Below are 57,671 nucleotides of genomic sequence, written 5' to 3'. Positions count from 1 at the left end.
CGCTAGAGGCTTTCCGGCTTGCGCCGGGGGCGGCCCGCCTCGCGATCCCGATAGCGCACATTGGCCTGCGGGTGCGGCGGTGTGCCGCCGCGTCCACGTCCGCGCGCCGGTTCGGGTTCCACCCGAGCCCCGGTGGCCCGAGCCGCCGCGGTGCGCGCGGTGGGCCGTCCTTCCCGCGACGGCCTGCCACCCACCCGGGGCGGGGTGTCGGCGACTTCCTTCGAGGGCCTGCGACCGAGTTGCGGCGCCTCGTACTTGTCGGTCTCCATATCGGCGACGTCGTGCGGCCGGGGCGGCTTGACCTTCTTGCGCCCGGCCGGCCTCGCCGCTTCCCCCTCGGCCCGTGCGGGACGTCTCTGCGGTTCCCGCCCGCTGCTTCGCTTGGCCGGGCTGCGCCGGGCGTCACCCCGCTTCGCCGGCGAGCGTCCGTTCTCCTTGCGGTAGACGAAGATCCGATACGCGCCGATGGCCCAGACGAGCACCGAGGCGATCATCATCGTGGGAAATCGGTTGACCAGCGGGATCGCCAGATTGAGCAGCACGTCCTTGAGCCCGCTTCCACCGCCGCTGAGCTGGCGATAGGCCAGCGGCACCGCGAAGAACAGCAGGAGCGGGGGCAGCACCATCGTGGTGAACAGTCCGCGCATCCGCACCGCGAGGACAGCGGCGACACAACCGACGACATACAACGCGGAGAACGTTCCGGTGAGTTCGGTGTTGCCGCCGCTCGCATCGAGCAGGAACCCCAGGAGCGTGCAGCCGACCGCCACGAGGACCGCAGACCACGCGGGTACACCCGGCACCGTCGGCAGGAACGATCGTTGCAGCGCGGGCACCCGGGATCGCACACGTTGGGAAGCAGCCACCCCAAGACACTAACCGGGTGATATTTGCGGCGTCGATCTGCCGCGCGGGGGTGTGATCGACACATGTCGGTGCCGGGGCCTACCGTGTCGGCTCATGCGGGTGCTGCACACTTCGGATTGGCATGTGGGACGGACGTTTCACGGCGTCGACCTCCTGGTCGATCAAGCGCGCGCGCTATCGGCGATCGCCGAGCTGGTCGCCGAGGAGTCGGTGGACGTGGTGGTGGTCCCCGGCGACATCTACGACCGTTCGATTCCCGGCGCCGACGCCATCGGGGTCTGCACCCGCGGCCTGGAGGCCATCGCGGCCGCGGGCGCGAAGATCGTCGCGACCTCGGGCAACCACGATTCTCCCGCCCGGCTCGGCGCGGGCGCCAGCTTCGCGGCGGCCGGCGGGCTGTATCTGCGGACCAGGGTGGCCGACGCCGACCAGCCGGTCGTGCTGTCCGACGAGCACGGCGACGTCGCCTTCTACGGCATCCCCTATCTCGAGCCGGAGGTGGTGCGCGGGGAGCTGGGTGTGCCTCGCGCCCGCTCGCACGCCGAGGTCGTCGATGTGGTCATGGAACGCATCCGCGCCGAGCTGGCGACCCGGCCGGGCACCCGCTCGGTACTGCTCGCGCACGCGTTCGTGGTGGGTGGCGCGGCGACCGGCTCGGAGCGCTCCATCTCGGTGGGCGGCGTCGAGACCGTCGCGCTGTCGGCCTTCGACGGCGTCGACTACGTGGCGCTCGGTCATCTGCACTCCCCACAGACCCTCTCGGAAGCGGTGCGGTATTCGGGTTCACCGCTGCCGTATTCGTTCGGCGAGTCCTCACACCGTAAAGCGGTCTGGATCGTCGACCTGGACGAATCGGGCCTCGCCGAGGTCCGCAGACGCGACTTGCCGATGGTGCGCGGGCTGTCCCGGCTCACCGGCACGGTGGCGGAATTGCTGTCCGACCCCGCGCACGAGGACGCCGTCGAGCACTATGTCTCGGCGACCCTGACCGACCGGGCCCGGCCGCTGGACGCCATGCGCAGGCTGCGCACCCGCTTCCCGCACGCCGTCCACGTGGAGTGGATCCGCCCCGACGCCGACGCGGTGCTGCACTATCGCGAGCGGGTGCGCGGGCGCGACGACCGCGCGGTGGCGCGCGGGTTCCTCACCGATGTGCGGGGCGAGCCGTCGGCCTCGGAGGTGCGGTGGATGGAGCGCGCCCTGGCCGCGGCGGTCGGCGAGCCCGAGCAGTCGTCGGTGCTCGCCGGAACCGACGAGGACGCGGCGTCGTCCGCTGAACCGCGCGGCACCGTGCCGGGCGGTGCCGCACACGCTGCCGGCCCACACGATGCTGCTGTGCCGAGTGCTGCCGCCGCGGGCGGCGACGACTCGGACGACGATCTGGAAGGGGAATTGACGGCATGACGGCGACTCCGGTCGCGGGGCGCCCCGCGGCACACGGCGGTGCGGCATGAGGCTGCACCGGCTGGAGATGACGGCGTTCGGCCCGTTCGCCGCCCCGACGGTGGTGGATTTCGACAGTCTCGGCGCAGACGGCCTGTTCCTGCTGCACGGGCAGACCGGCGCGGGCAAGACCACCGTGCTCGACGCCATCGCCTTCGCCCTCTACGGCCGCGTCCCCGGCGCGCGCGGCGAGAGCAAGCGCCTGCACTCCGACCACGCCCCGGCGAACACCCCGCCCCGCGTCGTGCTGGAGGCCACGCTGGGCGGGCGACGGCTCCGCCTGACCCGCTCCCCGGAATTCGAGCGCCCCAAGCTGCGCGGCACCGGCTTCCGCACCGAACAGCCGAAAGCCACTCTCGAATGGCTCGACGGTCGCGGAGAAAACCTCTCGCGCATCCCCGACATCGGTGAGGAGGTCGTGCGCCTGCTCGGCATGAGCGCCGACCAGTTCTTCCAGGTGGTGCTGCTGCCCCAGGGCGACTTCGCGCGCTTCCTGCGCGCCGAGAACGACGACCGCGAAAAACTGCTGGAAAAGCTGTTCGACACCCGCCGATTCGGCGTCGCCGAACAATGGCTGGCCGAGCGCAGGCGGGCCTCGCGTGCCGCACTGGCCGAGTCCGAGCAAGGCATCGAACGGCTGATCGCCCAGATCCGCGGCGCGGCCGGACTGGCCGTCACCGAGTCCGCCACGGTCGAGGACGCCGTCGAATGGTCGCAACAACTGCTCGCCCAGGCACGCGCCGACCTCGCCGACGCGACCGCCGATGCCGTTGCGCGCGAACAGGAATGCGCTCGGCTGCGCACACAGGCCGACGAGGTCCGTGCCCAGGACGAGCTGCGCCGCCGGATGACGGCCGCCCGCGAACAGCTCGCGCGTTTCGAGGCGACCGCCGAACGGCGCCGGGCCGCGCAGGCCGAACTCGACACCGCGCGCCGGGCGCAACCGGTCATCGAGGCGATCGACGAAGCCCGCGAGATCGTGGTGACCGCACGCCGGCTCGAGGCGGACGCCGGTCGGTCCGCCGATCGGCTGGCCGCGGCACTTGCCGTTCCCGAGGCAGCCGACCTTCGGCTCGACCTGTTGGTCGGGCGATCCGATCCGCCTGCGGAACTCCTCGTGGCGGAATCCGGTGCAGCGCAGCGCACCGACGCCGCACTGCCGGATGGCGCTGCCGAACCCCCGCGTCCGCATGGCGATGCTGAACCGCTGGACGGCGCGGCTGAGCGTTCGCGTCTGCGCGGCGAGGCCGGACTGCCGGATGGCGTGGCTCAGGGTTCGCGTCTGCAGGGCGACGGCGGACTGCTGGACGACGCGGCCCAGCCCGCGCGCCTGCGCGACGACGCCGACCTGGACGCGGCGATGCGGGCGTGGAGCGCGCACGCCGGAGCGCTCGACATCGTGCAGGCCGATGCGACCGCCGCGGCCGAACTGTCCGTGGAGCTGAAGGATCTGCGCGCCGAGGACGAAAGGCTGACCCGTCGCGAGGACGAGCTGACCCGCCGCCACGGCGAACTGCCCGCCGCGATCACCGCCGCGGAACTGCGGCTGCGGGAAGCGAGCGAGGCCAAGGCCGCGCTGCCCGCGCTCGCCTCGGAATGCGACCGCCTGCGAACAGCGGCGAACGCGGCCGCCGAACTGGTTCGGCGCCGTACCGATCTGGACGCGACCCGTGTGGAGTTCGAATCCGCTCGCGCCTCCCACAACGACGCCCGCGCGCGGGTACTCACCTTGCGCGAGCGCAGGCTGGCCGGGATGGCGGCCGAACTCGCCGGCGCGCTCGTCACCGGGCATCCGTGTGCGGTGTGCGGCTCGAGCGAGCATCCCGCGCCCGCCGAGAGCGCCGTGGACGCGGTATCCGTGGACGCGGAGGAGGCGGCCGCCGAGGCCGAACGAGCAGCCGAGCAGCGACGTGATCGGATCGGCATCCGCATCGTCGACCTGGAAAAGGACATCGAAGGTCTGCTCGCCCGTGGCGGCGACGCCGATCCCGTCGAACTGGCGGCGACCTTGCGTGCGGCGAACGTCCGTCACGAGGACGCCGCAGACGCCGCGAGCGCCTACGACACGGCGAACGCGAAACTCACTCGCCTGCGCGACGAACAAGCCCGGGTGCAGGACGAACTGCGCGCCACGCAGGTGCGCCTCGGCGAGGTCGGCACCGGCATCCGCGCCGCCCGAACTCGCTTGGCCGAAGCCACTGCCCGGGTGCGCGAGGCGGCGGGCGCGGACCGCACCGTCGAGGACCGCCGCGCCCGCCTGGATGCTCTCGTCGACGCCGCCGCCGCGCTCGCGCAGGCCCGCTCGGCGGCCCTCGAGGCGCTCGGGCGCGTCGCCACCGCCGCCGATCGAGTCGAGAACCGTGCTGTCGCCGCCGGTTTCGAGCCGGCGACCGAAGTGCCCGAGGGTGCCGACGAAGTCGCCCGGATCAGCGCCTACGCCCAGGTGGTTAAAGCGGCCGCGCGAACACCGCAGCGGCAGAACGAGATCGAATCCGAACTCGTGGCTGCCGACCGGCTCCGCGCGTCCGCCGAAGCCGTGCTGGCCGAGCCAGGGATTCAGGCCGCCGCCGAGGCCGAGCCGGGTGACCTGCCGGCGGTGCTGCAGGCGGTCGAAGAAGCGCAGCAACGCTCGAACGCGGCGATCGCGGCCCGCGCCGAGGCGAGCCGCCGTGTGCATGCGCTCGAGGAACTCGGCACCCAATTGTGGAGCGAGGTGGAGCGGCTGGCTCCGCGGCGGCGTGCGCACGATGAACTCGACCGCCTCGCCGACGTCGTCGCCGGCCGCGGCGAGAACAACCGCAGCATCTCCCTGCGCTCCTATGTGCTCGCCGCCCGCCTCGAGGAAGTCGCGATCTCCGGCTCGATCCGCCTGCGCCGGATGTCGGGCGGGCGTTACGAATTCGTGCACACCGACAAGACGAGCCGTGGCGCCCGCCGTGGCGGTCTCGGCCTCGACATCCGCGACGACTACACCGGTGCCGTCCGTCCGGCCAAGACCCTTTCCGGCGGCGAGACCTTCATGGCCTCACTCGCTCTGGCGCTCGGCCTCGCCGACACCGTTGCCGCCGAATCCGGCGGGGTCGTGCTCGACACCCTCTTCATCGACGAAGGTTTCGGCAGTCTCGACTCCGACACCCTCGACGCGGTCATGGGTGTCCTCGACGAACTGCGCGCGGGCGGCCGAGTCGTCGGCATCGTCAGCCACGTCGACGAAATGCGTCAGCGCATCCCCAGCCGCCTGCATGTCGTGCGCGGTCGCGAGGGATCCACCCTGCGCGCGACCGTCGCCTGAGCCGCACGTCCAGCGGGCGCGAGGCAGCTCGCTCGGGCGATTCGCCGACACGCCGATTCGCCGACGCGGCGCTGCGTGGTGCGTGGTGCGTGGTGCTGCGCCGGCCACGCCGACGGATCGAGCACGCTCGCGACCATGCGCCGTTGTGGAGATGGCCGGCCGCCACGGTCACGTCGAGCAGGCGAGCGCGTCTGCGGCCATTCGCCGATGCGGCGACGCGTGACGCCCTGCCGACCGATCCCGTCGATCCCGTCGATCGCGCCGCCTGCCGCGGTGGGCATCGAGGCCGGAACGCCCGGCTCACGGCTTGCCGACTCCCGCCTGCCTGCTCTCGTGATCGAGCAACCACCGCTTGGCCTCCAGCCCCCAGCGGAAGCCGCCCAGCGCACCGCCGAGGCGCAGCACCCGATGGCAGGGGACGAAGAGCGCGGCGGCATTGCGCGCGCAGGCATTGGCGGCGGCGCGGGTCGCCAGAGGACGTCCGGCCAGCGCGGCGAAGGCGGTGTAGGTCACGGGCTCGCCCGCGGGAATCTTGCGCAGGACTTCCCAGGCGTGGGTGAGGAATTCACCGGAGCGCTGGTGCACCGGCACCGTGTCGATCGCGGTGGTGTCACCGTCGTGGTAGGCGACCACGGCGCGAGTGATCTCGCCGAGCGAGTCGCGCTGCCGGAGTTCGGCGGGCCGCAGTGCGGAGTGGATCAACAGACGCAGGTCGTCGGCATCGGCGGTCCAGCCGGAGGCCAGTACCGCGCCGTCGGCGTCGGCAATGGCGGTGAACGGGCCGATCGGGGTCGCGGCGATCGCGAAGTCGGCGACGGAAGGGGACATGAGGGCTCGCTTTCGATGAATGTGGGCGGGTCAGCCGACGCGGCGATCGTCGTCGGGGACGACCGGGCGGGCGAGTGCGCGCGCGGCCAGCGCGGTTTTCCACAGGTGCATGGACAGATAGGAACGCCAGGGCGACCAGCGGGCTGTGTCGCCGAGGTCGATGCCGAGCAGTTCGGCGCCGCGCCGCGCGATCAGGTCGCTGCGCAGCAAGGTGTCGGGGTCGGCGAGCAGGCGCATGGTCACATAGTCGGCTGTCCACGGGCCGATGCCGTCCAGGGCCAGCAGGTCGGCGCGCAGTTCGAGCGCGGTACGGCCCGGATGCAGCGCCAGGTCGCCGGAGGCGATGGCCGCCGCCGCCCGCACGATCGACTCGATGCGCCGGGCCGGGCCGGTCAGCACCCGCGCGCCGTGTTCGGCGACAGCCGCGGCGGTGGGGAACAGGTGCGATACCGGCCCGTCCACGCTCTCGCCCAGCTCACGCACCAATCGCCCGGTGTGGGTCGCGGCAGCGGACACCGAGATCTGCTGACCGATCATGGTGCGCAGCAACAGCTCGGCGGGATCGGCGCAGCCCGGCACCCGGATGCCACGGGTGAAGTCCGCGCCGAGCACCTCGTCGACGCCGATCGGGTCGGCGTCCAGATCGAGCAGATGCCGCACCCGCGCCACCGTCGGCGCCAGATCACGCATGTCGCGCAGGGCGAGCTCGGCCTGCACGTGCCCGGGCCGGATCCGCAGCGCCACCGTGGCGTGCCCGTGCGGGGTGCGCAGGTTCCGCGTGTACGTCCCGCCCGACCACCGCTCGACGCCCGGTGCGGAGTGCGCGCCGAGGAACCATTCCAGCCAAGCCTGGTCGAGCGGTTCCCGGTAGGGCAGCCGCAGGCTCAGCACGCCGTCGGCGGGAGCCGGGGTGCCCGCGCGGCGGCGGGCCTCAGTGCGCATGACCGTCGGGCTGACGGCGAAGACCTCGCGCACGGTGTCGTTGAACTGCCGGATGCTGGTGAATCCGGCCGCGAACGCCACCTCCGACATCGGCATGTCGGTGGTCTGCACCAGCAGTCGCGCGGTGTGCGCGCGATGCGCCCTGGCCAGCGCCAGCGGTCCCGCTCCCAGTTCGGCGGTGAGCACCCGCGTGAGCTGCCGTGCCGAGTACCCCAGGGCAGCGGCCAGGGCGGGCACGCCGCCGCGTTCGATCACGCCGTCGCCGATCAACCGCATGGCGCGAGCCGCGAGATCCGCGCGCGTGTTCCACAGCGGCGAACCGGGAACGGCATCCGGCAGGCACCGGCGGCAGGCGCGATAACCGGCCTGCTGCGCGGCCGCCGCGGTCGGCAGGAACGACACATTCACCCGTTTCGGGGTGATGGCGGGACACGAAGGGCGGCAATAGATTCCGGTGGTCCGCACGGCGGTGAAGAACTGCCCGTCGAAGCGGGAGTCCCGGGTCGAGACCGCCCGATAGCATCGCTCGAAATCCAGCGCCGTGATCGTCACGCCTTCCACGATGTCAGCCGCGCGACGGCCGTGCTAGCGGGAATCGGACATCGTCACCGATCAGCAGCAGCGGCCCGCCGGATTGCTGTCGGCATGGGCGTGCCGGTCCCGCCAGTACTCCCGTTCGGTCGGCACCGGCCGGTCCGGATGGCGGCGGCGCAGGTGCGCGACATAGCGCTGATAGTCCTGCCCGCCGACCACCGAATCCAGCCACCACAGCGTCGCCCGCACCGCCGCGCGCACCCGCCCGGCCGGGCTCGACGGTGCCGGGGACGTTCGGTCGGTGTCCATGACCGCCCTGCCTCACGCGTCCGATTTCACGTCGACCACGTGCGCCGCTCCCGGCGCCCGGACCGTACCGGCAGCGATCAGTTCGTCCCACTGCTTCTGCACCTCGCGTTCGGCCGGGGTGGCGATGAACCCGCTCGGCGCGAAGATCTTCGACGGTTCCTCCGGCGACTCGGAGGTACTCCTTTCCCCGGAACGCCAGGCCCGCGCACACACCAGCGCGCCGACGACCGCCACGATCAGCACCAGCACCGCGAACAGGATCGACAGCGTGCCCTGGATGAAGGTGTTGCGCACCACGACGTCGACTTCTTCGGGAGTCTTCGCCGTGAGGCACAGCGTGCCCGCGTCCTGCGCCTGCTGACACAGGCTGTGCTGCTTCCAGTACCCGAGCTTCGGATCCGCGGAGAAGATCTTCTGCCAGGACGCGGTCATGGTCACCAGCAGATCCCAGACCAGCGGGATCCCCGGGATCCAGGCGTACCTGGTCAGGCCCTTCTTCACCAGGATGGTGACCACCACGGTCAGCGCCACGGCGGCCAGCAGCTGGTTGGCGATGCCGAACAGCGGATACAGCGCGTTGATGCCGCCGAGCGGATCGCTCACGCCCATCAGCAGGATCGACCCCCATGCCGCGACCACCACCAGCGAGCACACCCACGCGCCCACCCGCCAGGACGGATCCTTCAGCCGGGCCAGCGGCCCGCCGAAGTTGCCGAGCGCGTCGGAAACCATGAACCGCGCGACGCGGGTGCCCGCGTCGATGGTGGTGAGGATGAACAGCGCCTCGAACATGATCGCGAAGTGATACCAGAACGACTTCATGCTCGCGCCGCCCAGGAACTGGTGGAACACCTCGGAGATGCCGATCGCCAGCGTGGGCGCGCCGCCGGTGCGGGAGATGATCGAGGTCTCGCCGACGTCGGCGGCAGCGTTGACGAAGGTGTCCGCGGTGGCGGGCGTGCCTGCCAGGCCGAGTGAATTGGTGTATGCGGCAGCGGTTTCGGGTGTCCCGCCGGTGAGTGAGGCCGGGGCGTTCAGGCCGAAGTAGAGATGCTGGTCGATGATGCAGGCGGTGATGATGGCCATGACCGCGACGAACGACTCCATCAGCATGCCGCCGTAGCCGATCATCTTCGCGTGCGATTCCTTCTCCAACAGCTTCGGCGTGGTGCCGGAGGAGATCAGTGAGTGGAAGCCCGACAGCGCGCCGCAGGCGATGGTGATGAACAGGAACGGGAACAGGCTGCCCGCGAAGGACGGACCGGCACCGGTGCTCGCGAATTCCGAGATCGCCGGAGCGGTGAGCACCGGCATGGTGACCAGGATGCCGATGGCCAGCAGACCGATCGTGCCGATCTTCATGAAGGTCGACAGGTAGTCGCGCGGGGCGAGCAGCAACCACACGGGCAGCACCGAGGCCAGGAAGCCGTAACCGATGAGTGCCCAGGCGATAGTGGTGCGCGAGAGCGTGAACCAGTCCGCGCCCCAGTCGGTTTCCGAGACCCAGCCGCCGCCGACGATGGCGAGCAACAACAGCACGATGCCGATCGCGGAGACCTCACCCACCCGGCCCGGTCGCAGGAACCGCAGGTAGATGCCCATGAACAGGGCGATCGGAATGGTCATCGCGATGGAGAACACGCCCCACGGACTCTCGCCGAGCGCATTGACCACCACCAGCGCCAGCACCGCCAGCAGGATCATCATGATCACGAGAATCGCCGCGATGGCCGCCACGCCGCCGACCGCGCCGAGTTCGTCGCGGGCCATCTGTCCGAGGCTGCGCCCGCGCCGCTTGGTCGACGCCCACAGCACCAGGTAGTCCTGCACCGCACCGGCCAGGCAGACGCCGACCACGATCCAGATCGTGCCCGGCAGATAGCCCATCTGCGCCGCCAGCACCGGCCCGACCAGCGGACCGGCGCCGGCGATGGCGGCGAAGTGATGGCCGTAGAGGACCCGGCGGTCCATCGGCATGAAATCCTTGCCGTTCTCCAGGATTTCGGCCGGCGTGGCCAGATCGTCGCGCGGTTTCGCGATCTTCCACTCGATGTAGCGCGCGTAGAAGCGGTAGGCGATGACGTAGGTGCACACCGCCGCGACGACGATCCACACCGCGTTGATGTTCTCGCCGCGCGCGACGGCCAGGATCGCCCAGGCGATCGCGCCGAGTATCGCGATGGCGGCGAAGACACCCTTCTCGACCGGTGTCATCGGGGATCTGTCGACCACCCCGACCGGTGGCAGATCCGGGTCGGTACGCAGATATTCGATCGTCGCCATCCGCTACTCCTGTGACGCGTGACACCGAGACGCTTCCCAAGGTATCGGATGGCGCGGGGCTACTCGCCCCGATATGTGCCGAAACTCCACAGGTTGCCCTCGGGGTCACGGGCTGTGAATCCCCGGGAACCGTAGTCCTCGTCGCGGAGTTCCCGCACGATCTGGGCGCCGGCCGCGGTGGCTCGCGCGAACAGCCCGTCGGGGTCCTCGCAGACCAGGTAGATCGAGTCGTTTCCCGGCGTGCGCTGCCCGAACGGGGTGTCGTCCTTGCCTGCCGAGCCGAACATCACGCCGCCGCCCAGCGGCCAGCGCAGTTCGCCGTGCTCGACGACGGCTTGGTCGTTCTCGCGGGTGTAGACGGCGCGCTTCTCGAAGCCGAACGCCTCGGTCAGGAACGCGATCATGGCGTGCGCGTCCCGGAAGCTCAGGCACGGCCAGACGGCGGTGCCGGTTGTCGTGGTCTGCGTCGAAGTCGTGGTCTGCGTTGAATTCGTCATGGCTCCAGCCTCATCCGAGCGCCCCCGTCTCGTCTTGGACGGATGGAATCTCCTCCTCGGCCAGCCATGTCGTGGGGCTGCACCCGGCCAGATCGGCGAAATCCCGATTCAGATGCGCCTGGTCGTAGTATCCGCAGCTCGCCGCCACCTGAGCGAGCGTCACGAACGAAGGCGTCGAGGCGATCATCCGCCGTGCCCGTTCGAACCGCGTGATCCGCGCGGCCAGCTTCGGAGCCAACCCGAACTCGGCGGAGAACCGCCTGGTCAAGTGCTGCCTGCTCCACCCGATCCGCTCGGCGAGCATCGACACGCTCGCCGCGCCCGCGCTGTCCACCACCGCCCGCCACGCCCAGGTCAGCTCCGGCCCCACCAGCCGATCCGGACACGCCAGCCGGGTCAGCACCTCGTCGCACACCGCGAACCGCGCGCGCCACGACGCGGGCCCCTGCAGCCGCTCCCACAGCTCGTCTCCGACCGGTCCCACCAGATCCGCGCATTCCAGCGTCGTATTCCACAGCGCCCCCGCCGGTAGCGCGAACAGCGTGCGGCAGCCCAGTGGCGTCAGCTCGATCGCCACGCCTTCCTGGTGACCGGTGTGCGCGATCGCCGCACTGCTCGCCTGCAACCCGCTGAGCACACAGCGGTAGTCGCCGGGGCCCTGCGTGCGGTCGGTCTGCGCGACCACGTCGATGGTCGGCCCGATCGCGACGATGAAGGTCTGATGGCGTGAGGGCAAGCCCCGGTGCAGGCCCGGGGCGTAGCCCGTCATCCGATATCCGACGTACTGGTCGATGAACCCGGCCAGCGGGGGAGCGGGCCGCGCCATCACCACCTCGGTGGTCGGCTCCATGCGCCCACGCTACGCCCGCCGCACCCGCCCCGACAGGTTCCTGCGCTCGCTTCCGCCTCGGGCCATGCGGCGACCGGCGCACCCGCGCGAGCGCGTAGACTCCCATCCTCGTGAGTCTCACCCTCGGAATCGTCGGCCTGCCCAACGTCGGAAAGTCGACGCTGTTCAACGCGCTGACCAAGAACGACGTGCTGGCCGCGAACTACCCGTTCGCGACCATCGAACCCAACGTCGGCGTCGTTCCCCTGCCCGATCCGAGGCTCGACAAGCTCGCCGAGATCTTCGGCTCCGAGCGCACCGTCCCCGCCGTCGTCTCCTTCGTCGACATCGCCGGCATCGTCAAGGGCGCTTCCGAGGGCGCCGGCCTGGGCAACAAGTTCCTCGCCAACATCCGCGAAGCCGATGCCATCTGCCAGGTCGTGCGTGTCTTCGCCGACGATGATGTGATCCACGTCGACGGCCGCGTCGACCCCCTCGCCGACATCGAGGTCATCGAGACCGAACTCATCCTCGCCGACCTGCAGACCCTGGAGAAGGCGGTCGTCCGCCTCGACAAGGAAGCCAAGGTCAAGAAGGACCGTAAGCCCGTCGCCGACGCCGCCAAGGCTGCCCAGGAGATCCTCAACAGCGGCCGCACCCTCTTCGCCGCCCAGAAGGACGTCGACACCGAACTGCTGCGGGAACTGTCCCTGCTCACCGTCAAGCCCTTTCTCTACGTCTTCAACGCCGACGAATCCGTCCTCACCGACGAGGACCGAAAGGCCGAGCTGAAGGCCGCCGTCGCCCCCGCCGACGCCGTCTTCCTCGATGCCAAGGTGGAAGCCGAACTCCTCGAACTCGACGACGAATCCGCCGCCGAGCTGCTGGAATCCATCGGCCAGACCGAGCCAGGCCTGCACGCGCTCGCCCGTGCCGGCTTCCACACCCTCGGCCTGCAGACCTACCTCACCGCAGGCCCGAAGGAAGCGCGTGCGTGGACCATCCACCAGGGCGACACCGCACCCAAGGCGGCGGGCGTCATCCACACCGACTTCGAGCGCGGCTTCATCAAGGCCGAGGTCGTGGGCTTCGACGACCTGGTCGCGGCCGGCTCGATGGCTGCTGCCAAGGCGGCGGGCAAGGTGCGCATGGAAGGCAAGGACTACGTCATGACCGACGGTGACGTGGTCGAGTTCCGCTTCAACGTCTAGCTGCGACGAAGTAAGCGGGGGCGTTGCACCTGGTGGTCGGACGTTCTGAATGAGCCTGTCCTTGGCCGCGGCCGGCAGGCCTCGAACGGTAGATGTGGCAGTCCGAGCAGACCCACGATGTCGCCACATCAAGTGCCGGACGCGGCTATGCAGCGCGTGCCGCCAGAGGTAACACCGAGAAAGAATTCGACGGGCGCCCCGGCGGTAGCCGGCTACTGGAAACTGCCGCGCGACTTGTTGTCGTACGCGGTTGCCGGATTCGCGGCGTGCGTGAAGAGGCGGTCCAAACCTGTGCGGCCACAGAACAATTCATGCGATTGAACGGCGGTTCGAGCCAGTCGCTGGATGAGATCCGGTTCGGCTCGAACCAGGTCGACCGCTGAGCGATCTCAGCCGGCCAGCAGTTCCAGGGACTGCTCGTCGCTTCCTGAAATCGGCATTGTCGGACGTTCCGCGCGGAGATCAACGGCCCGAGATAGGCTCGGGCCGTTGATCTCCGACTGTCGCAACTGGCCATCGGCAGGGGGGCCGACAGCATCCTCGATGACGAGAACCGGCTGGGACTTCGAATGTTCCGCTACTTGACGGCGTTCGCCAACTGATCGGCATATGGGGCAGTGAATCTTCCGACAATGGGAAGTTCTGCGCGGACACCGCCGGTGTTGTTCGCCTGGACCATGGCCATGATCCAGACGACGAGGGCGAATACCGCGACTGCGAGTCCGGCGAGGCTGAAGATGATACCCAGGACTCCGAGGAGCGAGCCGACGATGCTCAGCACAGTATCGACCACCGATACCGCACCGAAGAAGACGATCGATTGCGAGGCATGGAATTTCACATCGGGATCGTCCTTTCCGACGAACAGGAAGATGATTCCGGTGAGCCATCCCAGCGCGTACGACAGGATCGCGCTGGTCTTTTTGTCCAAGCCGGCGGACTGCGGTTGGTTGTCAGGAGGTGGAGAAGATGTCATGGGGTGAGTAGATGCCACGCGCGCCACCTACCGATCCCAAGTTCGGCACGAACCCCCAGCGGATCGGCGAGGACGTCGGCTGCCGCTCCGTCGACCAGGACCATCCGTTCTGGGACGGCTCGCCGACGATGCCCTGGGCGGGCACGGCGATACGATCGGTGTATTGCGTTTCCGTGAGTCCGGGCGGGCGGGCCGGGTGGCCTGCCCCTGCGATGGAAGGCTCGAGAATGACGCAGGTCAATATCGGTAAGCAGCACCCCGCCGCCTATAAGGGCGTTCTGGCGCTGAACAAGGAATCCGACGAGGCGATCGCGCGGGCCGGACTCGATCCTCTGGTGGGCGATCTGGTGAAGATCCGGGTGTCACAGCTCAACGGATGTGCGTTCTGTCTGCGCATGCACACCCGTGACGCGCTCGCGAAGGGGGAAACGACCGACCGCCTCGCGGTGCTGGCAGCTTGGTGGGAGTCGCAGTACTTCTCCGAGCAGGAGCGCGCCGCACTCGCTCTGGCCGAGGAAGTCACCCGCTTGCCGGTGCCGGAGCGCCGGGACTGGGACGACGGTTCGTTGAACGATGAGCAGGTTTCCGCGATCAGCTGGCTCGCGATCGTCATGAACGCCTGGAACCGGCTCGCCATTCGCAGCCACTATCCCGTTGCCCCGTGACGTGCACCGGGCGAACGGGGTGGCGCCACCCGGCGATTCGGCTGTGCCAGGGTCCACGGCTTCCGTGGGACTCGCGGGTAATGTCCGGGTGGAAAGGCAAGTGCCACGTCATGACCGACGGTGACGTGGGCGATTCGATGAACACGCTCTCTCGAACAAGGTCTGGTCCACCCGAGTAGGCAAGGTGATCACACGATGGCCGTGCACGTGAATGTCGACAACTTCGTCCAGGCAGAGACCCATCGGATGTTCGCCGATATCCAGGCGGCCGCCGGGGGTATCGGGAAATTCCGGCACAATCGGACACCGGCCCGGATCGACGAGCAGACGGTCATCAGGCTCAATCGGGACACCCTGTACAGCTTCGTGGTCGTCGACCTCGCTCGGCCGGCCCGGCTCGTGCTGCCCGATGCGGGTGGCCGGTACCTCTCGGCGATGATCGTCGACGAGAACCACTTCGTGAGCGAGGTCATCCACGAGTCCGGCGAACACACTCTCTCGAGCGATCGGTGCGGGTCGCGCTATGTGCTCGTCGCGGTTCGCGTGCTGGTCGATCCGACCGACGACGCGGACATCGCCGCCGTCGCGTCGATTCAGGACGGGCTCGCGATAGTCCCCGGGGCGTCGGAGGCATTCGTCATGCCGGATTACGATCTCGAGAGTCTGGACGCGACACGAGACGCGCTGCTCGCGCTGGCCAGTGGCCTGACCGATATGGACCGGATGTTCGGCACCCGGGACGAGGTCGACCCGGTCCGTCACCTGATCGGGTGTGCGGCAGGGTGGGGCGGGCTGCCCAGCACCGAGGCGGCGTACATCGGTGTGGACCCGAACGTCCCGGCAGGCGAGTACGAGCTGGTCTTCTCCGACGTCCCGGTCGATGCGTTCTGGTCGGTGTCGGTCTACAACGCGAAGGGCTTCTTCGAGCCGAACGACCAGGATCTGTACAGCGTCAACAGCGTGACCGGAGTGCGCAACGACGACGGCTCGATCACCGTCCGCTTCATCCCGCCGGATGCGAGCGATGTCCCGCCGAACGCCATCGTCACCCCGGACGGCTGGAACTACCTCATCCGCCTCTACCGGCCCCGCGCGGAGATCCGCACCGGCCGGTGGCAGCCGCCGGCACTCGTGCCGGTCGGCAAGCGCTGAGGTCGGCCGGCGTACCGGAAGGCGTCGGCGTCACATCCCCATGAGCGGTCGCCCGGATCAGTCCTCGCGGATGAGCAGGAACGGCGCGGCGGCGACTCGCGACCACGGTCCGCCGACGAAGGTGAGCCCGAGCAGGGTGTTCTCATCGAGCACCCGGAATTCGTCGCGAACCCATCGCCAGGGGATCGGGCCGCTGCCGCCGTAGGACACCACGATCGCGGGTTGGCCGTCGAGCCAGGAGGATTCGGTCGCCACGGTCATGGGCAGATGCTCGACCAGACCCGCGCCGTCGCCGGGCGCGCGGAGCACGTTGACGGCGGTGCCGTCGCCGGCGAACCGCTTGCCGTGCCACCTGCGCATCCCGCCGAGGGCGATGGCGCGCGGCGCGGCGACCCGCAGCGGGCCGGGGCCGACGAACTCGGCGCGGTAGGTGCCGGTCACCGGCGCCGCACCGACCGGCAGGCCGGCGAACAGGGCCCGCAACTCGGAGAGGGACCGCGGGAGTTCCGGACGGGATGCGTTCAACTGACAGCTCTTTCGGTGCGGGCCGCGTAGCGGGCGGCGAATCGTTCGGCCATCGCGGTGATGGTGAGGCTGGGGTTGACGCCCACATTGGCGGGCACGGCCGAGCCGTCGACGACATACAGGCCGGGATGGCCGAAGACCTGGTGGTCGGTGTCGATGACGCCGTCGGTGGCGTCGTGCCCCATCGCCGCGCCGCCGAGGATGTGGGCGGTGATGGACTTGCCGCCGATGCTCTCCAGCAGCAGGTTCAGTGGGCGGCCGCCGACGGAGGCGGCGAAGGCGCGGGCCACGTCGTTCGCCTGGGGGAGATAGCTCGGGGCCTGTTTTCCGGTGACGGAACGCGAGCGCAGGACCCGGCGCCATGGGCGCACCGGGGACCGGTCGAACACGAGGCGGATCTCGTTCTCGACGCTCTGCATGGCGGTGAAGACGCTGAGTCGTTCGATGAAGTTGCGGGCGAAGGTGGTGCGCAGTTGCCGCACGGGGTGGGCGAGCAGGGTGCGCAACGCGGCGCGGCGCCGGCGCGCGGGGTCGTCGCCGTCGACCAGCGGGCCGACCTGGAAGCGCATGTGCCAGCCGCCGACGTAGCGGTTCTGTGTCACATGGGTTTTCGCGTCCGGGTAGAACTCGCTGGAGATGGTGGGGCCGCGGGTGAAGTCGGTGTCGGGGTCGTCGGCGAGGACCGCGGTGATCGCCTCGGAATTGGTGCGCACGCCGGTCCCGAGCCGGTCGGACACGCGCGGGAGGAGCCCGGCCTCGCGCGAGCGGAACAGCAGTTCGACGGTCCCGAGCACACCGCCTGCCAGTACGACCTCCGGTGCGCGCAGTCGCGCACCCGATGCGGTGCGGACCTCGTAGCCGCCGCCGGGCACTTCGGCCACGCCGGTCACCCGCTGTCCGGCGCGGATCTCGGCGCCACGACGCTCGGCCAGCCAGAGGTAATTGAGGTCGAGGGTGTTCTTGCTGCCGTAGGCGCAGCCGATCAGGCAGGCGCCGCACAGTCGGCACCCGGTGCGTTCGGGGCCCTCGCCGCCGAAGAAGGGATCGGGAACCGTCACGCCCTCCTCGCCGAAGTAGATGGCCATCGGGGTCGGTCCGTAGGTGTCGCCGGCGTTCAGGGTCTCGGCCGTGGCTCGCAGGTGGTCGTCCATCGGGCCGGCGAAGGGGGAGACCGTGCGGCCGAGCATGCGCGCCGCGGTCTTGTAGTGCTGATCCAGTTCGGCACGCCAGCCGGTCGGCGATCGCGGCCAGGCCGGATCGGTGAAGAACTCGTCCTCGGGTTCGAGCAGGACGCCCGCCCAGACGATGCTGCCACCGCCGACGCCCGCGCCGCCGATGATGCCGACGTGGGCGAGGACGCGCTGCCAGAAGAAGCCGCGCAGCCCGAGTTCCGGCATCCACAGGTATTTGCGCGGGTCGCGGCGGGCGGCCGCGAAATCGTCGCGGGTATGGCGGCGGCCCTGCTCGAGGACGATCACGCTGCGGCCCTGTTCGGCCAGTCGCAGCGCACTCACGGCGCCGCCGAAACCGCTGCCGACAATGATGACGTCGCTGTCGTACTCGGCCGTGCGGTTCTGCATGGCGAGCAGCATAAGCGTCGTCGCCGGACGCCGGGAGGTCGATCGGCATCGACGCAGATCGCCCTGCGTTCGGGAATCCGCGCCGGTGCGGCAAACGGGGAGCGATCGTGCCGATTCGGCCCCGGACCGCCCTGACGGCGTCGTGGAGTCCGGCCGGGTCGGCGGCGCCGTCCGACGCGATCCAGGCCGCGGAGGCGATGTACGAGCACGACAGCGCCGCCGCGACGATGGCTGTTCGGCGCTACCGAGCAGCGGGGACGGGCTCGGCCCACACATCGTGGACGCCGCCCGGCCCCCGGCCGCGATCGATCGCGACGATCAGAGCGGCGCAACCGATCCCCGACAGCACCAGGCTCGTTCCGAACAGGGCCGGATAGCCGAGAGTGTCGCCGACCGCGCCCGCCGCGAAGCCGGCCAGCCCCTGCACCGTCACGACCGCGCACGCGAGCAGGGTGTAGTCGCTGCCCGCGTGATCCTGCTCCGAGGCATCCATCATGAGCGTGAACACCGCGACGGTGGCGGCGCCGCCGAGGATGTGTTCGGCCAGGCTCGCGGAGACGATCAGCCCGAATCCGCCGACGCCCAGCGCGGCGATCAGGTACAGGGCGAGACTCGCGGTCTGGGTGATGCCGCCGATGAGCAGGGCCTGACGGCGTCCGCGCCGGAAGCACAGCCAGCCCCCCGCCGCCGCGCCCGCGAGTGCGCCGACCGAGGACAGCACGCCCTTGACCAGCGCGATCTGTCCCAGGGTGAGGCCGGAGTCGGACATGAACGGGCCGACCATCGCCGAGCCCATCGAATCGCCGAACTTGAACGCGCCGATCAGCAGGATGAACGCGAGCATGCCCGGCCTGCGCAGACGCGTCCACCAGTCGGTCGCCAACGCGACCGGTCGCGTTCGCGGCGGGCGCGGGGTGCCGCGAGTCGAGGTCTGCGGATGCCACCACACCGGGATCACGGTGACCAGCAACAGGATCGCCATCGCGAAGAAAAGGCTGCGCCAGCCGGCGAGCGCGAACAGCCACAGCAGCACGCCGCCGCCCACGATCATGCCGATCCGGTACGCGCCGACCTGAATCCCGTTGCCCAGCCCGCGCTCCTGCGGTCCGAGCAACTGGACGGCGAGCCCGTCGGTGGCGACATCCTGCGTCGCGGACACCAGATTGACCACCGCGATGCCCACGAACAGCCACCGCAACGACGACGACAGGTCCAGACCGGCCAAGCCGAGCGCCACCGCCGCGGACGCCAGTTGCAGCGACAACAACCATTGGCGACGGGTGCCGTAGTGATCCACATACGGCGCCCACAGGAACTTCAGTCCCCACGGTGCGAACAGCACTCCGGTGAGGCTGATCTCCGTCAGCGTGAAGCCGGATTCGCGGAGCACGACCGGCAGCGCCTGGGTGAAGAAGCCGTACGGCAGGCCCTGGGCGAAATACAGGGAGGACAACAGGAGCAGGGTGCCGACGGGGATCATGCCGGCCCGGGCCGCTGTGCTCATACGGACAATCCTGACAGACCGGCCCGGACCTCTGTTCGCCCGGAACGGCGACGCGGCGGATCCGGCGAACGGTCGTCACGCGGTGTCGGCCCGCCGGGGCGCGACGCTGCCGTCGGCTTTCGCGAATGGCCCGAGCCCGGTAAGCAATTGATGTGGATGCCAAACGTGTTGTTCGACAAGGATTTCTGCCCCTGCTTCCGGGGATGGCGGAAGCGGCGCGTGGAAGGGAGTGATGCGCGAGTGATCGACGGTTCGTCGGGATCGAGTTCGTCGGCGGCTCCGGGTGCATCCGGGCTGATGCCGATCGCTCTCGGGGCACTGGCGGTGGTCACTGGTGTTCACCTGGTCGCTCGGTCGGCCGCGCCGGAGGGGCTCGTCGCGGACATCACGCAGGTCCTGCTGATGCTGTTGCTCGCCGCCGCGCTGCTCGCCGGAACCAGCCGTCCGCGTGGGCGACTCGTCGGCCTGGTGTTGTTCGCGCTGTTCTTCTCGTGGCTGGGCGACACGGTGCCGCGGTTCGTCGACGGCGACGGTGGATTCCTGTCGCTGGTCGGCTGCTTCCTGGTGGCGCAGGTGTGCTATGCCGTCGCGTTCTGGCCTTCCCGCAAGCACTCGCTGCTCGTCCGCCCCGCGGCAGTGGCGATCTACGTGGCCGCGCTCGTGGTGCTGGTCGTGCTCTGCCGGGACGCGGGCCCGCTGCTGGTACCGGTGCTGATCTACGGCATGGCGCTGGTGACCATGGCCGTGCTGGCGACCGGGCTCGGACCGATGGCAGGTGTGGGCGGCGCGATCTTCCTGGTGTCGGATTCCCTGATCGCGGTACGCGCCTTCGCCGGTGTCGAACTGCCCGCGCACTCGTTCTGGGTGATGCTCACCTATGTGATCGGGCAGGTGCTGCTGGTGCTCGCCGTCCGGAGTCGCTCGGTGGAGTCGGTGGCGCCCCGGGGGGATGAGTCCGGGGCGACCGCGGCTAGCCCGCCAGATGCCGGGCGATGACGAGCCGCTGGATCTGGTTGGTGCCCTCGAAGATCTGGGTGATCTTGGCTTCCCGCATGTAGCGCTCGACCCGGAAGTCGCGGGTGTAGCCGTAGCCGCCGAGCACCTGGACTGCATCGGTGGTGACCTTCATGGCGGCGTCGGTGGCCACCAGCTTGGCCACCGAGGCCTGGCGGGAGTAGGGCAGACCGGCGTCGCGGCGGCGGGCCGCGTCGAGATAGGTGGCGCGTGCGGAGTCGACGGCGGCGGCCATGTCGGCGAGCAGGAAGCCCAGACCCTGGTGGTCGATGATCTTGCGGCCGAACGCGGTTCGTTCCCGCGCGTAGGCAACCGCCTCGTCCAGGGCGGCCTGGGCGAGACCCACCGCGACCGCGGCGATCCCGAGGCGACCGGAATCCAGCGCGCTGAACGCGATCTGCAGGCCCTGGCCCTCCGCGCCGATGCGGCGTTCGGTGGGCACGAAGGCGTTGTCGTAGTGCGCGGAGGTGGTCGGCACGGCGTGCAGGCCCATCTTCTCCTCGGGCTTGCCGAAACTCAGGCCCTCGGTGTCCTTGGGCACCAGGAAGCAGGAGACGCCCTTGGAGCCCTCGCCGGTGCGGGCGAACAGGTTGTAGAAGTTCGCGATTCCGCCGTGGGTGATCCACGCCTTGGCGCCGTTGATCCGGTATCCGCCGTCGGCGGGCGTGGCCTTGCAGGCGAGCGCGGCCGCGTCCGAGCCGGCCTGCGGTTCGGAGAGGCTGTAGGCGCCGATGGTGGCGCCGCCCAGCATGTCGGGCAACCACCGCTGCTTCTGCGCCTCGGTGCCGAAGGCCATCAGCGGGTGGCAGGCCAGGCTGTGGACACTGACCGCCACCGCCACCGCCGCCCAGCGGGCCGCGATTTCCTCGAGCACCTGCAGGTAGACCTCGTAGGGTTGACCGCCGCCGCCCCATTCCTCCGGATAGGGCAGGCTCAGCAGGCCGGCTTCGCCGAGGGTGGCGAATACGCCCTGCGGGTAGGTCTCGTTCCTCTCGTGCTCGTCCACGATCGGCGCGAGCGCCTTGTCGGCGATCTCGCGGGTGAGCTGGATGAGGTCCCGCGCCTCGTCGGTGGGCAGGAGTCGGTCGACGGCCACAGGATCCTCCTCGAAGCGGTACGCAGCCCAGTACTCTGGGCCGTCTCAGAGTACTGGCGGAAGGTCAGTACTGCAACCTGTCCGCCAGTACTATCAGGCGTATGGAGCACCGCTCGTCCTTCGCGACCGCCCGCCGCACCGAACTGTTCGACGCGCTGGTCGCGCTCTTTCTCGCCGAAGGCTTCGCGCACCTGACCCTCGATGCGATCGCCGCGCGGCTCAAGTGCTCGAAGTCGACCCTCTACACCCTGGCGGGAAGTAAAGAGCAACTGGTCACGGCGGCGTCGGTGCATTTCTTCAAAGGCGCGACCGAGCGGGTCGAGGCGACGGTGGCCGCCACGACCGGGCCGCGCGAGCGGATCGCCGCGTATCTGACGGCGGTCGGCGACGCGCTGTCGGAGGCATCGGAGCGGTTCATGGCCGACCTGGACGGCTTCGCGCCCGCCCGCGAGGTATACGAGCGCAATACCCGCATCGCCGCCCGCCGAGTGCGGGAACTGATCGCCGACGGCGTCGCCACCGGTGAATTCCGGGGCGTGCACGCCGCCTTCGCCGCCGATCTCGCCGCGACGATGATGGCGCGCATCCAGCGCGGCGGCGTGCGGGCCGAGACCGGGCTCGACGACGCGAGCGCCTACCGCGAACTGGCTGCCATCCTCACCGCGGGCGTCAGCCGGTAGCGCGGCCCGACGAACCGAGAGCGCAGTCGCGAGGGGAGAGGCTAGCCCGGAGGTGGAGAACGGACGGCGGCCCGGCACGTGATCCGCGCCGGGCCGCCGTCGTTCCCGATCAGAGGAAGGAGTTCTCCCCGCGCAGTCCGTAGCGGGGGTGATCGCCGATGACGATCGACTCGAAGATGCCGAAGCCGGTCGCGTCACCTTCCTGCGTCCTGATCACGCAGTCGCGCAACTGATGCGCCTCCAGGATCGTGTCCCGGTCGGTCATATCGGCGTAGCGTTCGCCGGACAGGTGGTCCACGCCGTTCCACTTGCCGTGCCGGTCGCCCTTGAACCCGAAGTAGTTCGCGGTACCGAGGTGGAACCCGGTGTCGGATACCGGCGCGATCTCCACCGTGCGGTTCTTGCCCCAGCCCGCGTCGAAGGTCAGGGTTCCGCCGAGCAGCCGCCGGGTGTCGGGATCGTATTTCAGATCGTCGACCATGCCGTGCAGCGGCTCCTGACGTCCGTCGGCGTGATTGACGAAACCGGAGAAGTAGTGCACCTCGCCGTCCACCCACTGCAGGTAGTGGTGGATCTCGTAGGGATCGCTGCCGTCGGCAGGCTGGAAGTACATCGGACTCCAGGTGAGGATGAAGTCCTGATTCATCCGGTTGGGAGCCTTGACGTCCGGCGCCGGGACACCGACGTCCATGCGCACGCCCCATGACCGGTCGCGATAGCCGAGCCAGGTCTCGTCGGTGATCTCGACGCGCTCACCGTCGATCTGCACCCAGCCCGACACGGTGCACAGCTGATGGAAGCGCCGCAGATCCGACGCGATCCGGAAGCCGTCCATGCCGCGCTGGGCGTCCTTGCGTTCCAGGAACGGGGGCAGGATCGCGGTGAGGGTGACATCGAAACTCAGCGGCTGCACATCGTTCTCGCGCAGGATGCAGCGGACCTTGCGCATCGGCTCGATGATCTCGTAATCCAGCGGCCCCACTCCGACGCGCTCGGGGTCGAGGTCGAGTTCGGTGCTGGCCCGCACGGTGATCTGTTCCACGCCGCGGGAGATGCCGGCGAAGCCGTCGATGACATTGCGGTTGTGGTACTTGCCGATGCCGAAATCGATCTGCAGCGAGCCGTCGCGGGCGAACAACGAGCACCACACCTTCTCGGTCCAGGCCAGATCCGCGTGGGAGACGGTCGCGAAGGTGTCGGGGGTCTGATGGATCAGATACTCGTCGGCGGGGGTGACGTACTGCATGGGTTGGCGCATAGCGTTGACCTTTCTGGAAGTGACGGCGCCGAGCCGTCGGAAAAGAGGGGGCGAGAGCTGGAAAGCTCTGGTCGGCTCACCGCAGGCCGGTGAACGCGCTCGGCCGCGAGTGCGCGACGAGCGCGCCGCCGAAAATCGCCGCCGCCTGGTCGTCGTCGCCGAGCGGCTCGGGGAACAGCGCCATGGTCCGATCCGAGAACGACCAGTCGACCGTGTCCGCCACCCCGGCCAGCCGGGCGAACGGTCGCAGACCCCAGGAGTACATCCGGGTGGCGGCGAGAATGCGCTCGGCGCGGTCCATCTCGCTGAAGCGCCGATACAGCTTCAGATGTTCGGCGCCGAGCCGGTCGGCCAGCTCGGACCACTGCTCGGGCGGCAGCACGGCGCTGGTGCCGTCGGCGTAGCGCGCGGTCACCGAGGCGCTGGTGACCGCGGCCAGGAACTGCTCCGGTTCGGTGAAGGTGGTTCCCCAGTCATTGATCTCGAAGTCCTCGAACGCGTCGACCGGGTAGGTCAGGGTCAAGGTCACCCCGGCCACCCCCGGATCGCTCTCGCGCGCCCACGGATATTCGAACGGACCGGTATCGAGACTGAGGAAATCGCGCACGAGGGTGGCCTGCCCGTCGCCTGCCGGGTAAGGGCCGTTGTCGCAGATGCCCACCCGCGAGTCGGTGAAGTACATGAAGCAGTACCCCGACAGCGCCGCGTTGAGCTGCCGGAGCTGCTTGCTCGTCGCGGCGTCGAGCTCACGGCACGTGCCACGCAGTTGCGCCACCACCGCCTCGGGCAGATAGCGGTTGGTGAAGCCGGCGTCCTTGTAGTCCAGCGTGCCGTCGCCCCGGTGGGCGAGGGTCAGGCGCCGCCAGAAGTCGACGACGGTGCGGACATCGTCCAGATCGTCGCTCGGCGCCAGCTTGCCCATGTGGATGAGCAACTCGCGGCCACACAGATAGTGGTAGCCGACCATCCAGATCCACAGCGGGCTGACGAGCCCGGCGTTCTCCCGCAGCCGTGCGCCGAGCACCTCGGCGGGCACGGCGGCGTCGATGGCGCGAATCCGGGCGGGATAGCTGTGGAAATCCTCGATCACCGACATCGACATGTACGGCATCATCGGAAAGATCTCCGAGGTGAAGCCGGATCTGCGGGTCATCTCCGGCTTGAACGACCGGCCCATGTGCAGGACCAGGGCCTCGAGCTGCTCGTCGGACATGCGCTGGGCGCACAGTTCGGCCACGGTGTCCGCGCCGACCGAGGACGGGAACGGCTTGCACCCGATGTCGTCGCCGACCGTGCCGAGGTAGTTCCACCAGTCCTCGACCGCCGAACCGGTGGTCGCGGAGGTGAATCGGCGGACCGGTCCGGTGCCGGCGGAACGATGCGCGGGCGGGGGCGGCGTCTGTTCCGCGGGTGCGGCTTCGGACGCATCTGTCGACAGACTGAGCCAGCCGTCGCCGGAAGCCGACGACTCGAGCAGCACGTGCGTGCCGTCCGCCGGTTCCCAGCCGTCGAGATCGACCGCGAGCAGGCACGGCACGCCGTACTCGCGCGAGACGATGGCCAGGTGCGAGCGCGTGGTGCCCGAGGTGCACACGATCCCGCCGAGCCGTCCCAGGATCGGCGAGAGGAAGGTGGTGCCACCGGATTCCACCAGGGCGATGACATCGTCGAGCTCATCGCCGAATACGTCGATCACATCGTCGGGGGCACGAAACGCTCTGATGCGACCGCGCGTGACGCCGAAGTCGAACGCGCTCGTTCCGGCGCACTTGCCGGGAGCCGAAGTGGTCATGACTGCGCTCCGATCGGACGGAAGCAGCTGTCGCGATCGGCGGGCACGAAGATCCCGCCGATCAGCCCGAGTGCGACCTTCGGGTCGCTGAACCGCCGGTAGGAATCGACGATCGAGGGACTGATCGACCAGTCGATCTTGTCGTAGCAACCGGCGATGCGCGCCCACGCCTTCAGCTTCCAGCTGTACATCTGGGTGGCGTAGAGGTTGCGCTGTTCGGGGTCGGTCTCGGCCAGGCGCGCGTACAGCGTGCGGTGCGCGGCACGGATGTGCCCGGTCAGCTCGCTCACTTCCGCCTGGGAGAGGGCGCGCAGCTCGCCGTTCCTGGAGGCGAACACCCTGGCCTCGATGATGTCGCCGAGGTAGTCGCTCGGGGTGAACCAGGCGGTGCCCCAGACGTTGTTGTCCATCACCACGGTGTCGGGCAGCCGGTAGGCGAGCACGAAGTGGTGCTCGGGGAGGGTGTCCCTGATCCCGTCGAGCCACGGGAAGTCGCCGTCGCCGTCGCAGCACAGCTCGCGAAGGGCCAGGAAGGTGCCGTCGCCGAGATCGTAGGGCCCGGTGTCGCAGACGGCGGTGCGGGCGTCGCAGTTCTCCAGGAAGGCGTACGCGGTCAGCCGCGCGGCGAACTTGCGGATCAGCGCGGTGGTGGCCGCGTCGTTCGGCTCCAGCTGCGCGCGGATGGCGGCGAGCAGATCGGGGCCGACCACATGCGAGCTGTTGGCGGGCTCGGCGTCCATGTTGAACAGCGCGCCGTCGGTGCGCATGGCGATCGTGGCGCGCCGCCAGAAACGCAGCACGCTGAGCGTGTCCTCCAGGCCGTCGGCCAGGGTGTTCTCGCCGAGATCGACGAACAGTTCACGGCCGGTCAGGTAGTGCAGGGGCATCGCGGCCAGATTGATGAAGCTGCGCTTGGAGCCGATCGGGAGCCCGCTGCGCACGAGCTGCTCGGGGGAGGCGTGCTCGGTGATGACGCGCAGGCGGTCGGGCACCCGGAGGTAGTCCTCCATCATCGACATGACGATGTAGGTATTCATGCCGAACAGTTCGGACTCGAAGACGGTGCGCCGAGCCAGTTCCGACTTGTAGGCGCGCCCGCCCTGCAGGACGAGCTGGTTCCACTCCTGCAGCGTGGGCTCGTAGTCCGGGTCGGTGAGGACTCGGGTGCTGACCGAGGTGGCGGCGGTCATGAGGCCACCGCCGGGGTGGTCACGATGTCGATCGTGGCGTTGTCGGGGTCGGACAGACCGAGCCGGACCCGGGCGCCCGAGGGAATCTCGGTGGTGATGTCGGCGGCCAGCACACACGGCACCGCCGACTCCCGCGACAGAATCGCAAGATGCGATTCCCGGCTGCCCGCCGTGCACACGATGGCCTTCAGGTCGGGGAGGATGGGGGACAGGAAGGTCATCCCGCCCTTGTGCACGAACGCGATCGTGTCGGGCAGGTCCTCGTCATCGATGGACAGGACGTCGGTGGTGTTCTCGAACCATCGGGCCGTACCGGAAATGTCCTCGGTGGCAAAGAGATTCACGCCGGTGCCGACGTGCGGTGCAGGGTTCGTCGTCAAGTGCCGATCCTTTCTGCGGATATTGCAAGCTCCGGCAGAATATGAACTGGATCACAGAGACTGGAAGTGCACTTTGGGGGACAGGGGTCTCCCGGCCCGCCGGGCGCGGCGGCGCCCGACGGCCCGGAGCGGTTCGGCCACGCGGTGTCAGAAACCGGCTTCGCGGGCGACCAGTGCCAGCTCGAGACGGGAGTGGCAACCCGTCTGCTGCAGGATGCGGGTCACGTACTTCTTCACCGAATCCTCCGCGATGCAGAGGATCTCGGCGATCGCGGCATTGCTCTGGCCGTCGGCAACGAGCCGGATCACGTCACGCTGCCGTCCGGTCAGCCGGCTGACCGCCGCGACTTCCGGTCCGACGGGCAGGCGCTTGGTCACCGGGGCCAGTTGGCGTCCGACCAGGCGCAGGACACCGAGTTCGTGTGGCCCGAGCTCGGCCTCGGTGCGTCCGAAGATGCCGACCAGCGCGGTGCGCCCGCCTGCCAGGGGCAGCCGCATGGCGGCCGCCGAACCCACGTTCCATCGCCCCTGCAGGAAGTGGCGGATATAGGCCATCGAGGCGGCGGGAAGGCGCCCCTGATCGGTGAGTTCGTTGAGTGAGGCGACCGAGCTGCGCATCAGCTGCCGGACCGCGGCCGGCGAGCCGAACACGTCGTGGCTGGCCCATCGTTCCTGGTACTCCGGCAGCATCTTCGCCGTCGTGCCCTCGGTGAGCGGTGCGGCGTCCTCGAAGACGAGGTTGAACGTGGCTCCGGAAAAGAACGACACGTTGACGACGTCCAGGTGCCTGCACAGCGAATCCACCAGGCCCTCACGGAATTCCGTGAGCGTGGAGGCGTCGTGGCAGCCGGCGACGATGTCGAATGCCCGTCGGTAGTCGGTCACATCGAGGATTGCTGACGGTACCCAGGGGTTGGTCGTTGTCATCTCGTACTCCTTGTGCCCGGGCCATCCAAAGTGTCCCCCAATGTGGACTACATCACATGCGGCCCGGTTCATAGATTTACATCACCATCCGGCGCTGACGCCATCACATCCCTCTGACCAGGGGAAATGCCACCATTCGGGGGTGATGCGATCAGCCCGACGCTGACTAACGAAGGAGCACAGCTATGGCGGATCCGTCGGCCACCGTCCCGAAGTGGGGAGCGGGGGAGACCCTACCGCTCCCGAGCCGATACAACCGCGCGGTTCGCGAGCTGGTTGCCCGCCGCGCGGCGGAACTCGAGTTGAACTGGGCCACCGATGTCTTCACCCGATCGGCCGAGCTCTTCTCCGCCGAGGACGCGCGGGCGATCGAGCAGGAGGTGCTCGACAGCGGCTACCGGTTCGAGTTCTCCGCCACCGCCTCGCTCGATGCCGAGCCGGAGAAATACCGCAAGCTCGAGGCCGGCAGCAAGACCTTCGTGGTCGACGACGACGGCGCGGACGAAGGACTGCGGGGGCGCGGCGACAACGTCATCGCGACTGCCGAGAACACCGTCGGCACCGTGCTGCGGATCTCGCGCATCGAGCACGTCATGCAATTGCTCACCGACGGTGTTCCCCCCGGCACCATCGCGGTGATCGACGACTCCGGCGGCACCCTGACCGCGCCGATCCTGGAGGGCTTCCACGGGGTCATCTGCCTGGGTGGGACCGTGCGATCGCACCTGGGCATCCTGGCCCGCGAGTACAACGTGCCGACGCTCATGAACTGCCGGATCGAGGGTCTCGAAGACGGCGATCGCGTCGAGTTGGAGACCACGGCGGCCCCGCCCGCCGCAGACGCCTACGAGACCGGCGACACCGGTCACGCCCGAATCTGGAAACTGCAGAGCTGAGGAACCCGCGATGGCACGAGAACTGCGCTACATCGACCTGCTGGAATCGAACAGCTTCCTGCGCAATCTGAGTGACACCACCTACTGGTTGTGCATCACCCGCACGGTGCAGGAATCGAAGTTGTTCCCGATGAACCCGTACATGCTGCTGTCCTATCTGAACAGCTTCTACCGACTGCCGACGCTGCTGCGGGAGATCGACGCGGTCACCCCGGCCGAGGAGCTGGGCGACCGGGTCCGCGAGGCCAGCTTCAAGGTCGACACCGTCAACGCCGGATGGGGGATGCCCACCTTCTACCTGCTCGGCCGCGAGATGCTGTTGAGCTGGGGGCTCATCCGCCCGCAGGACGCGGTCGAAGACGTGCTCGACGTGCTCGACTTCAGCCGCCGCTTCAATCTCTCCTATCACCGCAACGACGGCCACCTCACCAACAAGGAATTCGGCGACCGTTCGCAGTTCCTGCCCGAGCGGACTCTGGACGGCTTCAAGGAACAACTGCTCGGCGTCGCGGCAGGCGACCGGCTGCACACCGCGACCGTGAAGCTGCTCGCGCAGCTGTCGCAGTACGCCTTCCTCGCGCACTGCGAGTGCCGGGTCGGCATCCACAACAGCGGCCCCTATCGGTGGGGCGAGAACCGCCAGTTGCTGGTGCGCGACTTCTTCGACCTCACCGAGGGCGACTACCCGTGGCTCGACGGCATCGCGGTGACCTTGCCGCACAACAACCTGACGATCCCGATCGTCTTCAAGGACACCGACTTCCGGCTGGTCGACGACTGGGCTTCCTTCGAAGCCGAGCCGAGCTACGACGCGAACAACATCGCGGCCGTCGGCATGTACACCAGTGACGCGCTGACCGACGGCTATGTGCCGGTGGGCATGGACAACGCCGAGGTGCTCGCCGAGACGATGGAGCAGTATCGCGACATCCTCGCCGAAGCCACCGCCGATCTGTGGAAGCGGATCTCGACATGGAGCCGCGAGCAGATGATCGACGCGGGCGCGCTGGTCTACTCCTCGGTCGGCAAGGACTTCGCGCATCTGGCCGGTACCTACCGCCAGTCGGACTGGTTCGAGCTCGACGCGCGGACGCAGCGGTTCAAGACCCTGATGAACGACGAATACGCCCGCGACGACCTTGCCGAACTCGTCGGCCTGCTGGGAATGCCGCAGCAGAAGGCCAGCCCCTACGTCATGGCCCGCTACTCCGGGCTGAACCAGCACATGCTCAGCGGCGTGCCGTTCTCGGTGCTCTCCGGCGACGACTACGCCCCGACCGTGGGCGATCAGCTCAGCGGATGGACCAGCCTGCCGGCGAAGACCGGACTGTGGACCACCAGTGCGGGCCGGATCGGCATCGACGAATACAACACGCGCGCACGCGGTTTCGCCCCGGCCGTGCACGACCCGAAATACCGCTACCTCGACGAGGAATGGGTGAAGTGGAATCACGACACCGAGCTGGCGGCCGATCTCTACCGGATCAGCCGTCCGGCAGCCGCGGGGCAGGACCGCCGGTGAGTGGGCAGCATCTGCAGATCGGCGACCTGATCGCCAGGGCGGGACGGACCTTCGGCGACGCGCCCGCACTGGTGGACGGTGCGCGCCGGGTCGGGTTCGCCGAGTTCGACCGGCTCACCGACCGGCTGGGCAACGCCCTGCTGGCGCGCGGCCTCGAACCCGGCGACCACGTGGCCGTACTGGCCCCCAACAGCATCGACGGCGTCGTCACCTACTACGCGCTCGCCAAGGCCGGCCTGGTCCGGGTGGCGCTCAACGGCCGCGAGACCGATGTGGAGCTGGCCTACAAGATCGAGGATTCGCGGGCCCGTGCCCTGGTCACCGCGGGTCGCGTGCCCGCGCCGACCGAGTTCGTGATCGATATGGCCGAACTGCCGGGGCTGATCGGAACCGCCGATCCGGCCCCGTGCCGGATCGCGCGTGATCCCGAAGCGCCGCTGCGTCTGGCCTACACCGGCGGCACGACGGGCAAGCCCAAGGCCGTGGTGCTCACCACGCGCAGCGAACTCGCCGAGATCGCCAACTTCCTGGTGGATCTGCTGCCTAACCTGCGCCCGGATTCGGTGATGCTGCACGCGGCCCCGATCACCCACGGCAGCGGCGCGTTCTTCCTGCCGCATCTGATCAAGGGCGCGGCCAACGTCATTCTGCCCAAGTTCAGTCCGCGGGCATTCGTCGACGCGGCGGTCGCGCACGGTGCGACGACCACTTTCATGGTGCCGACCATGATCTCGATGCTGCTCGAGGACACCGCCGCCGGCGTGGAGCGCTTGCGGCTCGAGCGATTGTGCTACGGCGGCGCCCCGATCGCCCCGGCCCTGCTCGCCCGCGGCATCGAGACACTGGGACCGGTTTTCGCCCAGCTCTACGGTCAGGCCGAGGCGCCGCTGGCGATCACCTGCCTGCAACCGTGGGAACACACGCCGCAACGCCTCGACTCGGCAGGCAAGCCCTACACCTTCGTGGAGGTGGACATCCGTGACGCGCAGGGTGTTTCACTGTCCCCGGGTGAGGCGGGCGAGGTGGTCACCCGCGGCCCGCACACGATGAGTTGCTACTGGCGCAGGCCGGAGGCGAGCGCCGAGACGCTCGGCGCGGACGGCTGGCTGCGGACCGGCGACATCGGCCGTCTGGACGAGGACGGCTATCTCTACCTGCTCGACCGCCGTCACGACGTCATCATCAGCGGTGGATTCAACGTCTACCCCCGTGAGGTCGAAGACGTCCTGCTCACGCATCCGGCGGTGCGGGAGGCCGCGGTGGTCGGCATCGACGACCCGAAATGGGGACAGCGGGTCTCGGCCGCCGTCGTGGTCAGGGAGCCGGTCGAAACCGCGACCCTGCTCGATCATTGCGCCCAGCGACTGGCCGACTTCAAGCGCCCCAAGCACATCGAACTCTGGGACGAGCTGCCCAAGAGTCCGGTCGGCAAGTCGTTGCGCCGCACCGTCCGGGAAGTCATGCACAGCACCCAGGAGGTTACCGAAAATGCTTGATACAGCCGACTTCGTCCTGCACGGCCTGACCCTGCGCCAGCTGGCGACCAGCGCACAGCTCGCCGACATCCTGGATCTGGATGCCGAGGAGATCGACGCCCACCTGGGCCGGGCGGTGACCGACGGCAAGGCCGTCGCGGCGCGCGGCGCCGCGATGATCACCCCGGCCGGCCGCGCGCACCTGGACGAGGTGTATCCGGTGGCCTTCGCCGGGGAACGCGCGAGCGAGGAGTTGCTCACTACGCTGGCCGCTTTCGAGCGGGGCATCAACAAGCAGATGTTGTCGCTGATGACCACCTGGCAGACGGTGACCGTCGACGGCGCCCAGCAGCCCAACGATCATTCCGATGCCGACTACGACGCCGCGGTGATCGACCGGCTGGCCCGGCTGCACGAACGCGCCGAGTCGGTGTTGAGTCCGTTCGCCGACGCCGATCCGCTGACCAAGCGGTTCATCGGGCGTCTCGACGCCGCACTGCGCCTGGTGGATCAGGGCGACCACGACTACGTCAGCAATGTGCGCGTGGACAGCTACCACACCGTCTGGTACCAGATGCACGAGCACCTGCTGCGGGTCATGGGCCAGGAGCGCGACGAATGAGCGCGCACGTGATCGATGCGGGCGAGGTGCTGCGGATCACCGAGCTCGTCGAGGAGCCGGCGCGGGAACTCGTGGGCGGCAAGGCATGGAGCCTGTGGCGGATGAGCCGCCTCGGCCTGCGCGTGCCCCCGGCCTTCGTGATCACCACCCGGGCCTGCACCGAGTACTTCGCCCGCGGTCGCGCCCTGCCGGAGGAACTGTTCGACGAGATTCGCGACGGCATCCGCTATCTCGAGCAGCAGACCGGACGCACGTTCGGCGCGGGGCCTGCCCCGCTGCTGGTCTCGGTGCGTTCCGGGGCGGCCGTGTCGATGCCGGGCATGATGGACACCATCCTGAATCTCGGGATCAACGCCGAGACCGAGACGGCGCTGGCCGCCGAATCCGGCAGCACCGAGTTCGCCGCCGATGTCCGGCGCCGCTTCTGCGCGCTGTACGGCAAGCTCGTCGCGGGCTGCCTGGAGGATCTGGAGGGCCTGCCCGACACCGCGGCCGTTCAGGCGGCCATCGCCGACGAGACCGGTGCGACGGTGCCCGCCGATCCGATGGAAGCGCTGCGCCAGGCCGTCGCGGCGGTCTTCGATTCCAGCAGGTCACGTCGCGCCAACGCCTATCGCGCGCACTACGGCATCCCCGATTCCCTCGGGACCGCGGTGACCGTGCAGGCGATGGTGTTCGGCAACCTCGACGACGACTCCGGGACCGGCGTGCTGTTCACCAGGAACCCGCTGACCGGCCACCGAGAGCCCTACGGCGAGTATCTGCCGCGCGGGCAGGGTGAGGACGTGGTGTCGGGCCGGGTCACCCCGCGCCCGCTGTCCTGGCTCGCCGAGCACCGGCCCGACCTGCACGATGAGCTGATCGCCGCCGCGGACCTGCTCGAGCAGGAGGGTCGCGACGCCCAGGACATCGAGTTCACCGTCCAGCACGGCACGCTGTATCTGTTGCAGTCGCGCCCGGCCAAGCGCACCGCACGCGCGGCGGTGCGGCTGGCCACCGCGCTGGTGGCGGAGTCGGTGATCGAGCCTGCCACCGCCTGCGCGCGGGTGAGCGCCGAGCAGATCCGGCATCTGCTGCGTCCGTCCATCGACGCCGACCAGGTGGGTGCGGCCGAACCGCTGGCCGCCGGGATCTGTGCCAGTCCCGGTTATGCCGTCGGACTCGCGGTCGCCACCGCCGAGCAGGCGCAACAGATTCCGGGCGCGATCCTGGTCCGCGAGTCCACCAGCCCCGAGGATGTGCACGGCATGATCGCCGCCGCGGCCGTGGTCACCGAGAACGGTGGCTCGACTTCGCACGCCGCGGTGGTCAGCCGGGCGCTGGACACGCCCTGCGTGGTCGGTTGCGGGCCGGGCACGGTCGAGGCTCTGGTCGGGCGTGTGGTGACCGTCGACGCGACCGGTGCGCGGGTCTTCGACGGCGAGATCGGCGGCCGGGCCACCACCGTCGACGGTGACGAAGATCTGCTCGCGCTGCTCGGCTGGGCGCGGGAGCTGTCGCCGGTGCGGGTCGTCCCGACGGTCGAGCAGGCGCTCGGCCCGGTCTTCGACGCCGACGCCGCGTTGGCCGCGGGCGCCGAGAGCCCGGAGGTCCCCGCCGGAACGGCCGCGGTGTGCGGTGCGTATTTCGACACCGATGCCGGTGTCCGGGCCGCGCTGGACGCCGGCGTCGAGGTGATCGTCTCGGGTAATCCGCTGCCGGTGCTGCTGGCCGCGATCGCGCATCGAAAGGAAGCACAGTGACCACAGCGACACCTCGGCAGGCGGGGGAGTCCGACACTCCGCGCATCGGAACGGCGGAGATCGCCGAGATCCTGCGGACATTCGAGCGCTCCCAGTGGGAGAGCATGCGGCTGACCGTCGGCGGTGTCACGGTGGCGGTCGGTAAGAACGGGCCACCGCCCGCGCCTGCCGCCGCGTCCGCTCCCGATCGGGTCGGACAGTCCGCGGCCGGTCCCGCCGAGTCCCGCACGGCCCCCGCCTCCGTCCCCGCAGAGACGCCCGCCACCACCCGGCCGGTGGTCGCGTCGGCCCCGCTCGACGAGACCGGACTGGTGGCGGTGACTTCGCCGACGGTCGGCACGTTCTGGGTCGCGCCCGAGCCGGGGTCCGGCCCGTTCGTCGAGGTCGGGTCGCGTATCGAAGCCGGCGACCAGCTCGCGATCGTCGAGGTGATGAAGCTGATGAACCCGGTCGTCAGCGAGGTCGCCGGGGAGATCGTGGCGGTGCGTGCCCAGGACGCCGAACTGGTCGAGTTCGGTCAGCCCCTGTTCCTCGTCCGGCCCGATGACTAGGCCTCCGATGACCGAGCCCCCGATGACCGAGCCGCCGATCACTAGGCTACGGGCAGCCGAGCGCGCGACCCGCGTCCCCGCGGGGACGCCGGTCGGCGCGGTACTCGGGCGGGTGCTGATCGCCAACCGGGGCGAGATCGCGGTGCGCGTGGTGCGGGCCTGCCGCACGCTCGGCCTGGAGAGCGTGGTCGTCACCTCGGCGGCCGACCGGGACAGTCTGGCCGCCGCGCTCGCCGACCGCGCCGTCTGCATCGGCGGGGCGAGCGCGTCGGCCAGCTATCTCGACGCCGACGCGGTGCTCACCGCAGCGCTCGGCACCGGCTGCGATGCCGTGCACCCCGGGTACGGATTCCTCTCGGAGAACCCCGAATTCGCCCGGCGCTGCGAGGCCGAAGGGCTGGTCTTCATCGGCCCGAACCCGCGCATCGTGGCGGGCACCGGCGACAAGGCGGCCGCCCGCGCGATCGCCGAGCAGGCAGGCGTGCGGGTGTTGTCCGGCTCCGGGATCACCGACAGCCCCGACGCGGCGGCCGAGGCCGCGGCGCGGATCGGATTCCCGGTGCTGATCAAGGCCGTCGCCGGTGGCGGTGGCCGCGGCATGTCGGTCGTCGCCGACGAGCGGGAATTGCGTCGCAGGCTGCCGACGGCGATCGCCGAGGCCGCCTCGGCCTTCGGCGACGGCCGCATCTACATCGAGAAGTTCATCGCCCGCGCCCGTCACATCGAGGTGCAGGTGGTCGGCGACAAGCACGGGTCGGTGGTCCATGTGGGCGAGCGGGACTGCAGCGCCCAGCGCCGGCATCAGAAGGTCGTGGAGGAATCGCCCGCACCCGGATTGAGCGGACCGACTCGTCGGCGTATCCACGAGGCCGCCGTCCGCTTCGCCGAAGCGGTCGAACTCGACAGTGCGGGCACGGTCGAATTCGTGTACGACGCCGACACCGACGAGTTCGCCTTCCTCGAGTTCAACGCGCGGATCCAGGTGGAACACCCGGTCTCGGAGATGGTCTCGGGGATCGACCTGGTCGCCGAGCAGATCCGGGTGGCAGCCGGGCTGCCGTTGTCGTTCGGCCAGGACGACGTGCGTGTGCACGGCCACGCCATCGAGGCCCGCGTGATGGCCGAGTCGCCCGAGCGCGGATTCGTTCCGGTGCCCGGCACCGTCACGGCCTGGCAGCCGCCCTCGGGCATCGGCATCCGGGTGGATTCGCACTGTCGAGCGGGCACCGTCATCAGCCCGTACTACGACTCGATGATCGCCAAGGTCATCGCCCACGCCCCTACCCGCGAGCAAGCGATCGACCGGTTGCTCGCCGCGCTGGCCGAACTCGGCGTGGACGGGGTGCCGACGACCATACCGTTCAACCTTTTCCTATTGCAGCACAACGTGTTCCGGGAAGCGGAAGTGACCACCAGGTGGATCGACCAGGTGGGCGCCGACGAGTACCGCGGCACCCTCGAGGAGACGAGATGAGCAGCTACCTGGACTGTGCCGACCGCGCCGCCGGCGGTCGACGCACGATCGAGATCATCGATCAGACTCTGCGCGACGGCCCGCAGAGCTGGTGGGGCATGCGGATGACGAAGGCGATCGGGCTGCCGATCGCCGGCGAACTGGACCGGACCGGATTCCACACCATCGACCTGGTCGGCAGCTCGATCTTCGAGGTCCTGGTGCGCCACTGCAAAGAGGACCCGTGGGATCAGCTGATCTCGCTGTCGAAGGCCATGCCGCGCACCACGGTTCGGGCGGGCACCCGCAGCAACGGCATCGTCACCTTCGGGCTGACCGCCGACAGCGTGATGGACCTGTGGGTCGAGCGGCTGTGCGCGCACGGGATCGGCAGCTTCTGGATCTACGACGGCCTGTTCAACATCCCGAAGATCGCCCGGCTGGTGAAGGTGGCGCAGTCCTTCGGCGCGCAGGCGATCCCGTGCATCCTCTTCGCCGATACACCGCACCACACCGACGAGTACTACGCTGCGCGTACCCGTGAGCTGGTGGCTCTCGGCATCGATGGCATCGAGATCGAGGACGCCGCGGGGCTGCTCACCCCCGAACGCGCGTACTCGCTGGTCGCGGCGATCAAGAAGGAGGCGGGTGCGCTGCCCGTCGAGGTGCACTTCCATTCCAACAACGCCTTGGCGCCGGTGAACTATCTGGAAGCCGTGCTCGCCGGGGCCGATCGGGTGCACACCGCCAGCCGGGCGCTGGCGGCGGGAGTCTCGCTGCCCTCCACCGAGAACACCATCGCGAATCTGCGTTATGCGGGCTTCGATGTCGATCTCGACGAGCCCCGGCTCGCCGTCGTGGAACAGCATCTGCGCACGGTGGCGGGTATCGACGGTCTGCCCATCGGGCAGCCCGCCGAATTCTCCCTCTACCAGTACCGTCACCAATTGCCCGGTGGCATGGCGGGAACCTTCAAAGCCCAGTTGAAGGACCGGGGTATGGAGGAGCGTTTCGAGGAAGTCCTCGACGAGATGTCGCTGATCCGCCGAGAACTCGGCTATCCGGTGATGGCGACGCCGTTCTCGCAGCTGGTCGGAACCCAGGCCGTGCTGAACGTGGTCTCCGGCGACCGGTATTCGGTGGTGCCCGACGAAGTCCTGCTGTATGTCAACGGCTTCTACGGCGCGCCGGTGGCGCCGCTGGACCAGAACGTGCTCGACAAGATCATGGCCGGCCCCAAGGCGAAGAGCTACGCCGAGTGGGAGCCGCCGCAGCCGGAGCTGTCGGAGCTGCGCCAGAAGTTCGGTGCCGGCATCAGCGACGACGAGCTGATCCTGCGGCTGCTGGTGCCCGAGCACGACATCGAGGTCATGCGCGCCACCCCGCCGCGCACCGTCGACTACGGCCTGACCAGCCGCGAGACGGCCGCGGTCCGCACCCTGATCTCCACCGCGGTCGGCGCGTACCTGCACGTGGAATCCGGTGGTTTCGAACTCACCCTGCACGGAGACCACTGATGAGCGCGTCGTCGGCGAGATCCGAGCTGACCGAGCGGCCGACCAAGCGCCGCGCCGGGGCGGAGGCGGGCGGGTTGCCGGTCGCCGATCCGCGGCCGCGGGTGGTCGACGGGCTGTTGCGCGGGGCCAGGTGCGTGCAGTGCCGCCACCCGCTCGCCCAGCCCGATGTGCCGTGGTGTCCGGTCTGTTTCGGCGCCGTCGAAGACTGTGGCTTCGCCCCGGTGGGGGTGGTGTGGTCCGCTACCACCGTGCGCATACCGGTCGGGCGCTGGGCCGCGCCGTTCGGGCTCGCCTACCTCGACGTCGTCGACGGCCCCCGTGTTCTGGTGCACGTGCGGTGCGATCCCGCGCCACGCATCGGCGAACGAATCGAATTCACCTGTACAGACAGCGGAGATCTCGCCGAGATCGGACTGGAACGGGAGGACAACCGGTGACGACGGAAGCCGCGATCTGGGGAGTGGGAACCTCCGACTTCGGCGTCTTCGCCGATCGCCGGGTGGAAAGCCTGGCCTGGCAGGCGGTGATGGAGGCGATCGGCGACGCGGGCATCACTCCCGGCGAGATCGAGGCGATCATCGTCGGTTCGGTGTTCGGTCCGCCCGGTGTCGCCACTCGCGTCCAACGCGGTCTCGGCGTGGGAACCGTCCCGATGTGGACGATCGAGAACGCCTGCGCCAGCGGAACCAGCGCCTACCACGAGGCGGTCACCGCGGTGCGCGCCGGTCGCTACGGCTGCGTGCTGGTGATCGGCGTCGAGCAGATGTCGACGCTGTTCACCGGTGCGATCGTGCCCGAGGCGACCGACCCCGAAGGCGCGACCGGGTTGCCGCTGCCCGGGCTGTACGCGCTGACCGCTGCCCGCTACCTCGACCGCTACGGGCTCACGCCCGGGCAACTGGCGGCGGTCGCGGTGAAGAACAAGACCAACGGCGTCGACAATCCGCGCGCGCACCTGCGCCGCGAGCCGCCGACGGTCGAGGCGGTGCTCGCCTCGCGGCCGATCGCCGACCCGTTGACCATGCTCCAGTGCTGTCCCACCACCGACGGCGCGGGCGCGATCGTCGTCGGCGCGGGTAGGCGCAGCGCGCGCGATGTCCTGGTCGAGTCCTCGACGATGGTGTCAGGGCAGTCCTGGGATCAGCGCCACGACGAGGTGTGGGGGTTCTCGTGCGTACGCCGGGCCGGTGAGATCGCGCTGGCCGAGGCAGGCCGCCGGATCGGGGAGATCGATGTGTTCGAGGTCCACGACGCCTTCACCATCGGGGAGATCACCACGCTCGAGGCGCTCGGGGTGGCCGAGGTCGGCGCGGGTGGTGAGCTGGCGGTGTCCGGGCACACCGCCCGCGCCGGGGCGCAACCGGTCAATCCCAGCGGCGGGCTGCTCTCCCGCGGGCATCCGCTGGGCGCGACCGGTACCGCCCAATTGGCCGAGATCGTCTGGCAGTTGCGTGGTGAGGCCGGGCCGCGCCAGGTTCGGCGGCACGACGTCGGCATGGTCGAGACGATGGGCGGCGGCGCGGCCGGGATGGACGGCAACGCCTGCGTGGTGACGGTGCTGTCGGTATGAGATCACCCAATCCACCGCCGGCGGCCATTCCGCCGACGGTGATATCCGGCAGCGATATCGCCGGCAGCCATGACACCGAACACTCCGACAATCGGTTCATCCGGGAGGTTGCATCATGACCGCCATCGAGGCGCACGAACCGCCGCAGGGCCTGCTCGGCTTCCGGCCGGTGGCGCGGCTGCGCACCGCCGACGGCCGACAGGTCGCGCCGGGACGGTTGTTCCGCAGCGCCACACCACAATTCGTCGGCGCTGATGCCGCACGCCGGTTCGTGGACGCGGTCGGATTGCGGACCATCATCGACCTGAGGCTGCCGCGGGAGGTGCGCAAGGAAGGCAGCGGCGGGTTCGCCGGGACCGGAGCCCGGATCGTCAACGTGCCCTTCGCCGTTCGCGAGACCGTGCGCGCGGAGTCGGCCGTTGCGCCGATGACGAGCCCGGACCCGCTGGTGGGGACCTACCTCGGTTATCTGGCCGACGGGTCGGCGTTCCGTCGCGTCATCGAAACCCTGCTCGCCGCGGACGGTCTGCCCGCGCTCGTGCACTGCACGCTCGGTAAGGACCGGACCGGGGTGGCCTACGCGATCCTGCTCGACGCCCTCGGCATCCTGCGTGCCGACATCGCCGCCGACTACGCGCGGAGCACGGGCGAGGTCGCGGACATGATGAATCGCCTGCGGGATATGGCGAGCTACGGCGACGACGTGGCGGTGTATCCGCCCGAGGCCTACAGCACGTCCCCGGCGAACGTGCTGCGTTTCCTCGCCTGGGTCGATCTGACCTTCGGCGGTTCCCGGAGCTACCTGGAGTCCGCCGGCGTCGGCGCGGCGGCGCTCGACGAACTCGCCGCGAAGATCCTGGAGCCGGGCGAGGGCGCCGTCATGACGCAGGTCACCCGGTCGATCACCCTCGACGCCTCCGCCGAGGAGACCTGGCGGGTGGTCGGTGACGTGGCGAACGTGCACCGGTGGGTGCCCGCACTGATCGACACCACGATGGACGCCGACATACGGACCGTCACCTTCGCCGACGGCGCACCGGCGCGCGAACGCGTCCTCGCCCGCAGCGACGAGGACCGCACCTACACCTACACCTACCTCGACGGTCCGATTCCGCTCGACGAGTACTTCTCCACGCTGTCGGTCGGTCCCCATCATCACGACCGCGGCGCACTGGTGACCTGGACCGCGACTCTGGCCGCCACGCCCGAGGTCGTCCAGAGCGTGGACGAGATGTACCGGACGAGCCTGGCCCGCTTGGAGGAACTGCTCGGCTGAACTCGCACCCGGTCCGGGCCACCGCGTCGGCGGCGGCCCGGACCGGTCGTTCACCGGCTGCTGGGGAATTCCGGTGCGCGCTTGGACAGGAACGCCTCGACGCCTGCCCGGCCGTCCCGGCTCGCCGCCAGGGCTCGGATGGACAAGGCCTCGCGCCGTCGGGCCACCTCGGCGGCCGGGGTCGCGATCTCGCGCAGCAGTCGCTTCGAGGCGACCTGCGCGGCCCGGGATCCGGCGCGCAGTTCGTCCACGATCTCGGCGACCGCGGCGTCGAACTCGTCGTCGGGGGCCACCCGGCCAACCAGGCCGATCGCATGTGCCTGCTCGGCGGTGATCACCGGATTCAGCAGGGTCGACCACAGCGCGCGGTGCAGGCCGAACGACGCGGTCAGCAGCGAACTGCCGCCATCGGGGGAGAAGCCGATCTTGGTGTAGGCGGAGGTGAAGCGCGCGGAGGCGGCCGCCACCACCAGGTCGGCCGCCGCCGCCAGCGCCAGACCCGCTCCGGCGGCCACGCCGCGCACCGCCGAGACGACCACGGCGTCCATCCGCTGCAGATCGCTGACCACCCGATGCAGACTTTCGGCGAGATCGTCGACCATCTGCTCGACATCGGTGGCCGCGGCGAAGGCGCGGATGTCACCGCCGACGCTGAACGCGCGGTCGCCGCCGGTGAGAACGACGACGTGGACGTCGTCGGCCCGCGCGCGCCGCACCGCGCCCGCCAGCGCGTCCACCGCCGCCTGGTTGATCGGATTGCCGTGCGCGGAGTCGGCGAGGGTGAGGTAGGCGACGCGGTCGCGCGAGGTGTACTCGACCGCGCTCATCGGGCGTCCGCCTGCGGATCGAGGAACAGGTCCGGGTCCAGCGGCCGCGAGCCGTCGCCGATGCGATACCGGTCCAGATCGGTGATGCCCTCCTCGGCGAGCACCTCGTCGTCGATGAAGAAATTGCCGGTGCACTCGCGGCCGTCGCGGAGCAGGATCGCGTGGGCGGCATCGGCGACGATCTCCGGGGAACGTGAACCCTGCAATGCCTCGTCGCCGCCGAGCAGATTGGAAACCGCGGCGGTGGCGATGGTCGTGCGCGGCCACAGCGAGTTGACTCCGACTCCGGCCTCGCGCAGTTCCTCGGCCAGCCCGAGGGTCACCATACTCATGCCGTACTTGGCCATCGTGTACGCCAGGTACTGCCCGGCCCACTTGGGGCGCATGTCCAGCGGCGGCGAGAGCGTGAGTATGTGGGGCGCGGCGCTGCGCTCCAGATGCGGGATCGCGAGCTTGCTCAGCAGGAACGCGCCGCGGGCGTTGATGTCCTGCATCAGGTCGTAGCTCTTCATCTCGATGTGTCGGGCCGGCCGCAGATCCAGCGCGCTGGCGTTGTTGACGACCACGTCGATGCCGCCGAAGCGCTCGACCGCGGCGTCGACCGCGCGCTGGACGTCGGCGTCCACCCGCACGTCGCCGACGACGGCCAGCGCCTGCCCGCCTGCCTGTTCGATCTCGCGCGCCGCGGTGTGGATGGTGCCGGGCAGCCGGGGGTGCGGTTGGCTGGTCTTGGCCAGCATGACCACGTTCGCGCCCTCCCGCGCCGCCCGCAGGGCGATGGCCAGGCCGATGCCCCGGCTGCCGCCGGACATCAGCAGCGTTCGGTTCGCCAGTGTCGCATCGGCCTTCGCCGGGGTTGCGCTGCCGTTCGGCGGTGTGGATGTGCCTTCAGGGGGTGTGGATGTGCTCTGCTGCGGTGTCGTCATATCTCCTCCGACGGTGTCGTCAGGTGTCCTGCGTGTTGTCTCCGCGCGCTCGCGGCTCGGGTGGTGCTTGTAGGGCAGGCGATTTCGCGGGCGGTCTCAGCGATCCAGCTGGGCGTGGCCACGTTCGACGAGCGCGGGAACCATCGCGCCGAGCCCTTCGAATCCGTCGCCGACGGTCAGTCCCTGCCGCATGCGGTAGTGGATGCCCTCGAAGATCGCGGCGATCTTGAAATAGGCGAAGCCCAGGTACCAGGGGAGCTCGGACAGATCGTGGTTCGAGTGCGCGCGGTAGGTCTCGATCAGCCGTTCGGAGGCGGGGAAGCCGGGGATATCGCCCGGCACGGCCGCGACGGGGCTGTCGAGGCCGCGGATGCCGTCCCACCACACGACCATCGAGGCGAGGTCGGTGAGCGGATCGCCCACGGTGGCCATTTCCCAATCCAGGATCGCCACGACGCGGACAGCGCCGGGGTCGATCACCACGTTGTCGAGCCGGTAGTCACCGTGCACCAGCCCGTGGGCCTGCGCTGCCGGCAGGGCGGCGGCCAAGCGGTCGCCGAGCGCGGTCAGTTCGGGCAGATCGCGGCTGTGTGAGGCGGTCAGCTGGGCCTTCCACCGGCGCACCTGCCGCTCGAGAAAGCCCTCGGGCCGTCCGAAATCGACTAATCCGACCTCCGCGGGGTCGAGTCGATGCAGCCGGGCGAGGGTGGCGGCGAGTTCGTCGGCGAGCCGGTCGGCCGAGTCGGCGAGAGGCTCCACCTGCGCGCGGTCGCGTGGGACCAGACCCTCACTGAATTCCATGATGTAGAACGGCGTTCCGATGATCTCCGGTCCCGCCGCGACCACCGGCCGCGGGACCGGCACCGTGCTGGGGTGCAGGGCGCGCAGCACCCGGAATTCGCGCTCCATGTCGTGGGCGGTGGCCAGCACGTGGCCGAGCGGCGGTCGCCGCAGCACCCACCGCCGTTGCCCGTCGGTGAGCAGGTAGGTCAGATTCGACCGTCCGCCGGAGAGCAGTTCGACCCGCAACGGTCCGTGCAGCAGGCCGGGCTCGGCGGCCTCCAGGAAGTGTTGGAGAGCGGGAACGTCAACCCCGGGCGGGGTGTCAGCGGACATGGCTGGCCTTCTTTCTGAAACCGAGCGATCGAACGGTTAGTCTGAACAAGCCGTGAAGGTAGTTGCCGCCGTCGTCGGTGTCAACGCCGACTAGGCTCGCCCCGATTCGGAAAGGAGTGTGGAGTGACCGGGAAACCGCAGGACGGGCGGGATGCCGCCGAGCGCGCGGCGCTGGGGCGGCGGCTGCGGCAGGCGCGGCAGCGGCAAGGCATGACGTTGCGTGAGGTGGCTCCCGCGCTCGGGGTCAGCGTCGGTACCTGGAGCGGCGTCGAGAACGGAACGACTCGGATCACCGATGATCGGCTGCGGGCCGCGGCCGGGCTGTTCGGTATGGATGCCGATGAGCTGCGCGCGCCGTCCGCCTCGGCCGCGGTCGACGGGCAGAGCTGGCGGGAGTTTCCGCCCCTGCGGCTGCCGCCGCCGTTGGCGGGAGCGCTGGATGCCTTCGTCGAGCTCGGCTATCACGGCGCCACGATCCGCGACGTCGCGGACCGGGCGGGATTGTCGGTCGCCGGCGTCTATCACCATTGGCCGACCAAGCAGCACCTGCTGGTGGCGCTGCTCGAGCTGACCATGGACGACCTGCGCAAAAGGTGCCGAGCCGCGCGTGCCGAGGCCGACAGTCCGGTGGAGCGGTTCGAGCGGCTGGTCGAGTGTCTGGCGCTGTATCACACCCATTATCGGGAGCTGGGCTTCATCGGCGCCAGCGAGATGCGCAGCGTCGAGCAGCCGCATCGCGAACGTATCGCCGCGGCCAGGCGGGAGGTGCAGCACATGGTCGACGACGAGGTCGTGGAGGGCTGTCGCAGGAAGCTGATGGGCGCGCCGCTGCCTCGCGAGGCGGCGCGGGCGGTCGTGACGATGTGCACCGCCCTGCCTCAGTGGTGGTCGCCGGCCAAAGAGCACAGCCCGGAGGAGATCGCGCGGCAGTATGTCGAGTTCGCGCGCGATCTCGTTCGGGTCGGCCGCTGAACATGCCTGCCCGCCGCGCCGCCACCGCCCGCTCGATTGACCCGCCTGCATGGCGCCCCTATAGTTCGGACCGACCGTTTGATCGGTAAATTTCAGGAGATGTTCATGGAAACCTACGAACTGCCGCCCCCGTCGGCGCGCGCGCTCGACCTGCGCGATCGGATGGCGCGATTCCTGCGGGATCGGGTACTGCCCGCCGAAGCCGAGTACCAGGCATGGCGGCGTCAGGCCGGCCCCGACGATCATGTCGTGCCGCCGATCGTCGAGGAACTCAAGAGCCAGGCGCGGGCCGAGGGATTGTGGAATCTGTTCCTGCCCGCCGAGTCGGGGCTGACCCAGCTCGAGTACGCGCCGATCGCCGAGTTGTCCGGGTGGAGCCTGGAACTCGCGCCCGAGGCGATCAACGGCCAGGCCCCCGACAGCGGCAATATGGAACTGCTGCACCTGCTCGGCACCGAACAGCAGCGCCGGGACTGGCTGGCGCCCTTGCTCGACGGGCGTATCCGCTCCGCCTTCGCCATGACCGAGCCCGACGTCGCCAGCAGCGATGCGACGAATATCGCCACCCGCATCGAGCGCGACGGCGACGAATACGTCATCACCGGCCGCAAATGGTGGACCAGCGGGGCGATGGACCCCCGGTGCGCCTTCTTCGTCGTGATGGGCAAGACCGACCCCGCCGCCGCGCCGCATCGGCAGCAGACGATGGTCATCGTGCCGCGTGACACCCCGGGCGTCGAGATCGTCCGTGATTACCCGGTTTTCGGGCACCATGACCAGCACGGCCACGCCGAGGTCCGCTTCACCGGCGTGCGGGTGCCGGTGAGCAATGTGATCGGCGAGGAGGGCGGTGGCTTCGCCGCGGCGCAGGCCAGGCTGGGGCCCGGCCGTATCCACCACTGCATGCGGGCGCTCGGTGCGGCCGAACGCGCGCTGTCGCTGATGGTCGAGCGCGCGAAATCGCGCACGGCGTTCGGCCGGATGCTGTCGGAGCAGGGGGTGGTGCGTCAGCAGATCGCCGAATCCCGGATCGAGATCGAGCAGGCCCGGCTGCTGTGCCACCACACCTGTCATGTGATCGACGTCCACGGCAACAAGGCCGCCAAGGATCTGGTCTCGATGGCGAAGGTTGCCGTGCCGCGGGCGGCGCTGCGGGTGATCGACCGGGCGATTCAGGTGCACGGTGGCGCCGGGGTCACCGACACCACACCGCTTCCCGCGCTCTACGGATGGCACCGGGCGATGCGGCTGTTCGACGGACCCGACGAGGTACATCTGCAGACGATCGCCAAGAGTGAACTGCGCCGCGAGCCGGTGTTCTGATCCATTGCCGTTGCGGCACACGACAGGTGACCGGGGTGCGCCGGCCACCCGTCGTGCGTCACCGCGCGAGGTGTTCCTCGCGCAGCCGCCGCTTCAATACCTTCCCGCTGGCGTTCTTCGGCAGCCGGCCGGCGAAACGGACGATTTTCGGGATCTTGTACGGCGCCAGCCGCGTGCGGCAGTGCGCGATGATGGCCTCGGCGTCGATCGACGCGTCGTCGGCGAGCACCACGGTGGCCGCCACCGCCTCGATCCACCGGCTGTCCGGGATTCCGTAGACGGCGGCTTCGCTGATCTGCGGAATTTCGTAGAGCACCTCTTCGACCTCGCGGGTGGCGACGTTCTCGCCGCCGGACTTGACCATGTCCTTCTTGCGGTCGACCACCCACAGGTAACCCTCGTCGTCGAAATAGCCCAGGTCGCCGGAATGGAACCAGCCGCCCGCATACGCCTCGGCGGTCCTGTCCGGCAAGTTGTAATAGCCCAGCGTCACCTGCGGGCTGCGATGGGCGATCTCTCCGATCACGCCCGGCGCGACGGGCTGGTTGTCGTCATCGACGACAACGGTCTCCACGTGCAGCGCCGCCCGCCCCGCCGAGCCCGGCCTGTTGTGTTGCTCCTCGGGCGGCAGGACGGTGGCCAGCGACCCCATCTCCGTCTGGCCGTAGAAGTTCCACAGCCGCAGGCCCGGGAAAGCGGTCTGCAGTTCGCGCAGCACTTCCACCGGCAGCGCTGAGGCCCCGTAGTAGCCCTTGCGGAGTGTGGCCGGAGTTCTGCCTTCCTCGGTCGCCTGCCGTAGCAAGGAGATCCACACCGTGGGCGGGCAGAACAGGTTGGTGGCGCCGTACCGGTCGACCGCCGCGAGGATGGCGGCGGGGTCGGGGCGATCGAGGATCACGCTCGTCGCGCCCAACATGAGGTCGGTGACGAGGAAATTGTCCAGCTGCGCGCAGTGGTAGAGCGGCAAGGCGTGGACCTCGACATCGGCGGTCTCCATCCCGCCGGAGACGATGCAGCTCATGTACTGCCACATCAGGCTCCGGCTCGAGTGCATGACGCCCTTCGGCCGGGATTCGGTGCCCGAGGTGTACATGATCCGGATGAGCGCGTCGTCGTCGATGTGCACGTCGGGAACAGGTGAGGTCACCGCGGCGATCGCGTCGTCGAACGACTGGTCCGTCGCGTCGGAACCCGACAGTGGCACGCTCAGCCGAAGCCCGACCGGTGTGGACGCGGCGTCGAGCGCCTCGTGTGCGACCGAGGCCAGTGCGTCCTCGAACACCAGAGCCGAGGCCGCGCAGTCGTCGAGCAGATAGGCGATCTCGCCCGCGGTCAGCATGAAGTTGATCGGAACGGTGACCACGCCCACGCGCGCGGCCCCGAAGACGGCCACCGGGTACTGCCAGCAGTTGTGCGACAGGATCGCCAGCCGGTCGCCGGGCCGCATGCCCCGCTGCCACAGGTAGGCGGCGAAGCTGTCGACCAACCGGTCGAATTCGGCGAAGGTCAGCGTGGTGTCGCGGTGGATCAGTGCGATCTTGCCCGGGTATCGTGCCGCGCTGCGGCGGGGGATGTCGGCGAGCGCGTGGGCGCGCGTGTGCGGGGGGAGGGTTGCTGTCATCGGTTCGGTTTCTCGCTCAGGCCGCTTCGTGTGGCACATGGGTGCCGAACCTGCGGCCGTGGTAGGTCAGCGGTGCGGCGTCCGCGGTGGTCTCGACCTCGATCACCTCGCCCAGGACGAGTTGATGGTCACCGCCGTCGACGAATCCGGCGGTGCGGCAGGCGACCCAGACGGCGACGCCGGACAATCGCGGCACTCCGGCGCGCGGCCGCCAGTCGCAGCCGTCGAATTTGCCCGAGCCCTTGCCTGCCAGTCGCAGAGCCAGATCGTGCTGGCCCGAGGCCAGGATGTTGACGCCGAAACGCTCGGTCTGCCGGATCAAGCGCAGGCAGTCGGAACTGTTCGCCAAGGCGACGGTCATCAGGGGCGGGTCCATGGACAGCGACATCGCGGCGCTGACGGTCGTGCCGTGCGGCCTGCCCTCGGCCATCGCGGTGACGATCGTGACCGGGGCGCACAGGTGCGCCATGGCCTCGCGGAAGCCGGACTGCAACGCGACGGTGCTTTCCGAGCCTGGAATCGTCTGGGCCGGAATTGAATTCGTCATTCAGCTGACTCTCTGTCAGATGGGAGCCCGCTCACCACGGGCCGGTGGCAGCGGTTCGCTCGAAGGTGGCCTGCAAGACATCGCTGTAATGAAAGACGGGCGGATTCCCGGTGCGGGCCTCGGCGGTCGTGGCGAGGCGATATGGATCGCACTCGTCGACCGCCGCGCAGTACGCCAGCGATCCCGCCGCGTCGCCGCACATTCGGGCGGTCAGGGCCAGCACCCCGGGCCTGCCGACCGGTAGACCCGGGGATTCGGCCAGCACCGGGATCACATGGCCGGGCCGGGTCAGCGCGGACGCGCTCGCGTTAGGGTCGCCGACAACCCGCAGTGTCGCTGCGCGGTCATGCGCCGAGATCCCGGTGGTCGTTCCCGCGATCGAGTCCACCGAGACCCGCATCGAGCCGGTGTACCATTCGTCGGCGTCGTCGCGCCAGTTGAGCGGTGGGAGCTCCAGCCGATGGCAGGTTTCGGCGCTCACGGTGACGCAGACCAGCCCCGACCCGTGCCGGACCAGGGTGGCGATGGTCGCGGTAGTCGCCGCCGCGGCCGGCACGACGAGATCGCACCCGGTGTCCATCACATCGTCGACGGCGACGGCCATCCGGCCGTGCCGCAGGGCGATCAGCGCCGCCTCGAGTCGGTCCACCCTCTGGTTGCCGGAACGCGTGGCCGGGACAGTCATCGACGCGGCCTCGTCAGACGGTCAGGCCGGTCTCGGCCCAGAACTTCTCGAACGACGAGGGCACGATGTCGGTGCCGCGGGTGACCTTTCCGTCGACGAAACGGTGCGTCATCACCATGACGACGTCGAGTTCCTTCTCGCCGAGCCTGCGGTAGGCCCGCACCTTCGCCACGACGATCTCGTCGTCGACGACATCGACCTCGACGACCTCGTTGCGGGATTCGTCGAGCTTGGCCAGCACGCCGAACGCCTCGAGGAATTCGGCCTTCGTGTACACCCGCTGGGTGCCGTCGAGTGTGAAGCCGGCCCAGCTCATCGCGTCGTCGTAGATTTCGACCAGGGGCGCCGGGTCGCCTTGATCGGCGGCGGCGAATGCGGCCCGTAGGGCTTCGGCGTTCGAGACGGTCATGGTTGCTCCTTCGTCGGAATGGCGCCAGCTTCTGGTGTGGCGGCAATCACTGTGTCCGATCCGCCGAGGCGTTCGTAACCGGTCGACTACGTGATCCGTCACGGCGCTCTTGCGGCGCTGGGGTGCGTGAAGTCATCGCAGGTGAAAGGCATGATGGCAGGAGGTGGCTGCGGTCATTCGGGGGTGATTCGTGGCTCGGATGACACAACTTGACCCCCCCGGTTGCGGTTCATGCGCCCGGGAATGAACAGTGATCGGCATCTCATGGATCGTTGGAGGGCGCTTGAATATCGACGAATGGACCGAGATCCGCCGGTGTCACAGCGATGGCGAGTCGATCAAGGGAATCGCGCTGCGCCTGGGGATGTCACGCAACACCGTGCGGCGCGCGCTCGCGCTGAACGACCCGCCCGGCGACCTTCGCCGCAGCAGCGGGCGGGTCACCGACGCGGTGGACGGCCCGGTCCGCGATCTGCTCATGGAGAATCCGGCCATCTCCATCGCCGAGATAGCCCGACGTCTGAACTGGTCGCGATCCCGGACCATGCTGGCTCGCAAGGTCACGGAGGTCCGCGAGGAACTCGAAGCCGGGCGCGCGGAATCCCGCCACATCGCGGCGGGGGTGCCCACCCCGGCCACCACATTCATCGGCAGACGCGCCGAGCTGCGCGAGCTGCGCCGATTGCTGGGTGAGCACAAACTCGTCAGCGTCGTAGGGCCGGGCGGAATCGGCAAGACCCGGTTGTCCATCCAGGCCGCGTACGAGTTCCGCCGCGCCTTCCCCGACGGTGTCCAGTTCGTCGAACTGGCCGCTATTCGCACGCCGGAATTGCTGGCCCAGGTGGTGTGCGATGGGCTCGCCCTCGACAACCGGGACAAGCTGCCCGAGGAAGCCCTCGTCGATTACCTGCGAAATCGGCGCATGCTGCTGGTCCTCGACAATTGCGAGCACGTCGTCGACGCCGCCGCGCACCTGGTGACGCGCCTGCTGGAGTCGACCTCGGCCCTGCGTGTGCTCACCACCACCCGCGAGTACCTGTCGATCCCCGGCGAATACGTCTATGCCCTGCCGCCGCTGCCCACCCGTGATCGTGGCGGCGCGGGGGCGGTGGAACTGTTCGCGGCGCGGGCCGCGGCGGCGCTGTCCGGATTCGAGATCACCGAGCAGAACGCGGCCACCGTGGAACGGATCTGCGAGCGCCTCGACGGCCTGCCGCTGGCGATCGAGTTGGCGTGCGCCCGCTTGACGGTGATGTCGCTCGACGACCTGTGCGGACTACTCGACCACCGTCTGTCGGTGCTGACCGCAGGTGCGCGGACTCGCGCCTCGCGGCACCGGAGCCTGCAAGCCACCATCGACTGGAGCTACGACCTGTGCGCCGAACCCGAACGCAGGCTGTGGGCGCGGCTGACGGTCTTCGCCGACGGCTTCGACCTGCCGATGGCCTCGAGAGTCTGCGCGGACGAGGAGTTCTCCGCCGATATGGTCGTCGATACCGTCACGGCTCTGGTCGCCAAATCGGTGGTGCGCCGCGAAGAGCGCGATCAGCGAGTGCGGTTTCGGATGCTCGAATCGATCCGCGAGTACGGCTACGATCGGCTCTCGCCGCAGGAGCGCGCCGAGTTGCGCGCGCGTCTGCTGGACTGGTGTGTGGCGGCGATCCAGGCCACCGCGTCGAATTGGTACAGCGCCGATCAGCACCGGCATGCCGCGACGCTCCGGCACAATCGCGGAAATATCCGCGCCGCACTGGAATCGGTGCTCTCACCGCACGACGGCCCCGAAGCCGGCCGGGCGGAAGTCAGGAAGACCGCCGACGCGCTCGGTGCGGGAATGTTCCTGTGGGCGTGCGGCATTTCGATTCGCGAGCACCGGATGTGGCTGACCCGCGTGCTGGACATGCCGTCGGTCGAGTCCGGCACGAAGGGGCGCGTCCTCGCCGCGCTGTCACTGGTTCAGGTGCTGCAGGGGGATCGGGAGTCCGCGGCATTCTCACTGCACCGGGCACACGCGGTGGCCGCGGACACCGGGGACAATGCCGTGTCGGCGTTGATCACCCACATCGAGGGCCTGCGCGACATGTTCGCGGGTGCGCTGGAATCGGCGCGCACGAGCATGGACGCCGCCGCCGTCCGTTACGCAGAACACGGCTCGGATCCGAATCTGACGGCGATGCTGCGCGTTCATCGAGCCATGCTGTGCAGTGCCGCCGCGGACGTCGATCAGGCGCGCGAGTTGTTCGCCGCCGTGCACGCGGAGACCACCGAGGTCGGTGAGCGATGGTTCCACAGCTATGCCACCTACGGTCTCGGGCTCGTCGCGCTGTTGGAGGGGGACTACGCCGGCGCGCGCGATTTCGCCGTGCGCGGATTGCGCATCCAGCAGTCGTTCGAGGATGTGGTCGGCATCTCGCTGCTGGCCGAATTGCTCGGCTGGTCGCTGGCCGAACTGGACGCGGCCGACGATGCCGCGGTGCTGCTCGGCGCGGCCTCGTCGATGTGGGGTTCCATCGGCCGCCAGCTCTACGGGGCGCAGCGCTGGATCGACCTGCGGGAGCGGGCGGTCGGTGCGGCCCGTGACCGGATCGGCGTGGCGGCCTTCGACCGGCTCTGGGAGAAGGGGCGGTCCATGTCGATGTCGGATCTGCTCGTCGTCGTCTTCGCGGATCCGGCCGCGCCGTCGGCGGGCGGGGCAGGCCGGGTGACGCGGTCGATGCTGACGCCCCGCGAGTGCGAAGTCGCTCACTGGGTGGCGGCGGGCCTCACCAACCGGCAGATCGCCGAGAAGCTGGTGCTGTCCACCCGGACGGTCGAGGGACACGTCGAACACGCGCTTCGCAAACTGGGACTGCAACGGCGCGTGGAACTCGTCAATCGTCCGAGCCTGATCGGTGATCCCGCCCCCGGGGTATAGCGATGGCGGGCCCGCCTCCTGATACGGGCCCGCCGTGCGGGGGTCAGCGCCGATAGCCGGGCAGGATGTGCTCGGCCGCCTCGACCAGCGTCATCCGGTCGACGAGCGCGTGCTGGGTGGCCACCGCCGCATCGCGTACACATCGACCGAGTGCGCTGGGGTTGCGGACGGTGGCGCTGCCTGCCCAGCGGTGCGCGAAGGTGACCACGTCACCGGCGACCTCCTGTGCCCACGTCGCGGCCTGGCGCATCCGCGCCCGCTGTTCGTCGGTGATCGTCAGACCCGCCGCGGCGGTGGCCTCGGCCTGCCCGTAGACCTCGTAGACATAGGCCTGCGCGGCACGGAAGAGGGCGTCGTAGCGGGCGAAGTCCACTCGGAACAGGTCCGAATCGCCGACGACGGTGGCATATCCGGGCCGCGCCTTCTCGGCGACGATTCCCGTGATCTCCTGCAGCGCGCGTTCGGCCAGGCCGAGAGCGATCGGGGCGTGCCCGCCCACGCCGATGCCGAGCAAACCGAGCTGGTAGACCGGCTCGGGGCGGACCGGCGTGGTGGAGAACGTCGCCATCGTGTATTTCTCGGGGACGAATCGATCCTCGACCTTGTAGTCGTAGGAGCCGGTGCCGACCATACCCATCACGTCCCAGTTGCCCAGGAACTCGACTTCGTCGCGGGGCAGGAACCCGATCCGGCACTGCGGTTCCCCATTGTCGTCGAGCAGCGGGTTGCCGTCCTCGCCGTACACGACGAAACCCGCGCCGATCCACGACGCGTGCGCCGATCCGCTGGCGAACTGGAACCGGCCGCTGACTCGGTATCCGCCCTCGACTCGGACCGCGGAGCCGGTCGGCACGATCATGCCCGCGGTGATGCCCTGATCCGGGAGACCGAAGATCTCTCGCGCACCCTGCTCGTTCAGGTAGCCCGCGGCGATGCCGGTGCTACAGGAATTGGCCATGAAGGCCCAGCCGGTGGAGCCGTCCGCCCGTGCGAGCTCCTGGACCACTTTGAAGCTGTCGACGATGCCGAGGCCGGCTCCGCCGTACTCCTGCGGAACCAGGACCCAGAAGAGGCCGGCGTCGGCGAGCGCGCGAAACACGACATCGGTGATCGTCGCCTGCTTTTCGATGGCGTCGGCTTCGGCCTCGATCACCTCGGCCACGCGTCGTGCTCGCTCCAGGTATTCGGCGCCGCGCTCGGTGCCGGGGTAGGTATCCGGCTGTGGTGCCACGGTTGTCATGGGTGTCCTTCCGATCCGGCCCGCCGCGTGCGGGCTTATGACACCGATCACAATGCCGAGTGGGCGAAGTGGTGACACCGTGACGACTACGTGGTCTTCTACGTGGTCCACGACAGGTCCACGTGCGGTCGATCGGCTACCTGCCCCGGCCGGGCGGGACCACCTCGCGTCTTCGCCGCCGGCCCGTCACCGGCGGCGTTCGGTGGCGGCCCGGTGCCGGGGCCGCATGTTGATCGGCAGACCGTCCTCGGGAGTCGGGCCGGTGCCCCAGGCCAGCGGCACCTCGTAGCCCTCGGGGACGCTCCACTCGAACTGCAGCAACATGCGGTGCATGATCGACTTCACCGTCATGCCGCCGAAGTGCAGGCCGATGCACTTGTGGGCGCCGCCGCCGAAGGGCGACCAGGCGTAGCGGTGGATCTTGTCCTCGCGGCGGTGCTCGGCGAAGCGTTCGGGGTCGAACTCGTCGGGGCGGGGCCACCAGCGGGACAGGCGCATGGAGGGGTAGGCGCCGATGATGATGTCGGTGCCGGCGGGGACGTAGTGGCCGAGGATGTCGGTGTCGCGGACGGCCTGGCGCATGAGGACCCCCGCGGGGGCGTACATGCGCAGGGTCTCCTTGAAGGCCAGGTCCAGGGATTCGAGCTTGTCGAGGTCGTCGTAGTCGAGGAAATCCTTGCCCAGAGCCACGGATTCGGCGCGCAGGCGTTCCTGCCAGTGCGGGTTCTTGCCGAGCAGGTAGGTGAGCATGGACAGCGAGACGGCGCTGGTGTCGTGTGCGGCCATCAGCACGAAGATCATGTGGTTGACGATGTCCTCGTCGCTGAAGGTGTCGCCGGTGTCGCTGGTGGCCCGGCACAGGACACTGAACAGATCGCTGCCGTTGCCCGCCCGCTTGGCGGGCAGCCGGCCGCGGAAGTACTCCTGCAGCAGGCGGCGGCCGCGCAGGCCGCGATCCCAGGTGCCGCCGGGGACGGGGGTTCGGATCAGCGCCTGGCCGCCGACGACGGTGTCCTCGAAAGCGTGCTCCACCCGCTTGGCCTCGGGGCCCAGTTCGGCGCCGACGAAGACCTCGGTGGCGAGGTTGAGCAGCATCTGTTTGACGTTGTCGTAGAGCAGGAAGCCGGGTTCGGGCTGCCAGGAGTCGAGTTCGCGGGCGATGCCGGGGCGCATCATGTCGAGGTAGTCGATCAGGCGGGGGCGGGTGAAGGCCTGCTGCATGATGCGCCGGTGGTGCAGGTGTTCGTCGAAGTCGAGCAGCATGATGCCACGACGGAAGAAGGGGCCGATCCAGTACTCCCAGCCCTGCTCGCTGGAGAAGACCTTCTCCTTGTTGCTCCAGACCACTTCGATCGCCTCGGGGCCGAACACCGCGACGGCACGGCGGCCGAAGATGCTCGACCAGGACACCTCGCCGTATTTGTCGAAAGCCTTGCGGGCCCAGATGATCGGGTCGTGGTAGACGCGCAGTGAGTGGCCGAGCAGAGGCATACCGCCGTCGCCGAGCACCGGGAGTAAACCGCTGCCCGCCGGTGGTTCGGCGAGCGGAGTCGGCCGAGCGGGATAGAGGTCGGCCAGGTCTGCGGCGCGTTGCTTGAGCCCACGGAGAAGTCCTGCGTACATGTGCTGTCCTTTCGCGGCGCTGCGAAGGTCGGGGGCGAGCCGGTGTGTCAATTGGTGACGACTTGTCACCAATTGACTCCCGACGCCCCGGCTTTTGTCAAGATGGATCCATGACCAGCCCATCGACGTGGGGCGGGCGGACCGTGGAAGCGCGCCGTGCCGCCCGCCGCGCCCAGCTCATCGACGCCGCCATCGACGTGTGGGTGGAGAGCGGCTGGGCAGCGGTCAGCCTGCGCAGCGTGTGCGCGCGAGCAGGTCTGAACGACAGGTACTTTCGGGAGAGCTTCGCCGATCGCTCCGAGCTGCTCGCCGCCGCGTGGGACCACGTGCGCGACGAGACGACCGCGACGCTGACCGCCGCGATCGGGGACCGGCACGAAGCCCCGCCGCTGGACGTCCTGCACCGCGCCGTCGAGGCGGTGGTGCGCGGTTTCGCCGACGACCCGCGCCGCACCCAGGTGCTCTTCGGTGATCACGCGGGCAGTGAGGTGCTGGAACGCCGCCGTCGCGACCTGGTGCTGATCGTCACCGACATGCTGGCGACGAATCTCGAGCCCTACCTGCGCTCCGGAGTCGACTTCGGGGAGTTCCACCGCATGGTGCTGATGGCCGTCGGCGGGTTCGTGGAACTGACCGGCGCCTGGCAGGCGGGCGTGGTCGCGATCGATATTCCCGGGCTCATCAAGCAGACGACCCGGCTCGGCGATATTCTCGCCGACGCCTATCTGGCCGACCGTCCGGCGCTGGTGCCGCCTGCCGCGGAGTTGTGATCCCGGAATTGGGCAGGGGCCCGGGTTGCGGCTCGTAAACTGCGCCGCAACGGGCTGTCTTCCGCTATCGGTCCGCGCTGCCGTCGACGCACGAATCCGGTGTCGCCATGACGATTCCCGCGCCAGAAAACGGACGCAGATTTGCGTTTGCAATTTCGGGAACTGCCGCCGGGGCTCGTGGTCGCCCGCGGTTCGGCAGGTGCCGTGCCCGGGAGCGGATCCGGCTCGCGCCGCCGGAGCCGACGGTCCGGCTGCACGACTGCTGCCCAGGGCCCGGCGCTGTGGGGCGGTCGGCGGACGGCAGGACTGTGCACTGCGTTCAGGTCGAGCGGACCGATGCCTTCGTCTGGTCCTGTCGCTCCGGCTCGATGGCAGGATCCGAATCGGCGGGGCTGTACGTGCTCGGACGCGTGCCGATGGCCCGACGGTTCGGAAGTGCCGAATTACTGCGCTGCGGAATTGTTTGCGGGTGACCCGTCGACCGGGGGCGATATTCGGAGTGGCATCTTCGATTGTCACGCGGCCGACGTCGGATACACAGAATGTGAATGGTGTATCTCGGGAAGAAATAAGCCACGGTGAATCGACAGGACGGATTTGCTGCGGCGGATGTGGGGATCGCTGTGGGCGCGTATCGGATTATGTTTTTCCCTCGATGTCGCGGCGGCTGTTGTGGGCTGCGGCAAATTCGGAGAATACGAGTGCCGGCCTCCGTTCGCGGTGACGAAGGGTGTGTGATATCGGGACGGTGTGGTCGGCCGGACTTCGGCGATCGCCGGTCGGGCGGTTGCGCGCGTGTCGGTGCTGTAGGCCCGCCATCGCGCCGGTCAGAGCCGACTTCCATCGGTGGCGCGTCGCGTGGGGGTCGATGGCGGCCGCGCCCGTGGCCGCCGCCGGCTCGGGCCGATGGGGGAATCCATGGCGTCGGCACGCGGTCGAGATTTCGTTGTGCAATATTCGATCTGCTGTCGACGCGGAGCTCGGCAAACTATACCAACTGGTATGTAATATCTCCCGGTTTGAAAACCGATAGGTATTGTTTGTTGCGTGAGCGGGCGAAATGCGCGGAAATGCGGATTTTCCCCGCGTTCGCCGTGCAGTCTTCGCCGTCCGTGTGTAGCGTCGGGCCCGTGTAAGCCCTCGCGGCGAGAAACGGGGGCAAACCTTCGGAAGACAAGCGGTGAAGCGGTGCTCGGTATAGACGGCTGCCTGAAACGCATCATGGACATTCCCGGTGCGCGCAGCGTGACGATGGTGGATGGTGCGAGCGGTCTGGCGATCGCCGCGGCGGGTCGGCACGAGCTGGTCGATCAGCACGAGGACGCCGCCGGGACCACGGATGTGGTGCGCGCGGTCCTCGGCTGCTCGGCGCTGGCGAGCGGATCCGGCGAAGACGACATCAGCGAGATCATCGTCTGCGGCGGAGGCGGCTACCACCTGCTGTATCTGGTCGGCGGAGATTTCGACGGGCGGATCTTCGTGCACGTCGTCTGCGACGAGCAGACCGGCAATCTGGGACTGGCCCGCTACCAGCTGAAGGCCGTTCTCGCCGAGTTCGCCGAGGGTGACGATGAGCGGTGACCTCGCCGTCGAACTGCGCCGGCTCGAACAGGAGGGCAGCACCGGCGTGTTGCTGGCCGGTGACGGAGAATTCCACCTGGCCGACGGCGCGATAGCGTCCGCGCACTGCCATCGGGCCACCGGGCTGGATCGGCTGGTGGTGGAAGCGGGGGTGGCGACCCCCGAGGACTGGCGGCGCGCCGGCGCCGGTGACCCGAGCGGGGTGCTCGACCAGCCGCAGCTGGAAACCCTTGCGCTGCTGTCGGTGTACGACGCGGCCTACTTCCTGCTCTCCTCCGGTGCCGAACCGGAATTCCGGCCTGCGCCCGCGCACTGGTTGTCGCGGGTCTGCCATGTGCGCCCCCGGGAATTGGTGCGCGAATGCGAGCGGCGCGGCGATCCGGGCTCGGGGCCCTGGCCCGCAGAACTGGTCGATCGTGCGCCGGTGGTGCCCGCCCGCCGGGTACATCGGCGCCGGGTGATGCTCACCGCGGGGCAGGCGGAGGTGCTGGCTGCCGCCGATGCCAGGCGCAGCGTCACCGAGATCGCCCGTTATCTCGGGCGCACCACCTACGGGTGCCTGACCGCGGTGCGCGAGCTCACCGTGTCCGGGCTGATCGAACCGGCTGCGGGCGTGGACGATTCGCCGGGAATCGCGCCGGATGATCCGGAGCGGGCGTCGTCGTCGCGGGCCGGGGTGCCCGCTCTGCCGGGACCGACGCCGGCCACCGGCCCTGTCG

Annotated in this window: 51 protein-coding genes; 25 read left to right on the top strand and 26 right to left on the bottom strand. The window is 69.2% G+C overall.

The window, feature by feature from the left end; genetic code table 11:
* Positions 1-2 precede the first annotated feature (2 nt).
* Entirely contained in the window at positions 3-866 is an 864-nt protein-coding gene (locus tag ON26_RS22265) for a DUF6542 domain-containing protein (RefSeq protein ID WP_083884286.1), read from the bottom strand.
* A gap of 94 nt (positions 867-960) precedes the next feature.
* On the opposite strand from ON26_RS22265, the gene ON26_RS22260 reads away from it, so the two are divergent.
* Both ON26_RS22260 and ON26_RS22255 read left to right on the top strand, forming a co-directional pair.
* Complete coding sequence (locus ON26_RS22260) at positions 961-2,271, top strand: exonuclease SbcCD subunit D (RefSeq protein ID WP_083884285.1); 1,311 nt, start codon at positions 961-963, stop codon at positions 2,269-2,271.
* A 46-nt stretch (positions 2,272-2,317) separates the two neighbouring features.
* Entirely contained in the window at positions 2,318-5,602 is a 3,285-nt protein-coding gene (locus tag ON26_RS22255; protein ID WP_040798172.1) for an AAA family ATPase, read from the top strand.
* Between the two features lie 300 nt (positions 5,603-5,902).
* Here ON26_RS22255 and ON26_RS22250 read toward each other — a convergent pair whose 3' ends face one another.
* The 6 genes from ON26_RS22250 to ON26_RS22225 are packed head-to-tail and all read right to left on the bottom strand — an operon-like array spanning position 5,903 to position 11,845.
* Positions 5,903-6,430: a methylated-DNA--[protein]-cysteine S-methyltransferase gene (locus tag ON26_RS22250; RefSeq protein ID WP_040798171.1), complete on the bottom strand. Its 528-nt coding sequence runs from the start codon at positions 6,428-6,430 to the stop codon at positions 5,903-5,905.
* 30 nt (positions 6,431-6,460) lie between these two features.
* Complete coding sequence (locus ON26_RS22245; RefSeq protein WP_051027363.1) at positions 6,461-7,933, bottom strand: DNA-3-methyladenine glycosylase 2 family protein; 1,473 nt, start codon at positions 7,931-7,933, stop codon at positions 6,461-6,463.
* A 51-nt stretch (positions 7,934-7,984) separates the two neighbouring features.
* Positions 7,985-8,215, bottom strand: a complete 231-nt coding sequence (locus tag ON26_RS22240) for a YbdD/YjiX family protein (RefSeq protein WP_051027362.1) — start codon at positions 8,213-8,215, stop codon at positions 7,985-7,987.
* 12 nt (positions 8,216-8,227) lie between these two features.
* Positions 8,228-10,498, bottom strand: a complete 2,271-nt coding sequence (locus tag ON26_RS22235) for a carbon starvation CstA family protein (RefSeq protein ID WP_040798170.1) — start codon at positions 10,496-10,498, stop codon at positions 8,228-8,230.
* A gap of 59 nt (positions 10,499-10,557) precedes the next feature.
* The gene (locus ON26_RS22230; protein WP_040798169.1) at positions 10,558-10,995 is read right to left on the bottom strand and encodes a VOC family protein; all 438 of its coding nucleotides are present in this window, start codon (positions 10,993-10,995) and stop codon (positions 10,558-10,560) included.
* 10 nt (positions 10,996-11,005) lie between these two features.
* Positions 11,006-11,845, bottom strand: a complete 840-nt coding sequence (locus ON26_RS22225; RefSeq protein ID WP_040798168.1) for a helix-turn-helix domain-containing protein — start codon at positions 11,843-11,845, stop codon at positions 11,006-11,008.
* 110 nt (positions 11,846-11,955) lie between these two features.
* Between ON26_RS22225 and ychF the strand changes: the two genes are divergently transcribed.
* Positions 11,956-13,035 carry a redox-regulated ATPase YchF gene (gene ychF, locus ON26_RS22220; protein ID WP_040798167.1) on the top strand — a complete coding sequence of 360 codons (1,080 nt, stop codon included), beginning with the start codon at positions 11,956-11,958 and terminating at the stop codon, positions 13,033-13,035.
* Positions 13,036-13,127: 92 nt separating this feature from the next.
* Positions 13,128-13,418: a hypothetical protein gene (locus ON26_RS33545; protein ID WP_157171978.1), complete on the top strand. Its 291-nt coding sequence runs from the start codon at positions 13,128-13,130 to the stop codon at positions 13,416-13,418.
* Positions 13,419-13,612: 194 nt separating this feature from the next.
* Here the strand turns inward: ON26_RS33545 and ON26_RS22215 are convergent, their stop codons facing one another.
* Entirely contained in the window at positions 13,613-14,011 is a 399-nt protein-coding gene (locus ON26_RS22215) for a DUF4870 domain-containing protein (protein ID WP_051027361.1), read from the bottom strand.
* Positions 14,012-14,238: 227 nt separating this feature from the next.
* On the opposite strand from ON26_RS22215, the gene ON26_RS22210 reads away from it, so the two are divergent.
* Positions 14,239-14,676, top strand: a complete 438-nt coding sequence (locus tag ON26_RS22210; RefSeq protein WP_040798165.1) for a carboxymuconolactone decarboxylase family protein — start codon at positions 14,239-14,241, stop codon at positions 14,674-14,676.
* Between the two features lie 195 nt (positions 14,677-14,871).
* On the top strand, positions 14,872-15,828 hold the full coding sequence (locus ON26_RS22205; RefSeq protein WP_040798164.1) for a DUF1214 domain-containing protein: 957 nt from the start codon (positions 14,872-14,874) through the stop codon (positions 15,826-15,828).
* 57 nt (positions 15,829-15,885) lie between these two features.
* On the opposite strand, the gene ON26_RS22200 is transcribed toward ON26_RS22205, so the two are convergent.
* From ON26_RS22200 to ON26_RS22190, 3 genes are all read right to left on the bottom strand, one after another.
* Entirely contained in the window at positions 15,886-16,353 is a 468-nt protein-coding gene (locus ON26_RS22200) for a hypothetical protein (RefSeq protein ID WP_040798163.1), read from the bottom strand.
* A complete protein-coding gene (locus ON26_RS22195; protein WP_040798196.1) occupies positions 16,350-17,933 on the bottom strand; it encodes a GMC oxidoreductase in 1,584 nt (527 codons plus the stop codon). Before ON26_RS22195 ends, ON26_RS22200 begins: the two co-directional genes overlap by 4 nt.
* 241 nt (positions 17,934-18,174) lie before the next feature.
* The gene (locus tag ON26_RS22190; protein ID WP_040798162.1) at positions 18,175-19,437 is read right to left on the bottom strand and encodes an MFS transporter; all 1,263 of its coding nucleotides are present in this window, start codon (positions 19,435-19,437) and stop codon (positions 18,175-18,177) included.
* Between the two features lie 297 nt (positions 19,438-19,734).
* On the opposite strand from ON26_RS22190, the gene ON26_RS22185 reads away from it, so the two are divergent.
* Positions 19,735-20,433 (top strand): lysoplasmalogenase, encoded by a 699-nt coding sequence (locus ON26_RS22185; protein ID WP_083884284.1) that lies wholly within the window; start codon positions 19,735-19,737, stop codon positions 20,431-20,433.
* Here the strand turns inward: ON26_RS22185 and ON26_RS22180 are convergent.
* Positions 20,408-21,547 (bottom strand): acyl-CoA dehydrogenase family protein, encoded by a 1,140-nt coding sequence (locus tag ON26_RS22180; protein ID WP_040798161.1) that lies wholly within the window; start codon positions 21,545-21,547, stop codon positions 20,408-20,410. The two genes, ON26_RS22185 and ON26_RS22180, sit on opposite strands and share 26 nt — an antisense overlap.
* Before the next feature lie 101 nt (positions 21,548-21,648).
* On the opposite strand from ON26_RS22180, the gene ON26_RS22175 reads away from it, so the two are divergent.
* Complete coding sequence (locus ON26_RS22175; protein ID WP_040798160.1) at positions 21,649-22,227, top strand: TetR/AcrR family transcriptional regulator; 579 nt, start codon at positions 21,649-21,651, stop codon at positions 22,225-22,227.
* 109 nt (positions 22,228-22,336) lie between these two features.
* Here the strand turns inward: ON26_RS22175 and ON26_RS22170 are convergent, their stop codons facing one another.
* The 5 genes from ON26_RS22170 to ON26_RS22150 form a co-directional block, all read right to left on the bottom strand.
* Positions 22,337-23,485, bottom strand: coding sequence for an Rv3169 family protein (locus ON26_RS22170; RefSeq protein WP_083884283.1), 1,149 nt, complete (start codon positions 23,483-23,485; stop codon positions 22,337-22,339).
* Between the two features lie 76 nt (positions 23,486-23,561).
* Entirely contained in the window at positions 23,562-25,277 is a 1,716-nt protein-coding gene (locus tag ON26_RS22165; protein ID WP_040798159.1) for a PEP-utilizing enzyme, read from the bottom strand.
* A complete protein-coding gene (locus ON26_RS22160) occupies positions 25,274-26,467 on the bottom strand; it encodes a hypothetical protein (RefSeq protein WP_040798158.1) in 1,194 nt (397 codons plus the stop codon). Before ON26_RS22160 ends, ON26_RS22165 begins: the two co-directional genes overlap by 4 nt.
* Entirely contained in the window at positions 26,464-26,847 is a 384-nt protein-coding gene (locus tag ON26_RS22155) for a PEP-utilizing enzyme (RefSeq protein WP_040798157.1), read from the bottom strand. The genes ON26_RS22160 and ON26_RS22155 overlap by 4 nt, the downstream gene beginning before the upstream one ends.
* 147 nt (positions 26,848-26,994) lie before the next feature.
* Positions 26,995-27,774, bottom strand: coding sequence for a helix-turn-helix transcriptional regulator (locus ON26_RS22150; RefSeq protein WP_040798156.1), 780 nt, complete (start codon positions 27,772-27,774; stop codon positions 26,995-26,997).
* Positions 27,775-27,959: 185 nt separating this feature from the next.
* On the opposite strand from ON26_RS22150, the gene ON26_RS22145 reads away from it, so the two are divergent.
* The 11 genes from ON26_RS22145 (at position 27,960) to ON26_RS22095 (ending at position 40,398) form a co-directional block, all read left to right on the top strand.
* Positions 27,960-28,670 carry a PEP-utilizing enzyme gene (locus ON26_RS22145; protein ID WP_040798155.1) on the top strand — a complete coding sequence of 237 codons (711 nt, stop codon included), beginning with the start codon at positions 27,960-27,962 and terminating at the stop codon, positions 28,668-28,670.
* A gap of 10 nt (positions 28,671-28,680) precedes the next feature.
* On the top strand, positions 28,681-30,192 hold the full coding sequence (locus ON26_RS22140; protein ID WP_040798154.1) for a hypothetical protein: 1,512 nt from the start codon (positions 28,681-28,683) through the stop codon (positions 30,190-30,192).
* Positions 30,189-31,688 (top strand): class I adenylate-forming enzyme family protein, encoded by a 1,500-nt coding sequence (locus tag ON26_RS22135; protein WP_040798153.1) that lies wholly within the window; start codon positions 30,189-30,191, stop codon positions 31,686-31,688. The genes ON26_RS22140 and ON26_RS22135 overlap by 4 nt, the downstream gene beginning before the upstream one ends.
* Positions 31,681-32,289, top strand: coding sequence for a hypothetical protein (locus ON26_RS22130; protein WP_040798152.1), 609 nt, complete (start codon positions 31,681-31,683; stop codon positions 32,287-32,289). The genes ON26_RS22135 and ON26_RS22130 overlap by 8 nt, the downstream gene beginning before the upstream one ends.
* Positions 32,286-34,031 (top strand): pyruvate, phosphate dikinase, encoded by a 1,746-nt coding sequence (locus tag ON26_RS22125; RefSeq protein ID WP_051027359.1) that lies wholly within the window; start codon positions 32,286-32,288, stop codon positions 34,029-34,031. Before ON26_RS22130 ends, ON26_RS22125 begins: the two co-directional genes overlap by 4 nt.
* Positions 34,028-34,582, top strand: coding sequence for an acetyl-CoA carboxylase biotin carboxyl carrier protein (locus ON26_RS22120; protein WP_040798151.1), 555 nt, complete (start codon positions 34,028-34,030; stop codon positions 34,580-34,582). The genes ON26_RS22125 and ON26_RS22120 overlap by 4 nt, the downstream gene beginning before the upstream one ends.
* Positions 34,583-34,589: 7 nt before the next feature.
* Complete coding sequence (locus tag ON26_RS22115) at positions 34,590-36,056, top strand: acetyl-CoA carboxylase biotin carboxylase subunit (protein WP_245545975.1); 1,467 nt, start codon at positions 34,590-34,592, stop codon at positions 36,054-36,056.
* Positions 36,053-37,552 (top strand): hydroxymethylglutaryl-CoA lyase-like TIM-barrel protein, encoded by a 1,500-nt coding sequence (locus ON26_RS22110; protein WP_040798150.1) that lies wholly within the window; start codon positions 36,053-36,055, stop codon positions 37,550-37,552. Before ON26_RS22115 ends, ON26_RS22110 begins: the two co-directional genes overlap by 4 nt.
* Positions 37,552-37,989, top strand: coding sequence for an OB-fold domain-containing protein (locus ON26_RS22105; protein ID WP_040798149.1), 438 nt, complete (start codon positions 37,552-37,554; stop codon positions 37,987-37,989). The genes ON26_RS22110 and ON26_RS22105 overlap by 1 nt, the downstream gene beginning before the upstream one ends.
* Positions 37,986-39,122 carry a thiolase family protein gene (locus tag ON26_RS22100; protein WP_040798148.1) on the top strand — a complete coding sequence of 379 codons (1,137 nt, stop codon included), beginning with the start codon at positions 37,986-37,988 and terminating at the stop codon, positions 39,120-39,122. Before ON26_RS22105 ends, ON26_RS22100 begins: the two co-directional genes overlap by 4 nt.
* Positions 39,123-39,237: 115 nt before the next feature.
* Positions 39,238-40,398: a tyrosine-protein phosphatase gene (locus tag ON26_RS22095; protein WP_040798147.1), complete on the top strand. Its 1,161-nt coding sequence runs from the start codon at positions 39,238-39,240 to the stop codon at positions 40,396-40,398.
* A 50-nt stretch (positions 40,399-40,448) separates the two neighbouring features.
* On the opposite strand, the gene ON26_RS22090 is transcribed toward ON26_RS22095, so the two are convergent.
* The 3 genes from ON26_RS22090 to ON26_RS22080 form a co-directional block, all read right to left on the bottom strand.
* Positions 40,449-41,225: an enoyl-CoA hydratase/isomerase family protein gene (locus ON26_RS22090; protein WP_040798146.1), complete on the bottom strand. Its 777-nt coding sequence runs from the start codon at positions 41,223-41,225 to the stop codon at positions 40,449-40,451.
* Complete coding sequence (locus tag ON26_RS22085; protein WP_083884282.1) at positions 41,222-42,151, bottom strand: SDR family oxidoreductase; 930 nt, start codon at positions 42,149-42,151, stop codon at positions 41,222-41,224. The genes ON26_RS22090 and ON26_RS22085 overlap by 4 nt, the downstream gene beginning before the upstream one ends.
* Positions 42,152-42,247: 96 nt before the next feature.
* Positions 42,248-43,267 carry a phosphotransferase family protein gene (locus ON26_RS22080; protein WP_040798145.1) on the bottom strand — a complete coding sequence of 340 codons (1,020 nt, stop codon included), beginning with the start codon at positions 43,265-43,267 and terminating at the stop codon, positions 42,248-42,250.
* Between the two features lie 123 nt (positions 43,268-43,390).
* Here ON26_RS22080 and ON26_RS22075 point away from each other — a divergent pair, with 123 nt between their 5' ends.
* Together ON26_RS22075 and ON26_RS22070 are read left to right on the top strand one after the other, a co-directional pair.
* The gene (locus ON26_RS22075) at positions 43,391-44,239 is read left to right on the top strand and encodes a TetR-type transcription factor C-terminal domain-containing protein (protein ID WP_245545973.1); all 849 of its coding nucleotides are present in this window, start codon (positions 43,391-43,393) and stop codon (positions 44,237-44,239) included.
* A 105-nt stretch (positions 44,240-44,344) separates the two neighbouring features.
* Positions 44,345-45,562, top strand: a complete 1,218-nt coding sequence (locus ON26_RS22070; RefSeq protein ID WP_040798189.1) for an acyl-CoA dehydrogenase family protein — start codon at positions 44,345-44,347, stop codon at positions 45,560-45,562.
* Positions 45,563-45,620: 58 nt separating this feature from the next.
* Here the strand turns inward: ON26_RS22070 and ON26_RS22065 are convergent, their stop codons facing one another.
* The 4 genes from ON26_RS22065 to ON26_RS22050 all read right to left on the bottom strand — a co-directional run bounded on the left by ON26_RS22065 (position 45,621) and on the right by ON26_RS22050 (position 48,824).
* Entirely contained in the window at positions 45,621-47,183 is a 1,563-nt protein-coding gene (locus ON26_RS22065) for a fatty acyl-CoA synthetase (RefSeq protein WP_040798144.1), read from the bottom strand.
* 16 nt (positions 47,184-47,199) lie between these two features.
* On the bottom strand, positions 47,200-47,652 hold the full coding sequence (locus ON26_RS22060) for a flavin reductase family protein (RefSeq protein ID WP_051027365.1): 453 nt from the start codon (positions 47,650-47,652) through the stop codon (positions 47,200-47,202).
* A gap of 109 nt (positions 47,653-47,761) precedes the next feature.
* Positions 47,762-48,415: a 3,4-dihydroxy-2-butanone-4-phosphate synthase gene (locus ON26_RS22055; protein ID WP_083884280.1), complete on the bottom strand. Its 654-nt coding sequence runs from the start codon at positions 48,413-48,415 to the stop codon at positions 47,762-47,764.
* A 13-nt stretch (positions 48,416-48,428) separates the two neighbouring features.
* On the bottom strand, positions 48,429-48,824 hold the full coding sequence (locus tag ON26_RS22050; protein WP_040798142.1) for a nuclear transport factor 2 family protein: 396 nt from the start codon (positions 48,822-48,824) through the stop codon (positions 48,429-48,431).
* Positions 48,825-49,107: 283 nt separating this feature from the next.
* On the opposite strand from ON26_RS22050, the gene ON26_RS22045 reads away from it, so the two are divergent.
* A complete protein-coding gene (locus ON26_RS22045; protein WP_051027356.1) occupies positions 49,108-51,738 on the top strand; it encodes an ATP-binding protein in 2,631 nt (876 codons plus the stop codon).
* Between the two features lie 43 nt (positions 51,739-51,781).
* Here ON26_RS22045 and ON26_RS22040 read toward each other — a convergent pair whose 3' ends face one another.
* Positions 51,782-52,978 carry an acyl-CoA dehydrogenase family protein gene (locus ON26_RS22040; protein ID WP_040798141.1) on the bottom strand — a complete coding sequence of 399 codons (1,197 nt, stop codon included), beginning with the start codon at positions 52,976-52,978 and terminating at the stop codon, positions 51,782-51,784.
* Positions 52,979-53,164: 186 nt separating this feature from the next.
* Complete coding sequence (locus tag ON26_RS22035; RefSeq protein ID WP_051027355.1) at positions 53,165-54,601, bottom strand: cytochrome P450; 1,437 nt, start codon at positions 54,599-54,601, stop codon at positions 53,165-53,167.
* Positions 54,602-54,711: 110 nt separating this feature from the next.
* Here ON26_RS22035 and ON26_RS22030 point away from each other — a divergent pair, with 110 nt between their 5' ends.
* The 3 genes from ON26_RS22030 to ON26_RS22020 form a co-directional block, all read left to right on the top strand.
* Entirely contained in the window at positions 54,712-55,371 is a 660-nt protein-coding gene (locus ON26_RS22030) for a TetR/AcrR family transcriptional regulator (protein WP_157171977.1), read from the top strand.
* A gap of 1,188 nt (positions 55,372-56,559) precedes the next feature.
* The gene (locus ON26_RS22025) at positions 56,560-56,952 is read left to right on the top strand and encodes a roadblock/LC7 domain-containing protein (protein WP_040798140.1); all 393 of its coding nucleotides are present in this window, start codon (positions 56,560-56,562) and stop codon (positions 56,950-56,952) included.
* Positions 56,942-57,671: MarR family transcriptional regulator (locus ON26_RS22020; protein WP_245545969.1), on the top strand; the 730-nt coding region annotated here is incomplete at its 3' end. The genes ON26_RS22025 and ON26_RS22020, both read left to right, overlap by 11 nt.

This window comes from Nocardia higoensis NBRC 100133, assembly GCF_000308595.1.
GTDB classification, from domain to species: Bacteria; Actinomycetota; Actinomycetes; order Mycobacteriales; family Mycobacteriaceae; genus Nocardia; species Nocardia higoensis.
Note: the sequence above shows the minus strand (reverse complement) of the source record. Positions and strands in the feature narration are given on the sequence as shown.

Excerpts from the sequence above, each read along its gene's own strand:
- ON26_RS22260 (WP_083884285.1), top strand. The coding sequence starts at position 961 with ATGCGGGTGCTGCACACTTCGGATTGGCATGTGGGACGGACGTTTCAC.
- ON26_RS22255 (WP_040798172.1), top strand. The coding sequence starts at position 2,318 with ATGAGGCTGCACCGGCTGGAGATGACGGCGTTCGGCCCGTTCGCCGCC.
- ON26_RS22250 (WP_040798171.1), bottom strand. The coding sequence starts at position 6,430 with ATGTCCCCTTCCGTCGCCGACTTCGCGATCGCCGCGACCCCGATCGGC.
- ON26_RS22240 (WP_051027362.1), bottom strand. The coding sequence starts at position 8,215 with ATGGACACCGACCGAACGTCCCCGGCACCGTCGAGCCCGGCCGGGCGG.
- ON26_RS22235 (WP_040798170.1), bottom strand. The coding sequence starts at position 10,498 with ATGGCGACGATCGAATATCTGCGTACCGACCCGGATCTGCCACCGGTC.
- ON26_RS22230 (WP_040798169.1), bottom strand. The coding sequence starts at position 10,995 with ATGACGAATTCAACGCAGACCACGACTTCGACGCAGACCACGACAACC.
- ON26_RS22225 (WP_040798168.1), bottom strand. The coding sequence starts at position 11,845 with ATGGAGCCGACCACCGAGGTGGTGATGGCGCGGCCCGCTCCCCCGCTG.
- ON26_RS33545 (WP_157171978.1), top strand. The coding sequence starts at position 13,128 with ATGTGGCAGTCCGAGCAGACCCACGATGTCGCCACATCAAGTGCCGGA.
- ON26_RS22215 (WP_051027361.1), bottom strand. The coding sequence starts at position 14,011 with ATGACATCTTCTCCACCTCCTGACAACCAACCGCAGTCCGCCGGCTTG.
- ON26_RS22210 (WP_040798165.1), top strand. The coding sequence starts at position 14,239 with ATGACGCAGGTCAATATCGGTAAGCAGCACCCCGCCGCCTATAAGGGC.
- ON26_RS22205 (WP_040798164.1), top strand. The coding sequence starts at position 14,872 with ATGGCCGTGCACGTGAATGTCGACAACTTCGTCCAGGCAGAGACCCAT.
- ON26_RS22195 (WP_040798196.1), bottom strand. The coding sequence starts at position 17,933 with ATGCAGAACCGCACGGCCGAGTACGACAGCGACGTCATCATTGTCGGC.
- ON26_RS22190 (WP_040798162.1), bottom strand. The coding sequence starts at position 19,437 with ATGAGCACAGCGGCCCGGGCCGGCATGATCCCCGTCGGCACCCTGCTC.
- ON26_RS22185 (WP_083884284.1), top strand. The coding sequence starts at position 19,735 with ATGCCGATCGCTCTCGGGGCACTGGCGGTGGTCACTGGTGTTCACCTG.
- ON26_RS22175 (WP_040798160.1), top strand. The coding sequence starts at position 21,649 with ATGGAGCACCGCTCGTCCTTCGCGACCGCCCGCCGCACCGAACTGTTC.
- ON26_RS22170 (WP_083884283.1), bottom strand. The coding sequence starts at position 23,485 with ATGCGCCAACCCATGCAGTACGTCACCCCCGCCGACGAGTATCTGATC.
- ON26_RS22165 (WP_040798159.1), bottom strand. The coding sequence starts at position 25,277 with ATGACCACTTCGGCTCCCGGCAAGTGCGCCGGAACGAGCGCGTTCGAC.
- ON26_RS22160 (WP_040798158.1), bottom strand. The coding sequence starts at position 26,467 with ATGACCGCCGCCACCTCGGTCAGCACCCGAGTCCTCACCGACCCGGAC.
- ON26_RS22150 (WP_040798156.1), bottom strand. The coding sequence starts at position 27,774 with ATGACAACGACCAACCCCTGGGTACCGTCAGCAATCCTCGATGTGACC.
- ON26_RS22145 (WP_040798155.1), top strand. The coding sequence starts at position 27,960 with ATGGCGGATCCGTCGGCCACCGTCCCGAAGTGGGGAGCGGGGGAGACC.
- ON26_RS22140 (WP_040798154.1), top strand. The coding sequence starts at position 28,681 with ATGGCACGAGAACTGCGCTACATCGACCTGCTGGAATCGAACAGCTTC.
- ON26_RS22130 (WP_040798152.1), top strand. The coding sequence starts at position 31,681 with ATGCTTGATACAGCCGACTTCGTCCTGCACGGCCTGACCCTGCGCCAG.
- ON26_RS22125 (WP_051027359.1), top strand. The coding sequence starts at position 32,286 with ATGAGCGCGCACGTGATCGATGCGGGCGAGGTGCTGCGGATCACCGAG.
- ON26_RS22115 (WP_245545975.1), top strand. The coding sequence starts at position 34,590 with ATGACCGAGCCCCCGATGACCGAGCCGCCGATCACTAGGCTACGGGCA.
- ON26_RS22110 (WP_040798150.1), top strand. The coding sequence starts at position 36,053 with ATGAGCAGCTACCTGGACTGTGCCGACCGCGCCGCCGGCGGTCGACGC.
- ON26_RS22105 (WP_040798149.1), top strand. The coding sequence starts at position 37,552 with ATGAGCGCGTCGTCGGCGAGATCCGAGCTGACCGAGCGGCCGACCAAG.
- ON26_RS22095 (WP_040798147.1), top strand. The coding sequence starts at position 39,238 with ATGACCGCCATCGAGGCGCACGAACCGCCGCAGGGCCTGCTCGGCTTC.
- ON26_RS22090 (WP_040798146.1), bottom strand. The coding sequence starts at position 41,225 with ATGAGCGCGGTCGAGTACACCTCGCGCGACCGCGTCGCCTACCTCACC.
- ON26_RS22085 (WP_083884282.1), bottom strand. The coding sequence starts at position 42,151 with ATGACGACACCGCAGCAGAGCACATCCACACCCCCTGAAGGCACATCC.
- ON26_RS22080 (WP_040798145.1), bottom strand. The coding sequence starts at position 43,267 with ATGTCCGCTGACACCCCGCCCGGGGTTGACGTTCCCGCTCTCCAACAC.
- ON26_RS22070 (WP_040798189.1), top strand. The coding sequence starts at position 44,345 with ATGGAAACCTACGAACTGCCGCCCCCGTCGGCGCGCGCGCTCGACCTG.
- ON26_RS22065 (WP_040798144.1), bottom strand. The coding sequence starts at position 47,183 with ATGACAGCAACCCTCCCCCCGCACACGCGCGCCCACGCGCTCGCCGAC.
- ON26_RS22060 (WP_051027365.1), bottom strand. The coding sequence starts at position 47,652 with ATGGCGCACCTGTGCGCCCCGGTCACGATCGTCACCGCGATGGCCGAG.
- ON26_RS22055 (WP_083884280.1), bottom strand. The coding sequence starts at position 48,415 with ATGACTGTCCCGGCCACGCGTTCCGGCAACCAGAGGGTGGACCGACTC.
- ON26_RS22050 (WP_040798142.1), bottom strand. The coding sequence starts at position 48,824 with ATGACCGTCTCGAACGCCGAAGCCCTACGGGCCGCATTCGCCGCCGCC.
- ON26_RS22040 (WP_040798141.1), bottom strand. The coding sequence starts at position 52,978 with ATGACAACCGTGGCACCACAGCCGGATACCTACCCCGGCACCGAGCGC.
- ON26_RS22035 (WP_051027355.1), bottom strand. The coding sequence starts at position 54,601 with ATGTACGCAGGACTTCTCCGTGGGCTCAAGCAACGCGCCGCAGACCTG.
- ON26_RS22030 (WP_157171977.1), top strand. The coding sequence starts at position 54,712 with ATGACCAGCCCATCGACGTGGGGCGGGCGGACCGTGGAAGCGCGCCGT.